The sequence below is a fragment of the Marmoricola sp. Leaf446 genome, assembly GCF_001424755.1.
Classification (GTDB): Bacteria; Actinomycetota; Actinomycetes; order Propionibacteriales; family Nocardioidaceae; genus Marmoricola.
On record NZ_LMRF01000001.1, the window covers coordinates 708,169 to 763,827 of the forward strand.

Annotated in this window: 55 protein-coding genes and 1 riboswitch (1 of these 56 only partly in view); of the genes, 34 read left to right on the forward strand and 21 right to left on the reverse strand. The window is 74.2% G+C overall.

What is annotated here, in order from left to right; translation table 11 throughout:
- Nucleotides 1-2: 2 nt before the first annotated feature.
- Nucleotides 3-761, forward strand: coding sequence for a type I methionyl aminopeptidase (gene map / locus ASG49_RS03280; protein WP_156384223.1), 759 nt, complete (start codon nt 3-5; stop codon nt 759-761).
- A 39-nt stretch (nt 762-800) separates the two neighbouring features.
- Here map and glgX read toward each other — a convergent pair whose 3' ends face one another.
- Complete coding sequence (gene glgX / locus ASG49_RS03285) at nt 801-2,984, reverse strand: glycogen debranching protein GlgX (RefSeq protein WP_056537032.1); 2,184 nt, start codon at nt 2,982-2,984, stop codon at nt 801-803.
- Nucleotides 2,985-3,094: 110 nt separating this feature from the next.
- On the opposite strand from glgX, the gene ASG49_RS03290 reads away from it, so the two are divergent.
- The 4 genes from ASG49_RS03290 to ASG49_RS03305 all read left to right on the forward strand — a co-directional run bounded on the left by ASG49_RS03290 (nt 3,095) and on the right by ASG49_RS03305 (nt 6,190).
- A complete protein-coding gene (locus tag ASG49_RS03290; RefSeq protein WP_056537035.1) occupies nt 3,095-3,874 on the forward strand; it encodes an enoyl-CoA hydratase/isomerase family protein in 780 nt (259 codons plus the stop codon).
- 66 nt (nt 3,875-3,940) lie between these two features.
- A complete protein-coding gene (locus ASG49_RS03295; RefSeq protein ID WP_056537038.1) occupies nt 3,941-4,312 on the forward strand; it encodes a hypothetical protein in 372 nt (123 codons plus the stop codon).
- A 126-nt stretch (nt 4,313-4,438) separates the two neighbouring features.
- The gene (locus ASG49_RS03300) at nt 4,439-5,221 is read left to right on the forward strand and encodes an electron transfer flavoprotein subunit beta/FixA family protein (RefSeq protein WP_235561883.1); all 783 of its coding nucleotides are present in this window, start codon (nt 4,439-4,441) and stop codon (nt 5,219-5,221) included.
- 15 nt (nt 5,222-5,236) lie between these two features.
- A complete protein-coding gene (locus tag ASG49_RS03305) occupies nt 5,237-6,190 on the forward strand; it encodes an electron transfer flavoprotein subunit alpha/FixB family protein (protein WP_056537044.1) in 954 nt (317 codons plus the stop codon).
- Between the two features lie 102 nt (nt 6,191-6,292).
- Here ASG49_RS03305 and ASG49_RS03310 read toward each other — a convergent pair whose 3' ends face one another.
- The 3 genes from ASG49_RS03310 to ASG49_RS03320 form a co-directional block, all read right to left on the reverse strand.
- A complete protein-coding gene (locus ASG49_RS03310; RefSeq protein WP_056537046.1) occupies nt 6,293-6,952 on the reverse strand; it encodes a response regulator transcription factor in 660 nt (219 codons plus the stop codon).
- A complete protein-coding gene (locus tag ASG49_RS03315) occupies nt 6,949-8,487 on the reverse strand; it encodes a hypothetical protein (protein ID WP_156384156.1) in 1,539 nt (512 codons plus the stop codon). The genes ASG49_RS03310 and ASG49_RS03315 overlap by 4 nt, the downstream gene beginning before the upstream one ends.
- A gap of 242 nt (nt 8,488-8,729) precedes the next feature.
- On the reverse strand, nt 8,730-9,095 hold the full coding sequence (locus ASG49_RS03320; protein ID WP_056537052.1) for a GntR family transcriptional regulator: 366 nt from the start codon (nt 9,093-9,095) through the stop codon (nt 8,730-8,732).
- A 68-nt stretch (nt 9,096-9,163) separates the two neighbouring features.
- Between ASG49_RS03320 and ASG49_RS03325 the strand changes: the two genes are divergently transcribed.
- The 4 genes from ASG49_RS03325 to ASG49_RS03340 all read left to right on the forward strand — a co-directional run bounded on the left by ASG49_RS03325 (nt 9,164) and on the right by ASG49_RS03340 (nt 13,038).
- Nucleotides 9,164-10,357 (forward strand): cysteine desulfurase family protein, encoded by a 1,194-nt coding sequence (locus ASG49_RS03325; RefSeq protein WP_056537055.1) that lies wholly within the window; start codon nt 9,164-9,166, stop codon nt 10,355-10,357.
- A complete protein-coding gene (gene mnmA / locus ASG49_RS03330) occupies nt 10,354-11,460 on the forward strand; it encodes a tRNA 2-thiouridine(34) synthase MnmA (RefSeq protein ID WP_056537058.1) in 1,107 nt (368 codons plus the stop codon). The genes ASG49_RS03325 and mnmA overlap by 4 nt, the downstream gene beginning before the upstream one ends.
- Nucleotides 11,457-12,428 carry a methionine synthase gene (locus ASG49_RS03335; RefSeq protein WP_056537061.1) on the forward strand — a complete coding sequence of 324 codons (972 nt, stop codon included), beginning with the start codon at nt 11,457-11,459 and terminating at the stop codon, nt 12,426-12,428. Before mnmA ends, ASG49_RS03335 begins: the two co-directional genes overlap by 4 nt.
- A gap of 70 nt (nt 12,429-12,498) precedes the next feature.
- Entirely contained in the window at nt 12,499-13,038 is a 540-nt protein-coding gene (locus ASG49_RS03340) for a type 1 glutamine amidotransferase domain-containing protein (protein ID WP_056537064.1), read from the forward strand.
- Between the two features lie 240 nt (nt 13,039-13,278).
- Here ASG49_RS03340 and ASG49_RS03345 read toward each other — a convergent pair whose 3' ends face one another.
- The 5 genes from ASG49_RS03345 to ASG49_RS03365 form a co-directional block, all read right to left on the reverse strand.
- Nucleotides 13,279-14,928, reverse strand: coding sequence for an MFS transporter (locus tag ASG49_RS03345; protein ID WP_056537067.1), 1,650 nt, complete (start codon nt 14,926-14,928; stop codon nt 13,279-13,281).
- Entirely contained in the window at nt 14,925-15,650 is a 726-nt protein-coding gene (locus ASG49_RS03350) for a TetR/AcrR family transcriptional regulator (protein WP_156384157.1), read from the reverse strand. The genes ASG49_RS03345 and ASG49_RS03350 overlap by 4 nt, the downstream gene beginning before the upstream one ends.
- A 175-nt stretch (nt 15,651-15,825) precedes the next feature.
- A complete protein-coding gene (locus ASG49_RS18475; RefSeq protein ID WP_056537070.1) occupies nt 15,826-16,605 on the reverse strand; it encodes a hypothetical protein in 780 nt (259 codons plus the stop codon).
- 123 nt (nt 16,606-16,728) lie between these two features.
- Complete coding sequence (locus ASG49_RS03360) at nt 16,729-18,087, reverse strand: MFS transporter (protein ID WP_056537073.1); 1,359 nt, start codon at nt 18,085-18,087, stop codon at nt 16,729-16,731.
- Between the two features lie 29 nt (nt 18,088-18,116).
- On the reverse strand, nt 18,117-18,779 hold the full coding sequence (locus tag ASG49_RS03365; protein ID WP_235561884.1) for an alpha/beta hydrolase: 663 nt from the start codon (nt 18,777-18,779) through the stop codon (nt 18,117-18,119).
- An 87-nt stretch (nt 18,780-18,866) separates the two neighbouring features.
- Here ASG49_RS03365 and ligA point away from each other — a divergent pair, with 87 nt between their 5' ends.
- Nucleotides 18,867-21,050 (forward strand): NAD-dependent DNA ligase LigA, encoded by a 2,184-nt coding sequence (gene ligA, locus ASG49_RS03370; RefSeq protein ID WP_082533902.1) that lies wholly within the window; start codon nt 18,867-18,869, stop codon nt 21,048-21,050.
- On the opposite strand, the gene ASG49_RS03375 is transcribed toward ligA, so the two are convergent.
- Nucleotides 21,047-21,970, reverse strand: coding sequence for an SGNH/GDSL hydrolase family protein (locus tag ASG49_RS03375; protein WP_056537077.1), 924 nt, complete (start codon nt 21,968-21,970; stop codon nt 21,047-21,049). The genes ligA and ASG49_RS03375 overlap by 4 nt on opposite strands.
- An 18-nt stretch (nt 21,971-21,988) precedes the next feature.
- Here ASG49_RS03375 and gatC point away from each other — a divergent pair, with 18 nt between their 5' ends.
- The 8 genes from gatC (at nt 21,989) to ASG49_RS03415 (ending at nt 31,139) form a co-directional block, all read left to right on the forward strand.
- Nucleotides 21,989-22,288: an Asp-tRNA(Asn)/Glu-tRNA(Gln) amidotransferase subunit GatC gene (gene gatC, locus ASG49_RS03380; protein WP_056537080.1), complete on the forward strand. Its 300-nt coding sequence runs from the start codon at nt 21,989-21,991 to the stop codon at nt 22,286-22,288.
- On the forward strand, nt 22,285-23,817 hold the full coding sequence (gene gatA / locus ASG49_RS03385) for an Asp-tRNA(Asn)/Glu-tRNA(Gln) amidotransferase subunit GatA (protein ID WP_056537083.1): 1,533 nt from the start codon (nt 22,285-22,287) through the stop codon (nt 23,815-23,817). Before gatC ends, gatA begins: the two co-directional genes overlap by 4 nt.
- A complete protein-coding gene (gene gatB / locus ASG49_RS03390) occupies nt 23,814-25,325 on the forward strand; it encodes an Asp-tRNA(Asn)/Glu-tRNA(Gln) amidotransferase subunit GatB (RefSeq protein ID WP_056537086.1) in 1,512 nt (503 codons plus the stop codon). Before gatA ends, gatB begins: the two co-directional genes overlap by 4 nt.
- Nucleotides 25,326-25,441: 116 nt before the next feature.
- Nucleotides 25,442-25,515, forward strand: a riboswitch (cobalamin riboswitch).
- Nucleotides 25,516-25,604: 89 nt separating this feature from the next.
- Nucleotides 25,605-26,354: a hypothetical protein gene (locus tag ASG49_RS03395; RefSeq protein ID WP_056537089.1), complete on the forward strand. Its 750-nt coding sequence runs from the start codon at nt 25,605-25,607 to the stop codon at nt 26,352-26,354.
- Between the two features lie 18 nt (nt 26,355-26,372).
- The gene (locus ASG49_RS03400) at nt 26,373-27,545 is read left to right on the forward strand and encodes an energy-coupling factor transporter transmembrane component T (protein WP_082533743.1); all 1,173 of its coding nucleotides are present in this window, start codon (nt 26,373-26,375) and stop codon (nt 27,543-27,545) included.
- The gene (locus tag ASG49_RS03405; RefSeq protein WP_056537092.1) at nt 27,529-29,124 is read left to right on the forward strand and encodes an ABC transporter ATP-binding protein; all 1,596 of its coding nucleotides are present in this window, start codon (nt 27,529-27,531) and stop codon (nt 29,122-29,124) included. Before ASG49_RS03400 ends, ASG49_RS03405 begins: the two co-directional genes overlap by 17 nt.
- A complete protein-coding gene (locus tag ASG49_RS03410) occupies nt 29,121-29,993 on the forward strand; it encodes an ECF transporter S component (protein WP_235561886.1) in 873 nt (290 codons plus the stop codon). The genes ASG49_RS03405 and ASG49_RS03410 overlap by 4 nt, the downstream gene beginning before the upstream one ends.
- 9 nt (nt 29,994-30,002) lie before the next feature.
- Nucleotides 30,003-31,139 carry a sorbosone dehydrogenase family protein gene (locus ASG49_RS03415; RefSeq protein ID WP_056537094.1) on the forward strand — a complete coding sequence of 379 codons (1,137 nt, stop codon included), beginning with the start codon at nt 30,003-30,005 and terminating at the stop codon, nt 31,137-31,139.
- Here the strand turns inward: ASG49_RS03415 and ASG49_RS03420 are convergent.
- Nucleotides 31,136-32,092, reverse strand: coding sequence for an alpha/beta fold hydrolase (locus ASG49_RS03420; RefSeq protein WP_056537097.1), 957 nt, complete (start codon nt 32,090-32,092; stop codon nt 31,136-31,138). The two genes, ASG49_RS03415 and ASG49_RS03420, sit on opposite strands and share 4 nt — an antisense overlap.
- An 85-nt stretch (nt 32,093-32,177) precedes the next feature.
- On the reverse strand, nt 32,178-32,396 hold the full coding sequence (locus ASG49_RS03425) for a hypothetical protein (protein WP_056537100.1): 219 nt from the start codon (nt 32,394-32,396) through the stop codon (nt 32,178-32,180).
- Between the two features lie 157 nt (nt 32,397-32,553).
- Between ASG49_RS03425 and ASG49_RS03430 the strand changes: the two genes are divergently transcribed.
- Nucleotides 32,554-33,648, forward strand: coding sequence for an exo-alpha-sialidase (locus ASG49_RS03430; protein WP_056537103.1), 1,095 nt, complete (start codon nt 32,554-32,556; stop codon nt 33,646-33,648).
- On the opposite strand, the gene ASG49_RS03435 is transcribed toward ASG49_RS03430, so the two are convergent.
- A complete protein-coding gene (locus tag ASG49_RS03435) occupies nt 33,645-34,223 on the reverse strand; it encodes a nucleoside/nucleotide kinase family protein (RefSeq protein WP_235561887.1) in 579 nt (192 codons plus the stop codon). The two genes, ASG49_RS03430 and ASG49_RS03435, sit on opposite strands and share 4 nt — an antisense overlap.
- A 33-nt stretch (nt 34,224-34,256) precedes the next feature.
- Here ASG49_RS03435 and ilvD point away from each other — a divergent pair, with 33 nt between their 5' ends.
- Nucleotides 34,257-35,939 carry a dihydroxy-acid dehydratase gene (ilvD, locus tag ASG49_RS03440; protein WP_056537108.1) on the forward strand — a complete coding sequence of 561 codons (1,683 nt, stop codon included), beginning with the start codon at nt 34,257-34,259 and terminating at the stop codon, nt 35,937-35,939.
- Nucleotides 35,940-35,986: 47 nt separating this feature from the next.
- Nucleotides 35,987-36,400 (forward strand): VOC family protein, encoded by a 414-nt coding sequence (locus tag ASG49_RS03445; RefSeq protein WP_056537110.1) that lies wholly within the window; start codon nt 35,987-35,989, stop codon nt 36,398-36,400.
- Between the two features lie 9 nt (nt 36,401-36,409).
- On the opposite strand, the gene ASG49_RS03450 is transcribed toward ASG49_RS03445, so the two are convergent.
- Nucleotides 36,410-37,864 (reverse strand): MFS transporter, encoded by a 1,455-nt coding sequence (locus tag ASG49_RS03450; RefSeq protein ID WP_082533744.1) that lies wholly within the window; start codon nt 37,862-37,864, stop codon nt 36,410-36,412.
- Nucleotides 37,865-37,947: 83 nt separating this feature from the next.
- Here ASG49_RS03450 and ASG49_RS03455 point away from each other — a divergent pair, with 83 nt between their 5' ends.
- Nucleotides 37,948-38,718, forward strand: a complete 771-nt coding sequence (locus ASG49_RS03455; RefSeq protein WP_056539690.1) for a DUF3027 domain-containing protein — start codon at nt 37,948-37,950, stop codon at nt 38,716-38,718.
- Between the two features lie 16 nt (nt 38,719-38,734).
- Here ASG49_RS03455 and ASG49_RS19225 read toward each other — a convergent pair whose 3' ends face one another.
- From ASG49_RS19225 to ASG49_RS03465, 3 genes are read right to left on the reverse strand one after another with little or no spacing between them, the layout of a single operon-like run.
- The gene (locus ASG49_RS19225) at nt 38,735-38,878 is read right to left on the reverse strand and encodes a hypothetical protein (protein WP_235561888.1); all 144 of its coding nucleotides are present in this window, start codon (nt 38,876-38,878) and stop codon (nt 38,735-38,737) included.
- A gap of 27 nt (nt 38,879-38,905) precedes the next feature.
- Nucleotides 38,906-39,274, reverse strand: coding sequence for a dihydrofolate reductase family protein (locus ASG49_RS03460; protein WP_235561889.1), 369 nt, complete (start codon nt 39,272-39,274; stop codon nt 38,906-38,908).
- Nucleotides 39,271-39,570: a DUF2530 domain-containing protein gene (locus tag ASG49_RS03465; RefSeq protein ID WP_235561890.1), complete on the reverse strand. Its 300-nt coding sequence runs from the start codon at nt 39,568-39,570 to the stop codon at nt 39,271-39,273. Before ASG49_RS03465 ends, ASG49_RS03460 begins: the two co-directional genes overlap by 4 nt.
- A 74-nt stretch (nt 39,571-39,644) precedes the next feature.
- On the opposite strand from ASG49_RS03465, the gene ASG49_RS03470 reads away from it, so the two are divergent.
- The 4 genes from ASG49_RS03470 (at nt 39,645) to ASG49_RS03485 (ending at nt 44,063) form a co-directional block, all read left to right on the forward strand.
- Nucleotides 39,645-41,075: an NCS2 family permease gene (locus ASG49_RS03470; RefSeq protein ID WP_369814200.1), complete on the forward strand. Its 1,431-nt coding sequence runs from the start codon at nt 39,645-39,647 to the stop codon at nt 41,073-41,075.
- 184 nt (nt 41,076-41,259) lie between these two features.
- On the forward strand, nt 41,260-41,709 hold the full coding sequence (locus ASG49_RS03475) for a MarR family winged helix-turn-helix transcriptional regulator (protein WP_200936187.1): 450 nt from the start codon (nt 41,260-41,262) through the stop codon (nt 41,707-41,709).
- Nucleotides 41,706-42,977, forward strand: a complete 1,272-nt coding sequence (locus ASG49_RS03480; RefSeq protein WP_082533745.1) for an MFS transporter — start codon at nt 41,706-41,708, stop codon at nt 42,975-42,977. The genes ASG49_RS03475 and ASG49_RS03480 overlap by 4 nt, the downstream gene beginning before the upstream one ends.
- A gap of 48 nt (nt 42,978-43,025) precedes the next feature.
- Entirely contained in the window at nt 43,026-44,063 is a 1,038-nt protein-coding gene (locus ASG49_RS03485; RefSeq protein WP_156384159.1) for a phosphatase domain-containing protein, read from the forward strand.
- 7 nt (nt 44,064-44,070) lie between these two features.
- Here ASG49_RS03485 and ASG49_RS03490 read toward each other — a convergent pair whose 3' ends face one another.
- Entirely contained in the window at nt 44,071-44,565 is a 495-nt protein-coding gene (locus ASG49_RS03490) for a thioesterase family protein (protein ID WP_056537128.1), read from the reverse strand.
- Between ASG49_RS03490 and ASG49_RS18855 the strand changes: the two genes are divergently transcribed.
- From ASG49_RS18855 to ASG49_RS03500, 3 genes are all read left to right on the forward strand, one after another.
- Nucleotides 44,558-44,713, forward strand: coding sequence for a hypothetical protein (locus tag ASG49_RS18855; protein ID WP_162244491.1), 156 nt, complete (start codon nt 44,558-44,560; stop codon nt 44,711-44,713). The two genes, ASG49_RS03490 and ASG49_RS18855, sit on opposite strands and share 8 nt — an antisense overlap.
- Nucleotides 44,714-44,725: 12 nt before the next feature.
- Nucleotides 44,726-45,937, forward strand: coding sequence for an SAM-dependent methyltransferase (locus ASG49_RS03495; protein WP_056537132.1), 1,212 nt, complete (start codon nt 44,726-44,728; stop codon nt 45,935-45,937).
- Between the two features lie 320 nt (nt 45,938-46,257).
- Complete coding sequence (locus ASG49_RS03500; RefSeq protein ID WP_056537135.1) at nt 46,258-47,163, forward strand: hypothetical protein; 906 nt, start codon at nt 46,258-46,260, stop codon at nt 47,161-47,163.
- Here the strand turns inward: ASG49_RS03500 and serC are convergent.
- Complete coding sequence (gene serC, locus ASG49_RS03505; protein ID WP_056537140.1) at nt 47,160-48,266, reverse strand: phosphoserine transaminase; 1,107 nt, start codon at nt 48,264-48,266, stop codon at nt 47,160-47,162. The genes ASG49_RS03500 and serC overlap by 4 nt on opposite strands.
- Before the next feature lie 18 nt (nt 48,267-48,284).
- Here serC and ASG49_RS18135 point away from each other — a divergent pair, with 18 nt between their 5' ends.
- Nucleotides 48,285-49,355, forward strand: coding sequence for a bifunctional GNAT family N-acetyltransferase/class I SAM-dependent methyltransferase (locus tag ASG49_RS18135; RefSeq protein WP_082533747.1), 1,071 nt, complete (start codon nt 48,285-48,287; stop codon nt 49,353-49,355).
- Nucleotides 49,356-49,583: 228 nt separating this feature from the next.
- Here ASG49_RS18135 and ASG49_RS03520 read toward each other — a convergent pair whose 3' ends face one another.
- Complete coding sequence (locus tag ASG49_RS03520; protein WP_082533748.1) at nt 49,584-50,669, reverse strand: NAD(P)-dependent alcohol dehydrogenase; 1,086 nt, start codon at nt 50,667-50,669, stop codon at nt 49,584-49,586.
- Between the two features lie 94 nt (nt 50,670-50,763).
- On the opposite strand from ASG49_RS03520, the gene ASG49_RS03525 reads away from it, so the two are divergent.
- Nucleotides 50,764-51,396: a hypothetical protein gene (locus ASG49_RS03525; RefSeq protein ID WP_156384160.1), complete on the forward strand. Its 633-nt coding sequence runs from the start codon at nt 50,764-50,766 to the stop codon at nt 51,394-51,396.
- 82 nt (nt 51,397-51,478) lie between these two features.
- On the opposite strand, the gene ASG49_RS03530 is transcribed toward ASG49_RS03525, so the two are convergent.
- Complete coding sequence (locus ASG49_RS03530) at nt 51,479-52,609, reverse strand: citrate synthase 2 (protein WP_056537145.1); 1,131 nt, start codon at nt 52,607-52,609, stop codon at nt 51,479-51,481.
- A gap of 82 nt (nt 52,610-52,691) precedes the next feature.
- Here ASG49_RS03530 and pdxH point away from each other — a divergent pair, with 82 nt between their 5' ends.
- The 3 genes in view from pdxH to ASG49_RS03545 are tightly spaced (at most 50 nt apart) and all read left to right on the forward strand, a layout consistent with a single transcriptional unit that may run on beyond the window.
- On the forward strand, nt 52,692-53,369 hold the full coding sequence (gene pdxH, locus ASG49_RS03535) for a pyridoxamine 5'-phosphate oxidase (protein ID WP_056537148.1): 678 nt from the start codon (nt 52,692-52,694) through the stop codon (nt 53,367-53,369).
- Nucleotides 53,370-53,419: 50 nt separating this feature from the next.
- Nucleotides 53,420-54,043, forward strand: coding sequence for a TetR/AcrR family transcriptional regulator (locus ASG49_RS19030; RefSeq protein ID WP_200936188.1), 624 nt, complete (start codon nt 53,420-53,422; stop codon nt 54,041-54,043).
- A protein-coding gene (locus ASG49_RS03545; protein ID WP_056537152.1) for an ABC transporter ATP-binding protein crosses the window boundary here: on the forward strand, nt 54,043-55,659 show its 5' portion. It continues 117 nt past the right edge of the window; only the first 1,617 of its 1,734 coding nucleotides appear in the window; its start codon is at nt 54,043-54,045; its stop codon lies off the right edge, out of view. Before ASG49_RS19030 ends, ASG49_RS03545 begins: the two co-directional genes overlap by 1 nt.

The following is a 55,659-nucleotide window of genomic DNA, read 5'->3' on the forward strand; positions in this document are numbered from 1 at the left end:
AGCTGCGCAGCCCCGCCGAGATCGACCAGATGCGGCCCGCCGGGCGCTTCGTGGCCGAGGTGCTGACCTCGCTGGTGGAGGAGGCCGACGTGGGCGTCAACCTGCTCGAGCTCGACGCCCTGGCGCACCGGATGATCCGCGAGCGTGGGGCGGAGTCGTGCTACATCGACTACCACCCCTCCTTCGGGGCGATGCCGTTCGGCAAGGTGCTGTGCACGAGCGTCAACGACGCCGTGCTGCACGGCCTCCCGCACGACTACGTCCTGGCCGACGGGGACCTGCTGAGCGTCGACTTCGCCGCGAGCGTCGACGGGTGGGTGGCCGACTCCGCGGTCAGCGTCGTGGTCGGTACGCCGGACCCGGCCGACCTCGCCCTCATCGACACCACCCAGCGCGCGCTCGCCGCCGCCATCGAGGTGGCCCGGCCGGGCAACCGGCTCGGCGACATCGGCGCGGCCATCGGCGACGTGGCCCGCGGCGAGGGCCTCAGGATCAACCTGCAGTTCGGCGGACACGGGGTCGGCCGGACGATGCACGGCGACCCGCACGTCGCCAACGACGGCCGGCCCGGACGCGGCTTCAAGCTGCGGCCCGGCCTGGTCATCGCGATCGAGCCGTGGTTCCTGCAGACCACCGACGAGCTGCGCACCGACCCGGACGGCTGGACGCTGCGCAGCGCCGACGGCTCCCGGGGAGCCCACTCCGAGCACACCATCGCGATCACCCTGGACGAGCCGGTCGTGCTGACCGCCCGCGGCTGACGCGGCGCCGCCCGAGGTCGCCGGGCGACCGGGCCCCGGCTACGCCTGCTGCAGCAGCACCAGGGCGCGGGGGGCGACGGTGAGGGCGTCGCCCGCGGCGACCTTGGTGTCCACCGGGTGGGCCGGGTCGGTGGAGAGCACGACGCGCCCCGACTGCACCCAGTCGTTGACCGGCAGCGTGACCTCGCAGGCGGCGGGGGAGGCGTTGACCCAGAGCATGAAGCTGGTGTCGCGCTGCTGCTCGCCGCGCGGCCCGGGGGCGCGCAGCGGGTCGCCGGAGACGAACATGCCGAGCGCGTGCAGTCCGGCGTCGAGCCAGTCGTCGCCGGTCATCTCGCGGCCCGAGGGGTGGATCCAGGCGAGGTCCTTGGGGCCGCCCCGGATGGTGGGCCGTCCCTCGAACCAGTGCCGCTGGCGCAGCGCGGGGTGCTCGCGCCGCAGCCGGAGCGCCGTACGCGTGATCTCGAACTGGCCCAGCCAGGCGTCGTCGGCGCGCCAGTCGACCCACGAGACCGGGTTGTCCTGGCAGTAGGCGTTGTTGTTGCCGCCCTGGGTGCGGCCCCGCTCGTCGCCGGCGGTGATCATCGGGACGCCGGCGGACAGGCACAGCGTCGCCATCAGGTTGGCCGCCTGCCGCTGTCGCAGCGCGAGCACCTCGGCGTCGTCGGTCTCGCCCTCGACGCCGCAGTTCCAGGAGCGGTTGTTGTCGCTGCCGTCGCGGTTGCCCTCGCCGTTGGCCTCGTTGTGCTTGTGGTCGTAGGAGACCAGGTCGCGCAGCGTGAAGCCGTCGTGCGCGGTGACCAGGTTGATCGAGGCGTACGGCGACCGGCCGTCGTCGAGGTAGAGGTCGCTGGAGCCCGCCAGGCGGGTCGCCACGGTGCGCACCCCGTCGGTGCGCGCGCGCCAGAAGTCGCGCAGGGTGTCGCGGTACTGGTCGTTCCACTCGGTGAACGGGGGCGGGAACTCCCCGACGCGGTAGCCCTCCCCGGTGACGTCCCAGGGCTCGGCGATCAGCTTGACGTGCCGCAGCACGGGGTCCTGGCCGATGCAGGTGAGCAGTGCGCCCGCCATGTCGACGTCGTGGCCGGTGCGGGTCAGCGCCGACATCAGGTCGAAGCGGAAGCCGTCGACGTGCATCTCGGTCACCCAGTAGCGCAGCGAGTCCAGGATCATCCGCAGCATCGCGGGGTTCTCGGCGTTGACGGTGTTGCCGCAGCCGGTGACGTCCCAGTAGGCGTCGGGCTGGCGGTGGTCCTGCGGCTTGGCGTGGACCCGCTTGTAGGCGCCGCGGTCGTCGAGCCCGCGGAAGCACAGCGTCGGCCCGTCGGGACCGGCCTCGGCGGTGTGGTTGTAGACCACGTCGAGCAGCACCTCGATGCCGGCGGCGTGGAAGTTCTTGACCATCTGCTGGAACTCCGCGACCTGCTCGCCGCGGTCGCCGGCGGCGGCGTAGGCCCCGTGCGGGGCGAAGAACCCGATCGAGTTGTAGCCCCAGTAGTTGGCGAGCCCGTGGGGGGCGAGGTGGGCCTCGGAGGCGAACTGGTGGATCGGCAGCAGCTCGACCGCGGTCACGCCGAGGTCGTTGAGGTAGTCGGTGACGACGTGGTGGCCCAGCCCGGCGTACGTCCCGCGCAGCTCCTCGGGCACCCGGTCGTGCAGCGCGGTGAACCCCTTGACGTGCAGCTCGTAGATCGCGGTGTCGCGCCAGCGGGCGCGGATCGGCCGGTCCTCGCCCCAGTCGAAGTCGTTGCGCACGACGACGCTGCGCCCGACGTACGGCGCGGAGTCGCGCTCGTCGCGCCGCAGCGGCTGCACGGGCAGGCCGGCGCGGTCGGTCTCGTGGCCGTGCACCGCGGGGTGGGTCACGAACGCGCCGGACACCGCGCGGGCGTAGGGGTCGAGCAGCAGCTTGTGGGCGTTGAACCGCATCCCGCTCTCCGGGGCCCAGGGCCCGTCGGCCCGGAAGCCGTAGCGCTGGCCCGGCTGCACCCCGGGCACGGCGCCGTGCCAGATGCCGAGGCTGTGCTCGGTCAGGGTGTGGCGGGTCTCGATCTCGCCGCCGGCCCCGTCGTCGTCGAACAGGCACAGCCACACCTCGGTGGCGTCGGGGGCGTGGACCGCGAAGTTCGTGGACTCCTCGCCCCACGTGGCTCCCAGGGGCCAGTTGCGGCCCGGCCACACCGCCACGCGCTCGTCGGCGGCCGACCACTGTCCTGGAGTCACAGGGGCGATTATGAGGCAGGTGTCGTGTTCGGCGCCGCCGGACGCCGAAACCGCCGCTCCTCTAGGGTCGGGGCGGGCCGGAGGGCGGTCCACGACGAGGAGGTACTGGCATGGGTGAGTTCGTGCGGCTCGAGGTGGCCGACGGCGTGGGCACGCTGCGGCTGGACCGGCCGAAGATGAACGCGCTGAGCGTCCAGGTCCAGGAGGAGATCCGGGCCGCGGCGACCGAGGCGACCGAGCGCGACGACGTCAAGGCGGTCGTGGTCTACGGCGGCGAGCGGCTCTTCGCGGCCGGCGCCGACGTCAAGGAGATGGCCGACATGTCGCACACCGACATGGTCAAGCGCTCGGGCGCGCTGATCTCCTCGCTGTCGACGGTCGCCCGCATCCCCAAGCCCGTCGTGGCCGCCATCACCGGCTACGCCCTCGGTGGCGGCTGCGAGCTCGCCCTGTGCGCCGACGTGCGCTTCGCCGCCGACGACGCCGTGCTCGGCCAGCCCGAGGTGCTGCTCGGCATCATCCCCGGCGCCGGCGGCACCCAGCGGCTGAGCCGTCTGGTCGGCCCCAGCAAGGCCAAGGACCTGATCTTCACCGGCCGGTTCGTGAAGGCCGACGAGGCGCTGGCGATCGGCCTGGTCGACCGGCTGTTCCCCAAGGACGAGGTCTACCAGGAGGCGCACGCCTGGGCCGCGCAGTTCGCGAACGCCGCGTCGTACGCCCTGCGCGCGGCGAAGGAGGCGATCGACCGGGGCCTCGAGGTCGACCTCGAGACGGGGCTGGAGATCGAGCGCCAGCAGTTCGCCGCTCTCTTCGCCACCGAGGACCGTGCCCTCGGCATGGGGTCGTTCGTTGAGAACGGGCCGGGCAAGGCCCGGTTCGTGGGACGCTGACCCGTCCGGCCCCCGGGGCCGGTACGACGCCGTTCCCGCCATCGCCCACCACCGCAGGAGCCCCCCGTGTCACCGAAGGCCAGGACCGACGAGTCCACCCCCCGCCGTACCTCCGCGCTCAGCCAGCACGCCGTGCGCACCCAGGTCGCCCGCGTCGTGCGGATCGTGTTCATCGTGCTCGCCGTCGTGCTGGCGCTCGGCGCCCTGCTCGTGGTGCTGCGCGACAGCGTCAACGAGCAGAACACCATCGTGAAGCTGGTGACCGACGTGGCCGAGGCGGTGTCGGGGCCGTTCAGCAAGGAGGACGGCATTTTCGACTTCGCCGGCAAGAACGCGGCCGCCAAGAACGCCCTGGTCAACTGGGGCATCGCGGCCGTCGTCTACCTGGTCCTGGGGCGGGTCCTGGCGGGTGTGATCGAGCCCAAGGGCAAGGCCTGAGGGTTGTGACTGACCCCACCCGAACGACCCCTCACCGCTCTCGCGACCGGTGGGTAACATCGAGTCACACGTCCACCTGAGGAGGGGCCCCCACGGGCCGTTGCCACCATGAACATCATCGTCTGTGTGAAGTACGTCCCCGACGCGACCGCCGACCGCCACTTCGAGTCCGACCACACGGTCGACCGCGCGGGTGTGCCGGGCCTGCTCTCCGAGCTCGACGAGTACGCCGTCGAGCAGGCGCTGCAGCTCAAGGAGAAGGCCGACGGCGAGGAGGTCACCGTGACCGCCCTGACCGTCGGCCCCGACGAGGCCGCCGACGCGATCAAGAAGGCGCTGCAGATGGGTGCCGACAAGGGCGTCCACGTCGTCGACGACGCGATCGCCGGCTCCGACTACGTCTCGACCTCGCTGGTCCTGGCCAAGGCCGTGGAGAAGCTGGGCGCCGAGACGCCGGTCGACCTGGTGATGTGCGGCATGGCCTCGACCGACGCCTCCGGCTCGGTCGTCCCGGCGATGCTCGCCGAGCACCTCGACCTGCCCCAGGTCACCCTCGGCTCGGTCATCGAGCGCCAAGGCGACCAGGTCCGCATCAAGCGCGACGGCGACACCTCCACCGAGGTCATCGGCGCCACCACCCCGCTCGTGCTGTCGGTCACCGACCAGTCCGGCGAGGCGCGCTACCCCTCCTTCAAGGGGATCATGGCCGCGAAGAAGAAGCCGCTGGAGAGCTGGTCGCTCGCCGACATCGGCGTCGATGCCAGCGAGGTCGGGATCGAGGCGTCCTGGACGCTCGTGGAGAGCACCGAGGAGCGCCCGCCGCGCACGGCCGGCGAGATCGTGGCCGACGAGGACGGGTCGGGCGCCAAGGCGCTCGTCGACTTCCTCGCGTCCAAGAAGTTCATCTGAGCAGGAGATAGGGACATGTCTGAAGTTCTGGTGCTCGTCGACCACGTCGACGGCAAGGTCCGCAAGCCCACGCTCGAGCTGCTCACCATCGCGCGCCGCCTCGGTGAGCCCTCCGCGGTCTTCATCGGCGACGCCGGTGCGGCCGACGGGGTCGCCGAGACCGTGAAGAAGTACGGCGCCGAGAAGGTCTACGTCGTCGACGACGCCGAGATCAAGGGCTATCTCGTGGCCCCCAAGGCCGAGGTGCTGCAGCAGCTGGTCGAGAAGACCTCCGCCGCGGCGGTGCTGATCCCCTCCTCCGCCGAGGGCAAGGAGGTCGGGGCCCGCCTGGCCGTCAAGACCAAGTCGGGCCTGATCACCGACGCCGTCGACGTGCAGGAGGGTCCGGTCACCACGCAGTCGGTCTTCGCCGGCAACTACACCGTGCAGGCCAAGATCACCCAGGGCACGCCGATCATCACGGTCAAGCCCAACTCGGCCGCCCCCGAGGAGGCCGCCGGTGCCGGCACGGTCGAGCAGTTCGCCCCGTCGATCTCCGACTCGGCCAAGAAGGCCAAGATCGTGGCCTCCCAGGCCCGCAAGGCCTCGGGTCGTCCCGAGCTGACCGAGGCCGCGATCGTGGTCTCCGGCGGTCGTGGCACCGGTGGCAACTTCGAGGAGGTCGAGGGCTTCGCCGACTCGCTGGGTGCCGCCGTCGGCGCCTCGCGCGCCGCCGTCGACTCCGGCTGGAAGCCTCACGCCTTCCAGGTCGGCCAGACCGGCAAGGTCGTCAGCCCGCAGCTCTACGTCGCCAACGGCATCTCCGGTGCGATCCAGCACCGCGCCGGCATGCAGACCTCCAAGACGATCATCGCGGTCAACAAGGACGACGAGGCGCCGATCTTCGAGCTCGTCGACTTCGGCGTGGTGGGCGACCTCCACACCGTCCTCCCCGCCGCGACCGAGGAGATCACCAAGCGCAAGGGCTGAGCCCTTCCGCTCGACGTCACGGGACGTCGTACGACCTGGTCGCCTCGGTGACCGGTCCGTACGGCGTCCCGTCGACGTTCGCGCGGCAGGTGATCAGGACGGTCAGGACCAGGACGCCCGCGCGGCCAGGGCCACCGCCTCGCGCTGCGAGGACACGTCGAGCTTGCGCAGGATCGCCCGCACCTGGGAGCGCACCGTCGCCTCCGAGACGTGGCCGGCGACCGCGATCTCCCGGACCGAGCTGCCGGCGAGCAGCGACCGCAGCACGTGGGCCTCACGCGTGGACAGGTCCTCGAGCGGGGCGAGTGTCGCCCGGCGCCGGCGCTCGGCCGAGCGGGCCTGCGCGATCAGCCGGTCGCGGTCCTGGAGCGTCATCAGCGACCCGCCCCGCGCGACGGCGAGCACGCCCTCGACCAGCTCGTCCAGCGGACGCTCCTTGGCGATGAACCCGGAGGCCCCGCGTGCCAGTGCCGTGCCGATCTTCTCCTCCTCGCGCGTCGCCGAGACGACCACGACGGTGGCGCCGAGGGCCACCAGGGGCGGCACCAGGTCGGCCCCGTCGCCCAGGGCGCCGAGGTCGAGGTCGAGCAGCACCACGTCGGGCCCGAGCGCCCGGACGTCGTCCAGCAGGCGTGCCGGGTCGCGCAGCGTGGGCACCGTGCAGGCCACCCCACGCGAGCGGAGCGCGAAGGCGAGGGCGTGGGTGAGCAGGGGGTGGTCGTCGATCATGACGACCTGGGTGGGCGCCCACCCTTCGCTCATCGGCCCGCCCGGCTGACCGCGACGTGGTGCTGGCCCGAGGGCGCCGTGCGCTGGTGCGGGACGCGGTGGGTGACCGTGGTCGCACCGGGTGCGCGCAGGGCGGGCGGCGGCGGGCACATCGGGATGAGGAGGTGCACGACGCCGGCACCCTCGTCGTGCTCCAGCGAGCCGCTCTGGCGTTGCATGAGGACGGCTGCCCGCAGGTGGGGTGCGACGGTGACGGCGCCCGTCGACCGCTCGTGGCGCGCGCGTGCGGACCCGCGCACGGTGACCGAGATGCGGGCCACCGCACGGTCGTGGGTCGCCGTCACCTCGACGCGCCCGCCGGCGGCCCCGCGGTGGCTGGCCTGGAGCACGTCGTGCAGCGCCGACTCGAGATCGACGAGCTGGCCCAGGACGACGAGCGGAGGGACGTCCACCACCACGTCTGCGCCGCGCGAGCGGGCGGCACGGGCGGCGCGGCCGACGACGAGGTCGAGGGCGACCGGGCCGCCCCCCAGCGCGACGCGGTGCCGACGCAACGTGTCGTCCAGCGAGGAGATCTCGGCCAGTGCTGCCCGCCGGAGGTCGGCCGTGGGATCACGGTCCTCGGACGCGTCCGGGGTGGGCCCGCTGGCCCAGATCTGGACCGCCGCCCGCAACCCCGCGAGCGTCCCGCGGGCGTGGTGGGACAGGCTGCGCTCCTGCTGCTGCAGCAGGGCGAGGTCGTCCCGTGTCCGCAGCAGGTCGGTCTCGAGCTGGGCTGCCCGGTGCACCTCGGCCCGGACCGACGAACGCAGGTCGCCGTGCGCCATCAGCGCCGCGGTCGCGGCGAGGGCCGCGATCACCAGCAGGGCGGCGGTGGCCCCAGGACCGGGCACCCGCGGGTCCGCGACGACCAGCACCTCGGTCACCCCCATGAGGAGCAGCGAGGGCGTCAGCGCCCCGGCCCAGGGGTGACTGCGGGCGCGGCGGGCGGCGTACCACGCGGAGGCGGCCCAGACCGCGGCCATCAGGACGCCGACGCCGCGCAGCAGGGCCGGCATGGCCCCCGGCCACCAGGCGGCGGTGGAGGCGAGCACGACGGGGACCGCCAGCAGGACGGACGCGGCGCCGACCGTCGCCAGCGTGCCGCCCGGACGCGCGAGCGCGCGCACGAGCAGGACGACGACGGCCAGCGCGACGCAGGCACGGCCGAGACCGACGGCGGTCAGCGCCGCCGGTGAGGAGCTCGCGGTGTCCAGCGAGGTGTGGCTCCAGAGGTGGAGCGGCATCAGCACCAGGCCGAACAGGGCGGTGACGCGGGCCCGGGCCCGGACCTCCGGCAGTCGGGTGAGCAGGTGCTGGGCGTGACGCAGGCACGCGGCCACCAGGAGCAGGCCGGCGGCCACGACGATGGCCACCGTGTTGTGGGAGCGGACCACCTCCGCCGGCACGAGAGCGTGGATGGCGAGGGCCAGTCCCACGGCGAGGGCCGTGGCCGGGAGCACGAGCAGGTCGCGGCGCCAGGAGTGCTCGCGGGCAGCAGCAGGTCCGGGCTCCCGAGTCGTGTCCACCGGGGGAATATGAGTCATCCCGGAGCATCGCGCAACGAGGTCCGTCGAACGTGTCGCACCGTGGCGGAGGGTGTCTCGACAGGCGGTCAGCAGGGTCGCGAGGAAGTCTGGGATGTCGCAAAGGTCCGCACGAAATGCAGAGACTGGGGAGATTTGTACGGGCCTGTCGCCGGCGGGACCGGCTCGTCGAACAGGATGTCGGGCCGACCAGCTGTCTAGTCCGGTCGCACCACCGACGCGGGTCAGCCGCGGAGGGTGCGGCGCACCAGCTCCAGCACCTCGTCGTCGGCCAGGCCCAGTCCACGGGCCTGGCCGACGTACGTCGTGGCGGCCTCGCGTGCTGCCCGCTCCACCCCGCCGCCGGTGACGACGCTGCCGGCCCGGCCTCGGGTCTCGATCAGGCCGAGCGCCTCGAGCTCCTTGTAGGCGCGCGCCACCGTGCCCGGCGCCAGCCCCAGCGTCTCCGCCAGCCGCCGCACGGGCGGCAGCCGGGTGCCCGGTCGCAGGGTGCCGTCGTCGACCTGCGCACGGACCGCTTCGCGCACCTGCTCGTACGGCGGCTCGGGGGCGCCCGGGTCGAGCCGGACGACGACGTCGGGACTGCTCACGGGGCTGCCTCCAGGGTCGGCGGACGCCGCACCGGGCGCCCTGGACCGGCGCGTAGGCTTGGCCGGCGATGACCGTATACCTCGACCACGCGGCGACCACGCCGATCCTCCCCGAAGCCGCCGCCGCGATGGTCGCGGAGCTGACGCGGGTCGGCAACGCCTCCTCGCTGCACGCCTCGGGGCGCGCCGCCCGCCGGGTCGTCGAGGAGTCGCGGGAGCGGGTCGCCCGCGCGCTGGGGTGCCGTCCCGGCGAGGTGGTCTTCACCTCCGGCGGCACCGAGTCGGACAACCTCGCCGTCAAGGGCCTCTACTGGGCCCGCCGCGCCGAGGACCCCCGCCGGGTCCGGATCCTCTCGACCCCCGTGGAGCACCACGCCGTGCTCGACCCGCTGCACTGGCTGGCCGGCGAGGGCGCGGCGGTCGAGCACGTCGCGGTGGACCGCCTCGGTCGGCTCGACCTCGACGCGTTCCGGGCGGCCGTGGAGTCCGATCCGGCCAGCGTGGCGCTGGTCAGCGTGATGTGGGCCAACAACGAGGTCGGCACGGTGCAGCCGGTCGCCGAGGTCGCCGAGATCGCCCACGCCCACGGCATCCCCGTCCACACCGACGCGGTGCAGGCCCTGGGGCAGCTCCCGGTCGACTTCGCCGCCAGCGGGGTCGACGCGCTGACGGTCACCGGGCACAAGGCCGGCGGTCCCTACGGCGTCGGCGCCCTCGTCGTACGCCGTGAGCTGGAGCCGACCGCGCTGCTCCACGGCGGCGGCCAGGAGCGCGACATCCGCTCCGGCACCATCGACCCGCCGGCCGTGGCCGGCTTCGCGGTCGCCTGCGAGCTCGCCGTGCAGCGTCAGCCCGCCCTGGCCGCCCGGCTGACCACGCTGCGCGACCGGCTGGTGGCCGGCGTGCTGAGCGAGGTGCCCGACGCCGTGCTCAACGGCGACCCCGCCGGCCGGTTGCCCGGCAACGTCCACCTCGCCTTCCCCGGCTGCGAGGGCGACTCGCTGCTGATGCTGCTCGACGCCCACGGCATCGAGTGCTCGACCGGGTCGGCCTGCGACGCCGGCGTGCCGCAGGCCTCCCACGTGCTGATCGCGATGGGCCACGACGCGCAGTTCGCGCGCTCCTCGCTCCGTTTCTCCCTCGGCCACACCAGCACCGACGGCGACGTCGAGGCGGTGGTGGCCGCGGTGGCCGCCGCCGTCGAGCGGGCGCGCGGCGCCGCGCTCGTCTCCCGCGCCCCGGCCCGGTCCGGCCGGCGATGAAGGTCCTGGCCGCGATGTCGGGCGGGGTCGACTCCGCCGTCGCCGCCGCCCGGGCCCACGAGCAGGGCCACGACGTCACCGGCGTCCACCTCGCGCTGTCGCGCAACCCGCAGAGCTACCGCTCCGGTGCCCGTGGCTGCTGCACCATCGAGGACGCCACCGACGCCCGACGCGCCGCCGACGTGATCGGCATCCCGTTCTACGTCTGGGACCTCAGCGACCGCTTCCACGAGGACGTCGTGGAGGACTTCGTCGAGGAGTACGCCGAGGGCCGCACCCCCAACCCGTGCCTGCGCTGCAACGAGCGGATCAAGTTCGCCGCCGTGCTCGACCGCGGCCTGGCGCTCGGCTTCGACGCGGTGGCCACCGGCCACTACGCCCGCCTGCTCCCGGGGTCCGACGGCGAGGTCGAGCTGCACCGGGCCGCCGACGGGGCCAAGGACCAGAGCTACGTCCTCGGCGTGCTCACCCAGGACCAGCTCGCCCACGCCCTGTTCCCGCTCGGCGACACCCCCAAGGAGCAGGTGCGCGAGGAGGCCGCCCGCCGCGGGCTGCTCGTCGCGGACAAGCCCGACAGCCACGACGTGTGCTTCATCAGCGACGGCGACACCGGCGGCTGGCTGGCCGAGAAGCTCGCCGACCGCGGGGTCAACGCGGGCGGCGACATCGTCGGTCGCGACGGCGAGCTGCTGGGCCGCCACGAGGGGTCCTGGCGCTACACCGTGGGTCAGCGCAAGGGGCTGCGGCTCGGCACGCCCGCCCCCGACGGCCGCCCGCGCTACGTGCTCGACATCGAGCCGGTCTCCGGCACCGTCACCGTCGGTCCCCGCGAGTCGCTCGCCGTGGACGGCCTCGAGGGCGCCCGGCCCCGCTGGTGCGGCGCGGCGCCCACCGGACCGCTGGAGTGCACCGTGCAGCTGCGGGCCCACGGCGCGCCCCACCGCGCGGTGGTGCTGTCCGACGGCGACCGCGTCGAGGTCCGGCTCTCCGACCCGGCCGACGGCATCGCGCCCGGCCAGGCGGTCGTGGTCTACGACGGCACCCGTGTGGTCGGTTCGGCCACGATCGAGACCACCCGCAGCGTCGCCGGCCGGTCCGCGTGACCCGCGCCAGCGGCATCGGGTCGCTGCCGGGGGAGGACGCCCACGAGGCGGCGCGCGTCGTGCTCGGCGAGCTGCCCGACCTGCCGCACCTGCCCGAGCTGCCCGCGCGCGGCGCGCTCGCCGACCTCACCGGTCGCGCGGTCGCCGTGGTCGCCGACCTCGGGTTCGACCTGCAGCCCGCGGGGTGGCGGCTGACCGACGCGGCCGGCGTCGACCACCGCCGGGCGCGGTCGCTGCTGGCGCAGGACCTCGACGCCTTCGAGGAGGCGTCGCAGGGCCTGACCGGCACCCTCAAGGTGCAGGTCGCCGGCCCCTGGACGCTCGCCGCCACGGTCGAGAAGCCACGCGGCGACAAGGTGCTGAGCGACCACGGCGCCCGCCGTGACCTCGCCCAGGCGCTCGCCGAGGGCGTGCGCACCCACCTCGCCGACGTCGCCCGGCGGGTGCCGGGCGTCGAGCTGGTGCTGCAGGTCGACGAGCCGGCGCTGCCCGCCGTGCTCGCGGCGCGGGTGCCCACCGCGTCGGGCTTCGGCCGCCACCGCTCCGTGACGCCCCCGGTCGCCTCCGAGGCGCTGGAGTGGGTGCTCGACGCCGCCGGCGACCGGCTCACCGTCGTCCACTGCTGCGACGCCGAGGTGCCGGTCGGGCTGCTCCGCTCGGCCGGTGCGGGGGCGGTCTCGGTCGACGTGGCCACGCTGGCCGTCACGGCGTACGACGAGCTGGCGACCGTGCTCGACGAGGGCGGCACCGCGCTGCTCGGCGTGCTGCCCGCCACGGGCTCGGCCGCCCCCTCGGTCAAGGCCGCCGTCGAGCGCACGATGCGGCTGCTCGACATGCTCGGCCTGGATCCCGCCGAGGTGTCCGACCGGCTGGTGCTCACCCCGGCCTGCGGGCTGGCGGGCGCCACCCCGGCGTACGCCCGGGCCGTGCTGGCGGCGCTGCGCGGCGCCGCCGAGGCGCTGACCTGACGGGTCCGCCTCACCGGTGATCGTGGGCGTCGCGTGGGTACACCGACAGGACCGACGAGAGGAGCACGACGTGCCGGACCTGAACGGCAAGAAGGTCGCCATCATCGCCACCTCGCACTTCGAGGAGGCCGAGCTGGTCACCCCCCGTGACGAGCTCGCCAAGATGGGGGCCGAGGTCAAGGTGTACAGCACCTCGACCGACCCCATCCAGGCGGTGGAGGGCGACACCGAGCCCACCCAGAAGGTGCCGGTCGACGGCGTCTTCACCGACCTCGACGTCGACTCGGTCGACGCGGTCGTGGTGCCGGGTGGCACCGTCAACGCCGACACCATCCGCACCGACGAGGACGCCCAGGAGATCGTGCGCCAGGCCCTCGAGCTCGACAAGGTGCTCGCGATCATCTGCCACGGGCCGTGGCTGCTCGCCTCCGCCGACGTGGCGCGGGGCAAGCGGCTGACGAGCTTCCCGAGCCTGTCCGTGGACCTGCGCAACGCCGGGGCCGAGTGGGTCGACGAGGAGGTCGTCGTCGACGGCAGCCTCATCACCAGCCGCAACCCCGACGACCTGCCGGCCTTCGTCGAGGCGATCGCCGAGGCGCTCGAGGCCTGAGCAGCACCACAGCACGACGACGGGGCCGGGGGAGATCCCCCGGCCCCGTCGCTGCTGTCCGGTCGGGGGTCCGGGTGTCCGGTGCTCGCGGTTTCACAGGTTCCCCTGTGAAACCGACGCTTCCCGAACGGCAGGCACGCGACACGCCGTACGACGGGGTCCGGGTGCTCGGCAACGGGGCCGGACGCGCCGACGGGGCCGGGGACGACCCCGACCCCGTCGTCCAGCGACGGACCGTGCTCAGCCCGCGTGCACGCCCTCGGGTGCGTCGTCGGTGGCCAGCTCCTCGTGCTTGACGCTGAGGAAGATCCACACGATCAGGCTGGCGCCCCAGATCATGAAGGCGCCGGTGAGGAAGGCGTTGGTCGCACCCTGCGTGAACGCGCCCTGGTAGGCGATGTTCGCGAACGCCTGCTGCATCGCCTCGGTCGGATTGCTGCCCGCCGGGGTGGCCGTCTGGAGCGCGCCGGTGATCTGGGTGGCCCGCTCGGTGGAGAAGTGCACCGCCACGGTGGAGAGCGCCGCGAGGCCGAGGGCGCCGCCGACCTGCTGCATCGTGTTGAGCACGCCCGAGCCGATGCCCGAGTCGCGGTGGGAGACGCCGTGGACGGCGGCCAGCGTCATCGGCACGAAGGTCGCGCCCATGCCCAGCGACATCAGCGAGATGAAGGGGAAGATGTCGGTCCAGTAGCTGATGCCGGTGCCGAGGTGCACCTCGCCGCTGGTGACGGTCGAGATGATGTTGCCCGCGCTGTCGTCGACCGAGAGCCGCGAGAACCCGAGCAGCGCGAAACCGGCCATGGCCGTGCCGATGCCGGCGATCCAGCGGGGGTCGATCCGGTCCATCAGCTTGGACGACACGGTCGCGGCGATCACGATCCCGAGGCTGAAGGGCAGGAAGGCGACGCCGGTGTGCAGCGGGGAGTAGCCCATGACGTTCTGCACGAACTGCGAGAGGAAGTAGAACATCGCGAACATCGCCGCCGGCACGATCATCATCGTGACGAACGCCGTGGCGCGGGTCCGGCTCAGCAGGATGCGGAACGGCAGCAGCGGGTGCGCCACGCGACGCTCGATGGCCACGAACGCGGCCAGCAGCACCACGCCGAGCACGAGGGCGACCAGGGTCTGCGCGTCGTCCCAGCCGTGGCTGGGCTCGCCGGCGCGGGAGAGGCCGAAGACGATGGCGACGAGGCCGGCGGTGCCGGACAGGGCGCCGGGCACGTCCAGCTCGCCGGTGTGCGACTCGCTCTCGGCCAGCACGCGGGGCGCGGCGAAGGCCGCGGCCAGGCCGATCGGCACGTTGATCAGGAAGGTCAGGCGCCAGCCGTCGACGGTGGTGCCGAACAGGTCGGGCGTGAGCCCGGTCAGCCAGCCGCCGAGCAGCAGGCCGACCGCGGCGCCGGCGCCGGACATCGCGGCGTAGATCGAGAACGCCCGGTTGCGCTGCGGTCCGGCCGGGAAGTTGGTGGTGATCAGGGCCAGCGCGGCCGGGGAGGCCAGGGCCGCACCGAGGCCCTGCAGCCCACGGGAGGCCAGCAGCATGCCCTCGTTGGCGGCGAGGCCGCCGATGCCGGAGGCGACCGCGAAGATCGCGACGCCGATCATGAACACGCGACGGCGGCCGTAGAGGTCGCCGAGGCGGCCGCCCAGCAGCAGCAGGCCACCGAAGGCCAGCGCGTAGCCGGTGACGACCCACTGCAGGTTGGCCTGCGAGATGTCGAGGTCGCTCTGGATGAAGGGGAGCGCGATGTTGGCGATGGTCGCGTCGAGCACGACCATCAGCTGGGCGACGGAGATCAGCAGCAGGGCCCAGCCCAGGCGGGTGGTGCCGCCTGCGGTCTCGGCCGGCTCGGCGGGCAGGGCCGCGGGCTCACGGGTGTCGGTCATGACGATGCTTCCTGGGAGTGGGTGGTGGTGCGGGCGGTGACGGCGGTGTCATCGGTCTCGGGGGTGCCGGGGGTGCCGGGGGAGTCGGGGGTCGCGGGCCCGCCGGGCGCGGCGGCGTCGGGGGCGGCATGGGGCGCCCGGAGGCCGACGGCGGGGAGGATGACGCGGTCGATGACGCGGCGTACGACGTCGTCGTCCACGGGCAGGCCGAGGACGAACGCGCGGTGCAGCACGATCCCGGCCAGCGACGGGGCGATGACGTCGAGGTCGAGGTCGGCGTCGATCTCGCCGCGCTCGATCGCACGGCGGTAGATCCGCAACGAGGCCTCGACCTTGGGCGCGATGAAGGCCGAGCGGAACCGCTCGGCGAAGTCGGGGTCGTTGCTGACGGCCGTCATCACGGCGCCGAGCAGGCCCGAGGCGTCGCCTTTGCCCAGGCCGTGACGGCCGCAGAAGGTGGCGAGCAGGTCGCCGCGCAGGGTCCCGGTGTCGTGCACCTCGACCTGGGGCGCCTTCTTGGCCCGCACCATGGCGTCGACGACCAGGCTGGCCTTGCCGTCCCAGCGGCGGTAGAGCGTGGCCTTGCTGGCGCGGGCCTCCCTGGCCACGGCGTCGAGCGTCAGCCGGTCGTAGCCGGCGCTGAGCAGCAGCCGGACGGTGGCGTCGAGGATCTCCTCCTCGCGCGCCCCCTCGACCCGGGGGCGGAGCTGGGGTGGGGTCACCTGCCCGTCACCTCCTCGTCACGTGCATGGAACGAAACCGTTTCGTTCCATCGAGGAGTCTGAAGGCACGCGGCCCGGGAGGTGTTCCCGCGCCCCCGAGTGGTCTAGCCGGGAGTGGCCCAGTCGGTGGGCCGAACCAGCCGGGCCCGGTCGGCGGTGGGGACGGCCGGGTGGGTCAGGGGGCGGTGGAGGGCTGCGCTCCGGGGGCCGACGGGCTGGTGCCCGAGGTGGGCGTCGGGTCCGCCGACGGCGTGGGCTCGGCCGTTTCCGTGGGGTCGGCCGTCGGCGTGGGCTCGGCCGTGGGGGTGGGCTCCGTGGTCGGCGTGGGCTCCGAGGTGCTCTCGTCGGTCGTCGTGTCGTCCTGGGTGGGCGCCTCGGACGGTGTCGGCTGCTCGGTCTCCCGGCCCGAGGAGCTGCGGTCGACGACTGAGGTGACGGTCGTGCGGCCAGCGTCGTCGTCGCCCGCCAGCGAGGCGAGCGAGCGGCCGGTGAGTCCTTCGAAGGAGGTGATGACGACCAGCGCGACCAGCATCACGGCCGCGCTGGCCAGGGCGACCTTGCCCCAGGGCAGGTCGACGCGGCGGGGGTCGAGGCGGGCGAGCAGCCCGCCCTGCGCCGCCTCGGCCTCGGCGGTGGCCTGCTCGACGTGGGCCTCCACCGCGGCCAGCTGCTGGGTGCGCGAGGTCCCGCTGGTGCGGGCCACGGCCGCGGAGATCAGCGAGGCCTCACGGACCTGGGCCGCGCGGCGGCGCACGGCCTCGGCGGAGCGCTTGAGCGAGTAGGAGTACGTCGCGGCGCCGACCGTGGCGACCACGCTGCCGACGCCGGCGCCGATCAGCGTGCCGGCGGTGCCGAGCCAGGAGGCGAAGAAGGCAGCGGAGACCGCGGCCAGCGCGCTCGCCATGACCTGGATGGGGGAGAGGTCGAGCTTGCGGGGGGTGTCGTCGTCAGTCATCGTCCTCAGACGTCGTGGATCGGGGGTGCGTGCGGGCGTTACCCAGGTAGGACGTCCGGGACCCCGTCGAGGTTTCCCGATCGTGCCGTGACATCGCCCACGTCGGCCCGGCCAGGGCCCGGTTCAGGCCCGGCGGCGGGCCGCCAGCAGGCGGGGCACGAGCAGCAGCAGGCCCAGGACGGGCAGCACCGTGAGCAGCAGCAGCGCCCCGTCGACGCCGAGCACGTCGCCGAGCCCGCCCACGACGGCCGAGCCGATGCCGCCGCCGACCAGGAAGAACAGCGTCGCGATGCCGAGGGCCACGCCGCGGACGTCGTCGGCGACCGCGTCGCCGACCGCCTCCATCAGTGCGGGCTGGCCGAGCCCGAAGGCGAAGGTGACCACGACCACGGCGGTCACGAGCAGCGGCGCGGAGGTCTGTCGCGCCCCGAGGGAGGCGACGAGCAGGGCGACGGCGGTGACGCCGGCGGCGAGGGCGAGCGCTGGACCGGCGCCGATGCGCGCCAGGATCGGGCCGGCGAGACGCGGGGCGGCCAGCCCGGTCAGAGCACTGGGCAGCAGCGCCACCCCGACCTGCCAGGGCTCCCAGCCGGCGGCCACGAGCACCGCGGGCACGGCGATCAGCAGGGCGAACCAGGCCGCGGGGACCGCGCCGGCGGCCAGGGCGCTGCGCACCACGGTGGCGTTGCGGATCACGCTGACCGGGAGGAAGCCGTGGGGGCGGCGGCGCACCCACATCGCCACGGCCGGGGCGCCCAGCACGGCCAGCGCGGCGCCGACCGCCGCGACGACGGGGCCGGTGGAGGGCGACTGCACGAGCAGCACGACGCCGGCCGCCGTCGCGGCCACGAGCACCGCGCCGACCAGGTCGAGGCGGGCGCCGGACCCGTCGGTCGGCACCGAGCGCCAGAGCAGCGGCAGCAGCAGCGCGCCGAGCATCGGCAGCGCGATCACGGCCCGCCAGCCCAGCAGGCCCTCGACGACGCCGCCCGCCAGCGGCCCGAGGCAGCTCACGGCGGCGGCGATGCCGGCGACCCGGCCGAGCGCGAACCCGCGGGCGGAGCCGGAGAAGCGGGCGCTCACCAGTGCCACGCCCAGGGTCGGGACGGCCGCGGCCCCGGCTCCTTGCAGGACGCGCGCGGCGAGCAGGACGCCGAAGTCGGGCGACAGTGCGCCCGCCAGCGCCCCGGCCGTCATCAAGGTGACGCCGACGAGCAGGGGCAGCCGCAGGCCGACCAGGTCGGAGACCCGGCCGTAGACCGCGGTCGCGACGGCGAGCATCAGCGCGTAGAGGCTGATCGCCCAGGCGCTGACGCCGGTGGAGACGTCGAGGTCGGCGGCCACGGTGGGCAACGCGATCGCGGCCGAGGAGCTGCCCAGGCCGGCCAGCCCGAAGAGCAGGCCGACCAGGACGGGGACCCGGGCCGGGCCGGGCGCGGCGGCGTCGGCGGTGGCGTCGCGCGGGGCGGTGGCGGATGACATCGCCGGACTTAACGGTCGCGCCCGCCGTGTCATTCCTGCGCGGTGCGGTCGGCGCTGCGTGCCAGCACCTCGAGCACCGCGTCGAGGGCGAACCGGTTCCAGGTGTCCTGCCGGGCCAGCATGTAGTGCCCGAGCCGGCCCAGGTCGGTGAACTCCGCCGAGGCGGCGACCGGGCGGGCGCGCTCGGCGTAGGCCCGGGTCGCGCGCGCCGAGGTGATCTTGTCCCGGCTGCCGTGGCCCAGCAGCAGGTGGCGTCCCGCGAGCGCGCCGATCGGGTCGCCCGGCTCCAGCCAGGGCGCCAGCCCGACGACGCCGACGACGGCCGGGTGGTCGGCCACGCGGACCGACGTACGCCCGCCCATGGAGTGCCCGAGCAGCACCACCGGCGCGCCGGGGTGCTCGCAGGCCAGCTCGCCCAGGGCCCAGCGGGCGTCGGGCACGGGCGAGGGCTCGGGGCCGGCCCCCTCGTTCCAGCCGCGGACGGCGTAGCGCAGGAGGTACGTCGCGACGCCGTGCTCGGCGAGCCGCGGCTCCAGCACGTCGCGCATCCGGCCGGTGCGCCACAGCGAGGCGCTGCGCGGGCCCACCTCCTGCAGGCCGTGCTGGGCGCCCCCGTGGAGCATCAGCACCACGGCCCCGGGCGCGCGGGGGCTCAGCGAGGCGTCGGGGGGCAGCAGCGAGGGTGCGGGCACGTGCTCATCCAATCGGGCGGCTGGTGGGACCGGGTGCGGTTCGGCGCGACCGGCGTCGGCGGATGGGTGTCGGTGGGGCACGGCAAGATGGCACCCGTGAGCAAGAGCAGCGACGTGGACGCTCCCGACACCACCCCGGACCCCGCCCCGGCCCAGGACCCGCAGGCCGACCTGCGCCAGGAGCACCGGCGCCTGGCCGAGGAGGTCGACCAGGCGCGCTGGCGCTACTACGTGCTCGACGACCCGACGCTCTCCGACGCCGACTTCGACTCCCGGATGCGCCGCCTGGAGGAGCTCGAGGACCAGCTGCCCGACCTGCGCACCCCCGACTCACCGACGCAGCAGGTCGGCGGCGCGGTCTCGACCGAGTTCACGGCCGTCGACCACCTGCAGCGCATGGAGAGCCTCGACAACGCGTTCTCGACCGAGGAGCTCGCCTCCTGGGCCCAGCGCCTGGTCCGCGACGGCATCACCGACCCGGCCTACCTCTGCGAGCTCAAGGTCGACGGGCTGGCGATCAACCTGCTCTACGAGGACGGCCGCCTGGTGCGGGCGCTGACCCGCGGCGACGGCCGCACGGGCGAGGACGTCACGCCCAACGTCAAGACCATCGACGCGGTGCCGCACCGGCTGCACGACAGCGAGGAGTTCCCGACGCCGCGGCTGCTCGAGGTGCGCGGCGAGGTGTTCCTGCCCGTCCGGGCCTTCGAGCGGCTCAACGAGGCCATGACCGAGGCCGGCAAGCCGATGTTCGCCAACCCGCGCAACGCCGCCGCGGGCTCGCTGCGGCAGAAGGACCCACGGGTCACCGCGACCCGCGCCCTGGGGATGGTCTGCCACGGCATCGGCGCGCGCGAGGGCTTCGAACCGGCCGCGCAGTCGCAGGCCTACGCCGCGCTGCAGGCCTGGGGGCTGCCCACCTCCGACCAGGTCGAGGTGGTCACCGGCCTCGACGCGGTGGAGGCCTACGTCGAGCACGTCGGCGAGCAGCGCCACACGATCGTGCCCTACGAGATCGACGGCGTCGTGGTGAAGGTCGACGACGTCACCCTGCAGCGGCGGCTGGGCTCCACGAGTCGCGCGCCGCGCTGGGCCATCGCGTTCAAGTACCCGCCCGAGGAGGTCAACGCCGAGCTGCTCGACATCTCGGTCAACGTGGGTCGCACCGGTCGGGTGACGCCCTTCGGCGTGATGGTGCCGACCAAGGTCGCCGGCTCCACGGTGGAGAACGCCACCCTCCACAACGCCCACGAGGTGAGGCGCAAGGACGTCCGACCCGGCGACACGGTGATCCTGCGCAAGGCCGGCGACGTGATCCCCGAGATCCTCGGCCCGGTGCTGGCGCTGCGTCCCGAGGGCCTGCCGGAGTGGGAGATGCCGACCGAGTGCCCCGCGTGCGGCACGACGCTCGCCCAGCAGAAGGAGGGCGACAAGGACCTCCGCTGCCCCAATCACGAGCACTGCCCCGCCCAGGTGCGCGAGCGCGTCTTCCACGTCGCCGGGCGCGGCGCCTTCGACATCGAGGGCCTGGGCTACGAGGCGGCGGTCGCCCTGCTCGACGCGGGTGCGATCGCCAACGAGGGCGACGTGTTCGACCTCGACGAGGCCAAGGTCCTGACCGCGCCGCTGTTCACCCGCGCACCCAAGAAGGGTGAGGAGGGGCCGCAGCTCAGCGCCAACGGGCAACGGCTGCTCGACAACCTGCGGCGCCGGCTCGACGTCCCGCTGTGGCGGGTCCTGGTGGCGCTCTCCATCCGCCACGTCGGCCCCACGGCGGCCCGGGCGCTCGCGCAGGAGTTCGGCTCGATGGCCGCCATCCGCGGCGCGTCCGAGGCCGAGCTGGCCGCGGCCGAGGGCGTCGGGCCGACCATCGCCGCAGCGGTGATCGAGTGGTTCGCCGAGCCGTGGCACGTGCGCATCGTCGACACCTGGGAGGCCTCGGGAGTCTCGATGGCCGACGAGCGCGACGAGTCGGTGCCCCGCACCCTCGAGGGCCTGACCATCGTGGCGACCGGCTCGCTCCAGGACTTCAGCCGCGACTCGGTCAAGGAGGCGATCATCAGCCGCGGCGGCAAGGCGTCGGGGTCGGTGTCGAAGAAGACCGACTACGTCGTGGTCGGCGAGAACGCCGGCTCCAAGGCCGAGAAGGCCGAGCAGCTCGGCGTCCCGGTGCTCGACGAGGCGGGGTTCAAGCGGCTGCTGGCCGAGGGGCCGCCACCGGCGCCCGACGCCGAGGCCGAGGCCGAGGCCGAGGCCGAGGAGACCTCCTAGCGCCACACGGCGGCCACGACCGCCTCGGCCACGGCCCGCTGCTCGGCGGCGAACGGGTGGAAGGCCAGCGCCCGCTGCTGGTCGGTGGTGGCGCCGTTGACCCAGGGGTCCTCGGCGCAGATGTCGTGCCCCTCGGTGGCGGCGGCCACGTCGACGTAGGTCGCCCCGGCCCGGCGGGCGGCGGTCCGCACCGCGTCGTTGAGCTCGGTGTTCAGGCGCGCCGCGGCCGCCTGGCTCGCCGCCGACAGCGGCAGCGCGTCGCACGCGTCCCCGGCGACGATGACGGGGTAGCCCACGGCCAGCACCCGGGCGTCCGGCGCGCGTCGGGCCGCCAGCCGGAGCACGCGCGCCAGGTCGGTGGCGGTGCGGCCCAGCCGCTCGCGCAGCCGGGACTCGGTCGCCGCCGAGATCGGGCGCGAGCAGTCGGTGGCGGCGACCCCGGGCCGGCCGCACTGGCCGACGAGGGTGGAGAACACGCCGCCGTCGTTGCCGCCCATCGAGACCGTGACGAGCTCGGCGTCGGGCCCGAGCGCGTCGGCCTGCGGGGGCACGCCGTCGAGCTGGGGTCGGCGTACGTCACTGGTGTCGGCGCCCGCGCAGCTGACGTCGGTCAGCCGGGCGCCCAGCGCCTCGGCGACCTGGGCGGGGTAGTTGTCGTCGGAGCGGAAGCAGCCGCCGGCCACGTCGGTCTGCGGCACGAAGGGCGCCGAGGTGTAGGAGTCACCCAGGGCGACGTACGACGGGCCGCCCGACCCGTCCGCGGGGGCGGCCGCCGACGGCTCGGAGGACGGAGCGGACGACGGGGCCGGCTCAGGAGTGCCCGTCCCCGCCCCGCAGCCCGACAGCAGCAGCGCCGCCGCGAGACCTCCGGCGAGCGCGGTCGCGCGGGGACGAGGGGGCAGCGGGGGGAGGAGACGCACGCACCTAGGATGACGGGCATGCCTGACATCAGCCGGGAGCAGGTGCGCCATCTGGCCGACCTCGCCCGCATCGAGCTCGACGACGCCGAGCTGGACCACCTCGCGCCGCAGCTCTCCGTGATCCTCGAGTCGGTCGCCTCCATCAGCGAGGTGGCCACCGACGACGTGCCGCCGACCAGCCACCCGCTGCCGGTGACCAACGTGTTCCGCGAGGACGTCGTGCGGCCCTCGCTCACGCCGGAGCAGGCGCTCTCGGGCGCCCCGGCGGTGGAGGAGCAGCGCTTCGCGGTGCCGCGGATCCTGGGGGACGAGCAGTGAGCGCGCCCCTGATCGAGCGCTCCGCCGCGGCCCTGGCCGACGCCCTCGCCTCGGGCGAGACGACCAGCGTCGAGCTGACCCAGGCATTCCTGAGGCGGATCGCGGCCGTCGACGGCGCCGTCCACGCCTTCCTCCACGTCGACGCCGAGGGCGCGCTGGCCGCGGCCCGCGCCTCCGACGAGCGCCGCGCGGCCGGCACCCCTGCCTCCGCGCTCGACGGCGTGCCCGTCGCGGTCAAGGACGTGCTCGCCACCGAGGGGCTGCCGACCACGTGCGGCTCGCGGATCCTCGAGGGCTGGCGTCCGCCGTACGACGCCACGGTGGTCGCGCGCCTCAAGGCCGCCGGCCTGCCGATCCTGGGCAAGACCAACATGGACGAGTTCGCGATGGGCTCCTCGACCGAGCACTCGGCGTACGGCCCCACGCACAACCCGTGGGACCTCGACCGGATCCCCGGCGGCTCCGGAGGCGGCTCGGCCGCCGCGGTCGCCGCCTTCGAGGCGCCGCTCGCGATCGGCACCGACACCGGCGGCTCGATCCGCCAGCCCGGTGCGGTCACCGGCACCGTGGGCGTGAAGCCGACCTACGGCGGGGTCTCGCGCTACGGCCTGGTCGCCATGGCCAACAGCCTCGACCAGGCCGGTCCGGTCACCCGCACGGTGCTCGACGCGGCGCTGCTGCACGAGGTGATCGGCGGGCACGACCCGCTGGACTCCACCAGCATCGACCAGCCGCTGCCCGCGGTCGTCGACGCGGCCCGGGCGGGCGCCGAGGTCGACCTGGCCGGCCTGCGGGTCGGCATCGTCGCCGAGCTCGGCGGCGAGGGCTACCAGCCCGGCGTCCAGCAGCGCTTCGACGAGGCCGTCGAGCTGCTGGTCGAGGCCGGCGCCGAGGTCGTGCAGGTCAGCTGCCCGAGCTTCGTGCACGCGCTGGCGGCCTACTACCTGGTGATGCCGAGCGAGGCGTCGTCCAACCTGGCCCGCTTCGACGCGATGCGCTACGGCCTGCGGGTGCTGCCCGAGGGCGTGGACTCCCCGAGCGCCGAGGACGTCATGCGCGCCACCCGCGACGCCGGGTTCGGCGACGAGGTCAAGCGCCGCATCATCCTGGGCACCTACGCGCTCTCCAGCGGCTACTACGACGCCTACTACGGCTCCGCCCAGCAGGTCCGCACCCTGATCAGCCGCGACTTCGCGGCCGCGTTCGAGCGCGCCGACGTGCTGGTCTCCCCGACCTCGCCGACCACGGCGTTCAAGCTGGGGGAGAAGCTCGACGACCCGCTGGCGATGTACCTCAACGACGTCGCCACCATCCCGGCCAACCTCGCCGGGGTGCCCGGCATCTCGGTCCCCGCCGGGCTGGCCGCGGAGGACGACCTGCCGGTCGGCTTCCAGGTCCTGGCCCCGGCGACGGCCGACGACCGCCTCTACCGCGTCGGCGCGGCCCTCGAGGCCCTGCTCGAGCAGCAGTGGGGCGGCCCGCTGCTGAGCGCGGACCAGCTCGCACTCGAGACCGAGGAGCACGCATGAGCACCCCGACCGAGCTGGTCGACTACGACGAGGCGCTGGCGTCGTACGACCCGGCGATGGGCCTGGAGGTCCACGTCGAGCTCAACACCGCCACCAAGATGTTCTGCGGCTGCCCGGCCGTCTTCGGGGCTGCGCCCAACACCCAGACCTGCCCGACCTGCCTGGGGCTGCCCGGCTCGATGCCGGCCGTCAACGCCCGCGCGGTCGAGTCCGCGATCCGGATCGGTCTGGCGCTGAACTGCGAGATCGCCGAGTGGTGCCGGTTCGCCCGGAAGAACTACTTCTACCCGGACATGCCGAAGAACTTCCAGACCAGCCAGTACGACGAGCCCATCGCCTTCGACGGCTGGACCGACGTCGAGGTGGTGACCGCCGACGGCACCGAGACCTTCCGCGTCGAGATCGAGCGCGCCCACATGGAGGAGGACACCGGCAAGTCGCTCCACGTGGGCGGCACGACCGGTCGCATCCACGGCGCGGACTACTCCCTGGTCGACTACAACCGCGCCGGCATCCCCCTGATCGAGATCGTGACCCGCCCGATCGTCGGGGCCGGGGACAAGGCGCCGGCCGTGGCCCGGGCCTACGTCGCGCACCTGCGCGACCTGATCGTCGGGCTGGGCGTCTCCGAGGCCCGGATGGACCAGGGCAACCTGCGTGCTGACGTCAACCTGTCGCTCTCGCCCGCCGGGTCCGGCACGCTCGGCACCCGCACCGAGACCAAGAACGTCAACTCCTTCCGCTCGGTCGAGCGGGCCGCGCGCTACGAGGTCTCGCGCCAGGCCGCGATCCTGCGGGCCGGGGGCTCCATCACCCAGGAGACCCGTCACTGGCACGAGGACACCGGCGTGACCACCTCGGGCCGCGAGAAGTCCGACGCCGAGGACTACCGCTACTTCCCCGAGCCCGACCTGGTGCCCGTCGCGCCGTCACGGGAGTGGGTCGAGGAGCTGCGGGCGACCCTGCCCGAGCCCCCGCGCGCCCGCCGCTCGCGGCTGCAGCAGGAGTGGGGCTTCTCCGACCTGGAGATGCGCGACACCGTCGGCGCCGGCGCGCTCGGCCTCGTCGAGGAGACCGTCGCCTGCGGCGCCAGCCCCCAGTCGGCGCGCAAGTGGTGGCTCTCGGAGCTGGCCCGCCGCGCCAACGAGACCGGCACCGACCTCGCCGCGCTGCCGATCGGCCCGGTCGACGTCGCCCGCATCCAGGCGCTCGTCGACGAGGGCAAGATCAACGACAAGCTCGCCCGCCAGGTCTTCGACGGCGTCCTCGCCGGCGAGGGCACCCCCGACGAGGTGGTCGCCTCCCGCGGGCTCGCGGTCGTCTCCGACGACGGCGCGCTCGGCGAGGCCGTCGACCGCGCCATCGAGGCCAACCCCGACGTGGCCGCCAAGATCCGCGACGGCAAGGTGGCCGCCGCCGGTGCGCTGATCGGCGCGGTGATGAAGGAGATGCGCGGCCAGGCCGACGCCGGCCGGGTGCGCGAGCTGATCGTCGAGCGCCTGTCCTGAGGTGGTCGACGGCCAGCACACCGCCCGGGTGACTCGCCTCACCTCGTGGGGTGAGCCGCCCGGTGCTAGCGTGACAACGCCCCTGTGAGGGGTACCCACCACTGCTTGTCCCCGCGGGGGAAGCCGGTCCGAAGCCGGCGCTGACCCGCAACCGTGGGCCGCCCCGACCGGGCGGCGAGCCGGAACACCCGACGGGGACACGACCCACCGATGCTGTCGCGGAACGCAGCGGGTGCACCCCGGCCCGGGGTCCCTCCCGCTGCCCCGTGGGAAGGACACATGACCACCGCCCCCCGTCCCGACGCGAGGACCAGCCGCGCGCGCGTCCTCGCCCCGTCCGTCCTGGCGGCGCTCGCCGGGCTGCTCGTCCTCGCCGGGCTCGCCGGCCCGGCCTCGGCCGCGACCGGCGTGCGGTCAGCCGACGCCGAGGGCTCGCTGTGCTCCGACGGCCAGGGCGTCAGCGTCGTGGTCGACCCCGGCTCCCTGGGCGGGGCCGTCCAGCAGGACTGCGTCGAGGACGGCGGCGGCCAGCTCGCCACCGACGTCTTCGCCTCGGCCGGCCACGAGCTGACCCCGGTCGGTGAGTTCCCCGGCGCGGCCTGCAAGGTCGACGGCGAGCCCGCCGACGCCGCGTGCCAGTCGATGCCCCCGGCCGACGCCTACTGGGGCCTCTACCTCGCCACCGGCGACACCTGGGACTACGCACCCAAGGGCGCCGACGAGCTGACGCTCGAGGACGGCGCCTTCGTGGCCTTCGCCTGGCAGGACAGCTCGGAGTCGACCCCGCCGTCGGTCGAGCCGGTCGCGGCCTCCGGGTCCGCCTCCGGGTCCGCCTCGGCCTCGCCGTCGCCCTCGACCGGTGCCGACCTCGACAGCCCCGACTCCGGCGACAGCACCGCGGAGAACGCCGTCGAGAGCACGGACGACAACGACCTCAGCCAGTTCATCCCGATCGCCGTGATCGTGCTCCTCGTCCTCGTCGTGGGGTTCCTGCTGCTGCGCCGCCGACGCGACGCCGGCGAGGGGTGACCCTGAGGTGACCCGGCGGTGGCAGCCACGGTGAGCGGGTCGCGCCCGGCGCGCGACCTGCACCCCGCGGCGTGGTGGCTGTGGGCCCTCGGGCTCGCGGCCGCCGCCACCGCCACCACCAACCCGGTGCTGCTGCTCGGGCTGGTGGGCGTGGCGTCGCTGACCGTCGCGCTGCGCCGCTCCGACCACCCCTGGTCGGCCTCCTTCACGCTCTACCTCTGGCTCGGCGCCGCCGTGGTCGTGGTGCGTGTCGTGCTCCGTCTGCTGCTGGGTGGCGGCGGGGGCGGCACGGCCTGGCTCGACCTGCCGGAGGTGCCGCTGCCCGACTGGGTCGCCGGCATCCGGCTGCTGGGGCCGGTCACGCAGGAGTCGTTCCTCGCCGGGCTCTACGACGGCCTCCGGCTGGCCACCCTGCTGATCTGCGTGGGCGCCGCCAACGCGCTGGCCAACCCCAAGCGACTGCTGCGCTCGCTGCCCCCGGCCCTCTACGAGGTCGGGACGGCCGTCGTCGTCGCCGTGGCGCTGCTGCCGCAGCTGGCCGACAGCCTGCGCCGCGTCCGCGCCGCCCGGCAGCTGCGCGGCGTGCCCGGCGGCCGGCTGCGGCGGCTGCGCGGCGTGGTCGTCCCGGTGCTGGAGGACGCCCTGGAGCGCTCGATGGCGCTGGCGGCGGGCATGGACGCCCGCGGCTACGGCCGGGTCGGCGCGCTCGGCCGCGGCCGGCGTACGACGACGGGGGGACTGCTGCTGCTCGGGCTGTGCGGCATCTGCATGGGCAGCTACGCCCTGCTCGACCAGACCGCCCCGCGCTGGCTCGTCGGCGGCGGGCTGGGCCTGGGGGTGCTGCTGGCGGCGGTGGGGCTCTGGTCGGCCGGCCGTCGCGTGCGCCGCACCCGCTACCGCCCCGACCGCTGGCGGGCCGAGGAGGTCGTGGTCGCGCTCACCGGGATCGTCGTGGCCTGGGCGCTGCGCGACGCCGTGCCGCTGCGCGTCCTGACCCCCGCCCTCGACGCCGCGCCCCCGGTCACCGCGACCGCTCTTCTCGTCGTCGTCGCGGGGCTGCTGGCCGTCGTGGTCGCGCCGCCGCCGGCGCTGTCGGACCCCGACGACCGCGGCGCCGCGGCGGCCCGCCGCCACGCCCACCGGGCCCGGCCGGGCCGCGGTCAGGAGGTGACCCGTGCTGGAGCTGCGTGAGGTCACCTTCCGCTACGACCCGGCGGCCCCGCCGGTGCTGGCCGGGGTCGACCTGACGCTGGACGAGGGCGAGCTGGTGCTGGTCGCCGGGCGCACCGGGGTGGGCAAGTCGACCCTGCTCGGGGTCCTCAACGGGCTGGTCCCGGCCTTCACCGGCGGGCTGCTCTCGGGCGACGTGCTGCTCGACGGGTCGAGCGTGCTGCACCTGCCACCGCGCGACCGCGCCCACGTCGTCGGCTACGTCGGCCAGGACCCGACCGCCGGCTTCGTCACCGACACCGTCGAGGAGGAGCTGGCCTACGGCATGGAGCAGCTCGGCCTCGACCCGGCCACCATGCGCCGCCGTGTCGAGGAGACCCTCGACCTGCTCGGGATCGCCGAGCTGCGGGGCCGTGACCTCCGCGCCCTGTCCGGGGGCCAGCAGCAGCGGGTGGCGATCGGCTCGGTGCTCACGATGCACCCCCGGCTGCTGGTGCTCGACGAGCCGACCTCGGCGCTGGACCCCACGGCCGCGGAGGACGTGCTGGCCACGCTCACCCGGCTGGTGCACGACCTGGGCGTGACCGTGGTGGTGGCCGAGCACCGGCTCGAGCGGGTGGTGCCCTTCGTCGACCGGGTGGTGCTCGTCGAGGGCGACGGCCGGGTCCGCGCGGGAGACCCCGCCGAGATGCTCGAGCGCTCCCCGGTGGCCCCGCCCATCGTCGAGCTGGGCCGGTGGGCCGGCTGGTCGCCGCTGCCGCTCAGCGTCCGCGACGCCCGCCGCCGTGCGTCCCGGCTCGCGCTCGTGCCCCGAGCCGCCGAGGCGCTGCCCCCGACCCGCCCGGCGCTGGTGGCACGCGGCGTCTCGGTGCTCCACGGCCGGCGTACGACGCTCCTCGGGGTCGACCTCACCGTCGGCCGCGGCCAGGTGACCGCGCTGATGGGCCGCAACGGCTCGGGCAAGTCGACGCTGCTCTGGACGCTCCAGGGCACGCGCTCCCGGGCCGCCGGGAGCGTGCTGGTCGGTGGCACCGACCCCGCCACCCTGCCCGCCGCCGGGCGACGACGGCTGGTCGGGCTGGTCCCGCAGACCGCGGCCGACCTGCTCTACCTCGAGACCGTGGAGGACGAGTGCGCCGCCGCGGACGCCGAGGCCGAGCAGCCGTCCGGGACGGCCTCGCGGCTGCTGGAGCGGCTGGTGCCCGGCGTCGACCGCCGCGCCCACCCCCGCGACCTGTCCGAGGGCCAGCGACTCGCCGTCGTGCTGGCCGTGGTGCTGACGGCCCGCCCCGAGGTGCTGCTGCTCGACGAGCCCACCCGAGGCCTGGACTACCCCGGCAAGCAGGCCCTGGCCGAGGTGCTGACCGGCCTCGCCGTCGCCGACCGGGCCGTGCTGGTGGCCACCCACGACGTCGAGTTCGTGGCCCAGGTCGCCGACCAGGTGGTCGTGCTCGCCCAGGGCGAGGTGGTCTCGGCCGGCCCCACCGCCCGGGTCGTGGCCGAGTCGCCGGCCTTCGCGCCGCAGGTGCACAAGATCCTCGGTGGTGCCTGGCTCACGGTGGCCCAGGTCGTGGCCGGCTCGACCGGAGAGGGCCGGTGAGCGCGCCGGTGCGCGACCCCGCGTCGCTCGGCCGTGCCGACCCGCCCGGGCTGCGGCTGCGGCCGCGCTCGGCGCTGGTGCTCGGGCTGGCCTCGCTGGCCGGGGTGGTGATGTTCTGCTGGCCGCTGCTGCTGCAGGTGCCGCCCGACTCCGACACCGTGCAGCCGCCGTTCGTCTTCATGCTGCTGCTGCCGGTGGTGATCGTGGTCTGCCTCGCGGAGTTCAGCGAGGGCGGCATGGACTCCAAGGTCCTGGCCGTGCTGGCGGTGCTGACGGCCGTCAACGCGGTGATGCGCGGGCTCTCGGCCGGGGTCGGCGGCATCGAGCTGGTGTTCTTCCTGCTGATCCTCGGCGGTCGCGTCTTCGGCGCCGGGTTCGGCTTCGTGCTCGGCTGCACCTCGCTGTTCGCCTCGGCGCTGCTGACCGGGGGAGTCGGGTCCTGGCTGCCGTTCCAGATGATGGCCTCGGCCTGGGTGGGCACCGGGGCCGGGCTGCTGCCACGCCGGGTCCGGGGTCGCGCGGAGGTGGCGATGCTGGTGCTCTACGGCGTCGCCGCGGCGTACGTCTTCGGGCTGGCCATGAACCTCACCAGCTGGCCCTTCGCGCTCGGGATCTCGGTGCCGGGCCACGAGGGCGGGCTGGCGTTCGTGCCCGGCGACCCGCTGCTGGAGAACCTCCGGCGCTTCGGCGTGTACACGCTGCTGACCTCGACGGGGAGCTGGGACACCGGTCGGGCGGTGACGACCGCGGTCGCGTTGGTGGTGCTGGGACCGGCGGTGCTGGCCACGCTGCGGCGCGCCGTACGCCGGGCCACGGTGGTCCGCGTCGGGCCCGTGGACACCGCCGCCCCGGCTGGGCCCGGCCGCTAGCCTCGCCGCATGAAGAGGCTGGTCGCCCTGCTCGTCGCCCCCGTCGTCGTGCTCGCCGGGTGTGGTGGTGGGGGCGAGGCGACCGAGCCCGAGGTGAGCGAGACGCCGTCGCCGGGCACCGCCGACACCGGCTCGGCCAGCGCCTCGCCGACGCCGTCGGAGACCGGCGAGGCCCGCTCGGCCCGTCCCGAGGTCGTCGGCACCGTCGCGCGCGGGCTGCAGGCCCCGTGGGGCATCGACTTCCTGCCCGACGGCTCCGCGCTGGTGACCGAGCGCGACACCGAGCGGGTGTTCCAGGTCGGCGACGGCGAGGTCACCCGGGTGGGCGAGCTCGGCCAGGCCGAGCCCGACGGCGAGGGCGGGCTGCTCGGCGTCGCGGTGTCGCCGTCGTACGCCGAGGACGCGAGCGTCTTCTTCTACCTCACCACCGGCGACGACAACCGCGTGGTGCGGGCGACCTTCCGCGACGGTCGGCTCGGCGAGGCGACGCCCGTGCTGACCGACATCCCGCGCAACAGCTACCACGACGGCGGCCGGCTGCTCTTCGGCCCCGACGACATGCTCTACGTCTCCACCGGCGACGCCGGGGACACCGACAACGCCCAGGACCTCGAGTCGCTCGGCGGCAAGATCCTGCGGATCACCCCCGAGGGCGAGCCGGCGCCGGGCAACCCCGACCCGGAGTCGCCGGTCTGGTCCTACGGCCACCGCAACGTCCAGGGCCTCGCCTTCGACGACCAGGACCGGCTCTGGGCCTCGGAGTTCGGCGACCAGACCTGGGACGAGCTCAACCTGATCGAGAAGGGCGGCAACTACGGCTGGCCCGAGGTCGAGGGCCGCGACGGCGAGCTCGACGGCGCGATCGGGCCGCAGGTGCAGTGGGCCACCGACGACAGCTCCCCGTCGGGCCTCGCCTTCGTCGACGGCCGGGTCTGGCTAGGGGCGCTGCAGGGCCAGCGGCTGTGGCGCGTCGACGTGGAGGGCGAGGGGGCGCAGGACCAGCGGGGCTTCTTCGTCGGTGACTACGGCCGGATCCGCACCGTCGCGACCGCACCCGACGGCCGGCTGTGGGTGACCACGTCCAACCGCGACGGCCGGGGCGAGCCGACCCGCGAGGACGACCGGATCCTGCTGGTCGACCCCTAGGACACCGTGCCGTCCTGGGTCCGGGGCGAGTCCGGGACCCGGGCGAGCAGCGCCAGCAGCTCGGCGTGCACCTCCGAGGGCCGCTCCATCGGCAGGAAGTGGGTGGCGCGCAGCAGGCGGAAGGTCGCGCCGGGGATCCGCTCGGCGGCGGTGCGCATGTCGTGGGCCGAGGCGAGCACGTCGGTGCGGCCGGCCAGGAAGCTGGTCGGCACCGAGATCCTCCGCAGCGAGACCCGGGCGTGCCGCGAGGAGTGGTAGGCCAGGTGCATGTACCACTCCACCGGGGTGGTCAGGAACTCGCGCACGGCCCGGCGCGAGAGCGCCTCGTCGGCGACCGGGGCCATGAAGCCGCTGTGGGTGAGCAGGTGCAGTGCCCGCGGGCCGATCGCGAGCTGCGAGGACCACGGGCTGACCGCCCGGCCGACGGTCATGGCGGCCCGCGTGAGGTTGACCGTCAGCGGCTTGCGCAGCGGCCGGGGGATGCGCAGCGGGGCGCCCATCGAGGCGAAGGTGTCGCCGGGCACCCCTCCCACCGCGTAGAGGCCCGTGACGCGGTCGGGGTGTCGCACGGCCACCTCGAACATCGTGTTGACGCCCATCGACCAGCCCATCAGCACGCAGGCGCCGATGCCGGCGTCGTCCATCACCGCGATCGCGTCCTCGGCGAAGGCGTCGATCCCGACGCGCTCGCGGTCGGCCGGGCGCTCCGAGCCGCCGGTGCCACGGTGGTTCCACGACACCACCCGGACCCCGCAGCCGGGGTCGAGCAGCGAGGGCCAGGCGTAGGGGTTGGTGCCGAGCCCGTTGCACAGCAGCACCGTCGGGCCCTCGACGTCGTTGGTCCACGCCTGCAACACGGTCCCGTCGGCGCTCTTGACGGGGTAGTAGCGCAGCGCCAGCCCCTCGTCGGCCGAGGGGGCGAGCGCGAGCGGGCGGGGACGGTGACGGGCCATGGGCGCAGTGTGCCGGACCGCGGACCTGCGTGCGGGGGATCGACCCGCCCGTCCCGGGGGACGGGCCCCGGTCCAGGTGGTGTCCTCAGCCCAGGGCGGAGGTCCGGGACGCGGGGGCCATGACGCCGGTGCGGTGGGCGACCACCGTCTCGACGTACGCCGCCACCTCGTCGCGCTCGCGACGCTGGGCGGCAAGGGCGGTGGACGCGGCCATCGCGTTGCGGCAGGCGGCCTGCTGGCTGCGCTCGGCCCAGCCGGCCAGGGGGCTGCGCGGGGCTCGGAGCGGTGCGACGAGGTGGAACATCGTGGTCTCCCCTGGTGGTGCTCTCCCGGAAGGTCCAACCTAGGCAGCGGAGGGGTCCGCGGCGTCTCCGTCGTGTGACGAGTGCGTGAACGAACCCGACCGATGAGTCCGGAGGTCGCCGCGGGTCGTTCCTGCGACGACACGAGAGGAGCAGGCGATGGCGAGCACGACGGTGCTGCTGGTGGGCACGCGCAAGGGTTTGTGGGTGGGTCGCTCGGACGCGGAGCGGCACGACTGGAGCTGGACCGGACCGCACTTCGACATGGAGGAGGTCTACTCCTGCGCGGTCGACACCCGGGGTGACGAGACGCGGCTGCTGGCCGGCGCCTCGTCGATGTGGCTGGGGCCGCGCGTACGCCGCTCGGCCGACCTGGGCGCGACCTGGGAGGAGGGCGACGACGGCGGGGTCCGCTTCCCCGACGACGTCGATCGCAGCGTCGAGCGGGTCTGGCAGCTGGTGCCCGGGTCGGGGGACGGCGTGGTGTGGGCCGGGACCGAGCCCGGCGCGGTCTGGCGCTCGGGCGACGGTGGTGCGACCTTCGACCTGGAGCGGGGGCTGTGGGACCACCCCCACCGCGAGCAGTGGGGCGCGGGCTTCGGCGGCCAGGCCTTCCACACGATCCTGCCGCACCCCACCGACCCCGAGTCGGTGACGGTGGCGATCTCGACCGGGGGCGTCTACCGCACCCAGGACGGCGGTCGCTCCTGGGAGCCGCGCAACGCCGGGATCCGGGCGGAGTTCCTGCCCGAGGGCGAGCAGTACCCCGAGTTCGGCCAGTGCGTGCACAAGGTCGCGCGGCACCCCTCGCGCCCCGAGCGGCTCTACCTCCAGAACCACGGCGGCGTCTACCGCTCCGACGACGAGGGCGGCTCCTGGACCTACATCGCCGACGGCCTGCCCGCCGACTTCGGGTTCCCCGTCGTGGTGCACCCCCACGAGCCGGACACGCTGTTCGTGTTCCCGATCGGTGGCGGCGACGGGCGCTACCCGCCGGGCGCGAAGGCCCGGGTCTGGCGCTCGCGCGACGCGGGCGAGACCTGGCAGGAGCTGGCGCAGGGGCTGCCGGACTCCTTCTACGTCGCGGTGATGCGCGACGCGATGTGCGCCGACGACCACGAGCAGCCGGGCCTCTACTTCGGCGCCCGCAACGGCGCGGTGTGGGGCAGCTCCGACGCGGGGGAGACCTGGGCGGAGCTGGTCCGCGACCTGCCCGACGTGATGGTGGTGCGGGCGGCGTCGGTCCCGGCCTAGGGGGCCGGCGGGACCAGCTCGTCGGCACCGACCACGCGGTCGGCGGCGGCGCGTCCGGCGGCGACCAGGGCCGCGTTGACGTCGTCGACCCGCGCCACCCAGGCCTCGGCCTCTTGCGGCGTCTTGCCGAACCGGACGTGGCGGGCGACCAGCCGGGCGCGGCGTACGACCTCGTCGACCTCGACCCACCAGCACTCGTCGACCTGCGCCCGCACCGCGCGCCACTCCGGGGCGTCCAGCAGCAGGTAGTTGCCCTCGGTCACCACGACCCCGGCGTCCGCGGGCACCCCGATGGCGCCGGCGAGTGGCTGCTCGAGGTCGCGCTCGAAGGCGGGCGCCCACACGGTGTGCCCGGTCTCGGTGCGCAGCCGGGCCAGCAGCGCGGCGTAGCCGAAGGCGTCGAAGGTCTCCGGCGCCCCCTTGCGGTCGCGCAGGCCGAGGGAGTCCAGCGCGACGTCGGCGAGGTGGAAGCCGTCCATGGGCACGTGGACCCCACCGAGCCGGGCGGCCAGCGCCACGGCGTAGGTCGTCTTGCCCGCCCCGGGGGCGCCCGCGATGCCGATGATGCGTCTCACGGACGCCACCCTGCCAGGATTAGGCTCAGCCCCATGACCGGCACCCCCGACATCAAGCCCCGTTCGCGCGCCGTCACCGACGGCCTGGAGGCCACCGCCGCGCGCGGCATGCTCCGGGCCGTGGGCATGGGCGACGACGACTGGGTCAAGCCCCAGATCGGCGTCGCGTCGAGCTGGAACGAGATCACCCCGTGCAACCTCTCGCTGCAGCGGCTCGCCCAGGCGGTCAAGAGCGGCGTGCACGCGGCCGGCGGCTTCCCGCTGGAGTTCGGGACGATCTCGGTCTCCGACGGCATCTCGATGGGACACGAGGGGATGCACTTCTCGCTGGTCTCCCGCGAGGTCATCGCCGACTCGGTCGAGACCGTGATGATGGCCGAGCGGCTCGACGGCTCGGTGCTGCTGGCCGGCTGCGACAAGTCGCTGCCCGGCATGCTGATGGCCGCGGCGCGGCTCGACCTGTCCTCGGTGTTCCTGTACGCCGGCACGATCCTCCCCGGCAAGGTCGACGGCGAGGATGTCACCATCATCGACGCCTTCGAGGCCGTCGGCGCCTGCCTGGCCGGCAAGATCAGCCGCGAGCAGGTCGACAAGGTCGAGCGCGCGATCTGTCCCGGCGAGGGCGCCTGTGGCGGCGCCTACACCGCCAACACGATGGCCGCCGTCGCCGAGGCGCTGGGCATGTCGCTGCCGGGCTCCTCGGCCCCGCCCGCGGTCGACCGCCGCCGCGACGGCTACGCCCACAAGTCCGGCGAGGCCGTGGTCGAGCTGCTGCGCCACGGCATCACCGCCCGCCAGATCCTGACCAAGGAGGCGTTCGAGAACGCCATCGCCGTCGCCATGGCCCTGGGCGGCTCCACCAACGCCGTGCTCCACCTGCTCGCGATCGCCCGCGAGGCCGAGGTCGACCTCACCCTGGCCGACTTCACCCGCATCGGCAGCCGGGTGCCGCACCTCGCCGACGTCAAGCCGTTCGGCAAGTACGTCTGGGTCGACCTCGACCGCGTCGGGGGCATCCCGATGGTGATGAAGGCGCTGCTCGAGGCCGGGCTGATGCACGGCGACTGCCTGACCGTGACCGGCAAGACGCTGGCCGAGAACCTCGCCGACATCGACCCGCCCGCCGTCGACGGCGGCGTCATCCGCGAGCTGACCTCGCCGATCCACGCCACCGGCGGCCTGACGATCCTGCACGGCTCGCTCGCCCCCGAGGGCGCGGTCGTGAAGTCGGCCGGCTTCGACGGCACCGTCATCAAGGGCACCGCCCGGGTCTTCGACGGCGAGCGGGCCGCGATGGACGCCCTCGCCGAGGGCGGCATCACCGCCGGCGACGCCGTGGTGATCCGCTACGAGGGCCCCAAGGGCGGGCCCGGCATGCGCGAGATGCTGGCCATCACCGGCGCGATCAAGGGCGCCGGGCTGGGCAAGGACGTGCTGCTGCTCACCGACGGCCGGTTCTCCGGCGGCACCACCGGCCTGTGCGTCGGCCACGTCGCCCCCGAGGCCTCCGACGGCGGCCCGATCGCGTTCCTGCGCGACGGCGACCAGATCACCCTCGACGTCACCCACATGACCCTCGACGTCGACGTGTCGCCCGAGGAGCTCGAGTCGCGCCGCGAGGGCTGGGTGCCGCGGGAGCCCAAGTTCACCCGCGGGGTGCTGGGCAAGTACGCCAAGGTCGTCCAGTCCGCCGCCCACGGCGCCGTCTGCGGCTGACCCGTCGGGCTCGACGCCCGGGCCCCGCGGTGGCAGGGTCGGCAGGCATGGACCAACGGATCAGCTTCGTCACCCTGGCCGTCGAGGACGTCGAGCGCAGCCGGGCGTTCTACGTCGACGGCCTCGGCTGGGAGCCCGAGCTGCTGGTGCCGGGCGAGGTGCTGATGCTGCGGGCGGGGGAGCGGCTGGTGCTCTCGCTGTGGTCGCTGGCGGAGTTCGAGGCCGAGGTCGGTGCCGTACGCCGCGGCGAGGGCGTCTCGCCGATCACGCTGGCCCACAACGTGGCCACCGAGCCCGAGGTCGACGAGGTGCTGGCGCTCGCTCGCTCCCTCGGCGCCACCGTGGCCGGTCCGCAGCACCGGGCGTGGGGCGGCTACACCGGCTACTTCGCCGACCCCGACGGCTTCCGGTGGGAGATCGCCACCAACCCCGGCGAGATCGGGCAGCTGGTCCTGCCCTGAGTCGGTCGCTCAGCTCGTCACCGGCGTGATCGGGCCGGTCGGCTCGCCCGGGTCGTCGCTGTCGTCGTCCCGGTGGTCGACCCGGTGGTCGACCCGGTCGTCGAGGTGGGCTGCCGGGTCCTCGGTCGCGGTCGCGGCCGGGGGCAGGCGGGGCGGGTCCTGGGGTCGACGTACGAGCACGAAGACGGTCCAGGCCACCATCAGCCCGGCGAGCACGCCCAGCCCGAGGCGGGGGATGAGCGGCAGCCCGATGCCGATGAAGCCGCCGACCACCCAGGAGAGCTGCAGCATCGTCTCCGAGCGCGCGAAGGCCGAGGTGCGGTGCCGCTCGGGCACCGAGGTCTGGATCGTCGAGTCGAGCGAGACCTTGCCCATGGCCTGGGCCACTCCCGCGGTGAGGCCGAGCGCGACCGCCGCCAGCAGGCCGTAGAAGAGCGCGGCCACGACCGACATCGCGGCGTCGGCGAGCAGCGCCACCACCACCGTCAGGGCAGGGGTCACCCGTCGGAGCATCGAGCCGAGCCCGATGCCGACGGTGTTGCCGAGCCCGGCGGCGCCGATCACGAGCCCGAGCAGCAGGGTCGCCTTGTCCTCCCAGCCGGGGAAGGGCTGGTCGCGCAGCAGGAAGGCCATGTACATCGTCAGGAAGCCCGAGAGCATCCGCAGGCCGGCGTTGCACCGCAGCGCGAAGCCGACGTCGGCGGGGACCTTGAACTTCCGGCTCTCCCCGCCCAGGCTGACGGGGAGCTCGTCGCCCTTCGCGTCGGCCCGGGCCGGGAGCAGGATCGAGAGGATCGTGGCGCCGGCGAAGACGACGAAGGCGTAGCGCAGCGACCACTGCGCCCCGAAGTACGACGCCCCGCCCGCGAGCGGCGCCGAGATGGCCGCGCCCACGACCCCGGCCAGGGAGATCCGGCTGTTGGCCTTGACGAGGGTCAGCGAGGCCGGCTGCAGCCGCGGCACCGTGGCGGCCCGGGCGACGCCGTACGCCTTGGAGGAGACCAGGACACCGAGCGCCGTGGGATACATCAGCAGCGACTGCGAGGCGACCGCGTCGGCCATCAGCCAGCAGAAGAACGCCCGCAGCGCCATCGTGGCGCCGATCGCCCACCGGCGGCCGTGGCTGAACCGGTCGAGGAACGGCCCGAGCAGCGGGGCGACCACCGCGAAGGGGAGCATCGTGAGGCCGAGGAACAGCGCGATCGGGCCGCGGGCCTCGCCGGGCTGGGCGAAGAACAGCGTCCCGGCCAGCGAGATGGCGACCGCGGCGTCGCCCGCGGCGTTGAAGGCGTGCAGCTCGATCAGCCGGTAGAGGCCCGAGTCGCCCGCGCCCTCCGCGTGCGAGGCGCGACGCGCCTGGCGCACGGTGTACGACGCGCCGCGGCCGGTCGCCGACCCGGCGCGCCTGAGGCCCCGCCCGGTCGCCCCGACGAGACGTCGGCTGCGTCCCTCCTCGCCGTCCATGCGCCCATCCTGCCAACAACGGGCGGGGAGCCGGAGGGCCGGGGAGACACGACCCGGCCCGATGGGGGATGATCGCCGACGTGATGTCCGCAGCCGACCAGGTCCCGTCCGAGGTGTCCTCCGGGAGCCCCTCCGAGGCCGTCGACACCGCCCGCGCCGCGCTGGTGGAGCAGGTCGGCGCTGACCTCGTCGGCGAGCACCTCGGCACCGAGCCCGAGGGCGACGGCGTCGTCACCCACCGCTTCGCCTGCCGCCAGCCCGGCTACCGCGGCTGGGTCTGGGCCGTGGTCACCGTGCTCCCCGGCGACGGCCTGCCCGTCACCGTCGACGAGGTCGTGATGCTGCCCGGCGACGACGCGATCGTGGCGCCGGAGTGGGTGCCCTACCGCGAGCGGATCAAGCCCGGCGACCTCTCGCCCGGCGACCTGCTGCCCGCCGACGAGGACGACCCCCGGCTGGTCCCGACCTGGCTCGAGGGCGACGCCCCCGACCCCGTCGCGCGCGCCGTCGTGGAGGAGGTCGGCCTCGGCCGGTCCCGCGTGCTGTCGCTGGAGGGGCGCGACGCCGCCGCCGAGCGGTGGTACGCCGGCGACCAGGGCCCCGAGTCCCCGCTGGCCCAGTCGGCTCCCGGTCGGTGCGGCGGCTGCGGCTTCCTGGTGCGCCTGACCGGCCCGCTCGCGACGATGTTCGGGGTGTGCGCCAACGAGTACGCCAACGACGACGCCCGCGTGGTTTCGCTCGACCACGGCTGCGGCGCCCACTCCGAGGCACAGCTGCGACGCAAGCAGCTGCCGCCCCCGCTGCCCGACCACGTGCTCGACACGATCGTCCGCGACGACCTCGAGCAGTTCTGAGGCACCGACCGCCGCGTCAGTCGGTCCGCGGACCCTTCACGGCGTAGCGCGCCACGAGGAAGTCACCGTTGCGCTCGTGCTCGAGCAGCTCGAGGTCGAGCCGGCGCGGGAGCAGCGGCCGACCGGCGCCCAGCACGACCGAGGCCACGGAGACCAGCACCTCGTCGAGGCGGCCGAGGTCGGCGAACTAGCCGGCCAGGTCACCGCCGCCGATGACCCAGACGTCCTTGTCGCCCGCAGACGCGAGGATCTCGTCGAGGTGGTCGGCGAGCGGGCCCGAGACGAGGCGCACGCCGTCCCGGCGTACGGGCAGGTCGCGGTGGGTGAGGACCCACACCGGCTGACCGGGGCCCGGGTCCCAGTCGGGCTCGTGCTCCTGCAGCCACGTGTAGGTCGTCGCGCCCATCACCTGGGCGCCGACGCCCTCCATGAAGCGGTCGAAGTCGCCGAGGCCGCCGGGCTCGTGCCGCTGCTCGAAGAGCCAGGCGAGCGAGTCGTGCTCGTCGGCCAGGAAGCCGTCGAGGGTGGTGGCGGTGTAGTAGCGGCAGCGGGTCACGGCGCGGGGTCCTCGTCGGGGAGCCGGCCCTGCTTGCGCAGCCGGCGCCGCCGTCGGCAGTGGTCCCAGCCGACCAGGCCCAGGCCGAAGCCGGCGACGCAGGTCCACAGCCACCACAGGTGGCCGTCCTCCTGGAGCCGGTCGTGGAAGGGCAGCAGCACGAGCAGGCCGAGCAACCACAGCGCGGTGCCGACCTGCATGGTGCGCACGCCGTCGAGGTCGAGGGGCGCGACGTCGGCGACGATGTAGGTGCGGTTGCCGATCTCGTGGACCACCGGCTGCTCGTCGTCGGGCACGGAGGTCAATCTAGCCGTCCCACGTGGGGGGCTGGGAGACACGGTGGTGGTCCGCGGGTGGTTCGATACCGCCCGTGGACACCTTCTTCAAGATCACCGAGCGCGGCTCGACCGTCGCGCGCGAGGTGCGCGGCGGCATCGTCACCTTCTTCACGATGGCCTACATCATCGTGCTCAACCCCCTGATCCTCGGCTTCGCGCCCGACGCCAGCGGCGGCTTCCTCGGCGGGGTGGAGCCCCCGGGCAACCTGCCCATGATCGCGGCCGGCACCGCGCTCGTGGCCGGCGTGATGACGATCGCGATGGGCGTGGTGGCCAACTTCCCGCTGGCGCTGGCCACCGGCCTGGGTCTCAACGCCTTCGTCGCCTTCGCGATCGCCTCCCAGATGACGTGGGCCGACGCGATGGGCCTGGTGGTCCTCGAGGGCCTCGTCATCCTGGTGCTGGTGCTGACCGGGTTCCGCGAGGCGGTCTTCCACGCGGTGCCCGCCCAGCTCAAGATCGCCATCTCGGTCGGCATCGGCCTGTTCATCGCCCTGATCGGCTTCGTCGACGCGGGCTTCGTGCGCCGCATCCCCGACGCCGCCAACACCACCGTGCCCGTGCAGCTCGGCCCGGGTGGTCAGCTGCAGGGCTGGCCGGTCCTGGTGTTCTGCCTCGGCCTGGTGCTGGTCGTCGCCCTGTGGGTGCTGCGCGTCAAGGGCGCGATCCTGGTCTCGATCCTCGTCACCACCGTCGTGGCCATCGTGGCCGAGGCGATCGGCGGCTTCGGCCAGGGCAGCGCCGACGAGCCGACCGGGTGGGCCCTCACGGTGCCGTCGTTCCCGAGCAACGTCTTCGACGCCCCCGACTTCGGCACGCTCGGCCAGTTCAACCTGCTCGGCTCCTTCGCCGAGGTCGGCGTCGTCGCCGCCATCCTGCTGGTCTTCACCCTGATGCTCGCCGACTTCTTCGACACCATGGGCACGATGACCGCCATCGGCGCCGAGGCCGGGCTGCTCGACGCCGAGGGCGCCCCGCCCCGCACGCGCCGCATCCTCGTCGTCGACTCCGTGGCCGCGGCCGCGGGCGGCGCGGCCGGCGTCTCGTCCAACACCTCCTACATCGAGTCGGCCTCCGGCGTGGGGGAGGGGGCCCGCACCGGCCTCGCCTCGGTCGTGACCGGCATCTGCTTCCTGCTGGCGATCTTCCTGGCGCCGCTGGTCGCGGTGATCCCCAGCGAGGCGGCCGTCCCGGCGCTCGTGCTCGTCGGCTTCCTGATGATGCAGCAGGTCAAGGGCATCGACTGGGACGACGTCGAGATCGCCATCCCGGCGTTCCTCACGATCGTGCTGATGCCGTTCACCTACTCGATCACCGTCGGCATCGGCGCCGGTTTCCTGGCCTACGTGCTGATCAAGGTGGTCAAGGGCAAGATCGCCCAGGTGCACCCGCTGCTGTGGGTCATCGCGGTCCTGTTCGTGGCGTACTTCGCGATCAACCCGCTCACCGCGCTGCTGACCTGACGCCGTGGGGCGCCGGCCGCGGACACCGGTTTCCCAGGTGATGAACCCGAACTGCCTCCTCACACACGGTGCGACGTGTGTGAGGAGGCAGTTTTCCTTCATCACCTGGGAAACCGCCGCCGCGGCGGCGGGATCGGTGCGCTCCAGAAATACTTAGCACGGGTAATGAGTTACGCTAAGCAACATGACCCCGACCGTGCAGTCCGCCTCGCGCACCGACTCCGGGCTCGCCAGCGAGCTCCGGCTGTCGGTGATGCGCCTGTCCCGGCGGCTGCGTGGGGAGCGGGAGCCGGGCAACACGCTCAGCGTCGCGGCGCTGAGCGCGCTCGGCATCCTGTTCCGCGAGGGGGAGTGCACCGTCGGTGCGCTGGCCGCCCACGAGCGGGTGCAGCCACCGTCGATGACGCGCACCGTCAACCACCTGGTCGAGGACGGGTACGCCGCCCGGCGACCCTCGCAGACCGACGGCCGCGCCACCCTGGTCGACCTGACCGACCGCGGCCGCGAGGTGCTGCTGGCCGACCGCCGGCGACGTGACGCCTGGCTGGCCCAGCGGCTGCGCGACCTGACCCCCGACGAACGCGCCCTGCTCCGGCAGGTCGCCCCGCTGCTGCAGAGATTGGCCACCAGTTGAGCCCCACCTTCCGTGCCCTCCACAACCCCAACTATCGGCTCTACGCCGCTGGTGGGGTCGTCTCCAACACCGGGACGTGGATGCAGCGGGTGGCGCAGGACTGGCTGGTCGTGCTGCTCGCGACCAACGACGGGGTCGCGCTGGGCATCACCACGGGGCTGCAGTTCCTGCCCGCGCTGCTGCTCTCGCCGTACGCCGGCCTGATCGCCGACCGGATGCCCAAGCTGCGGCTGCTCAAGATCACCCAGACCGTGATGGCCCTGACCGCGCTGGTGCTGGGCGTCCTGGCCGTGACCGGCACCGTCGAGGTCTGGCACGTCTACGTTTTGGCGTTCGTCTTCGGCACCGGCTCGGCCTTCGACGCCCCCGCCCGGCAGAGCTTCGTCAGCGAGATGGTCGGGCCCGACGACCTCAGCAACGCGGTCGGCCTCAACTCCGCGTCGTTCAACGCCGCGCGGATGATGGGCCCGGCCCTGGCCGGCGTGCTGATCGCGGCCTTCGGCGGTGGCGTCACCGCCACCGGCTGGGTGATCGTCATCAACGGCCTCAGCTACGGCGCGGTGCTGCTGGCGCTGGGTCGGATGCGCTCCTCCCAGCTGCTCACCACGGTGCCCGAGGAGCGCCACAAGGGCATGATCCGCGACGCCGTGCGCTACCTGCGCGGCCGTCCCGACCTGCTGCTGGTGCTGAGCGTGGTCGGCTTCGCCGGCACCTTCGGGCTCAACTTCCAGATGACCTCGGCGCTGATGGCCACCCAGGTCTTCGACAAGGGCGCCACGGAGTACGGACTGCTCGGCTCCATCATGGCCATCGGCTCGCTCAGCGGTGCGCTGCTCGCGGCCCGCCGCGTCCGGGTGCGGCTGCGGCTGGTGGTGGGCGCGGCCGTGATGTTCGGGGTCGTCGAGATCGCGGCCGGGCTGATGCCGACCTACTGGGCGTACGCCGCGATCGTGCCGCTGCTGGGCCTCTCGGCGCTGACCATGATCACCGCCGCGAACACCACCATGCAGCTGGCCACCGCGCCGCACCTGCGCGGCCGGGTGATGGCGCTCTACCTGATGGTCTTCATGGGCGGCACCCCGATCGGCTCGCCCTTCATCGGCTGGCTCGGGGAGACCTTCGGGGCCCGCTGGACGCTCGTCGGCGGGGGCGGGCTGACCCTGCTCGGCGTGCTGGTCTCGGTGGCGCTGTTCGCCCGCAGCCGGCACCTGCTCGGGGAGCGGGTCGTCACCACCGACCCGGTCCGCGCGGTCGCCGTCGCCTCCTGAGCAGACCGGCTCGGCCCGACTCGGCCCGGTCGCGGCTACCCTCGACCGGTGGGAGGAGCGCGCGGGATGCTGCGCCGCGTCGAGCGGCGGTGGGACGCCCTGCGGGGCGCCCGGCGGGTGCCGACCGAGCTGCGCATCGTCACCTACGTCGCCCACGGCGCCGGTGGCCACGTCGTGGTCCGCGGCCGGGTGGTCGACGACCCGGAGCCCGCCGAGACGCTCGCCGGCGAGAGCCCGTGGGCGGCCGTGCGGCGCACGGCCCGCGGGTTCCTGACGACCGAGCTGCCCGGCGTACGGCTGCGGGTGGAGGTGGGTGGCGCGACCGCCGAGGTGGTCACCGACGCCGACGGCTACCTGCGCGCCGAGCTCGACGGCGCCACGCTGACCTCGCCCTGGACCACCGGGCGGGTGGTGCTGGCGGCGGCCTACCGCGGGGTCGAGCACGCCGAGGCCGAGGTGCGCGTGCGGACGAGCGACGGGCGGGCCGCGCTCGGCGTGCTGTCCGACGTCGACGACACCGTGCTGCAGACCGGGGTGCAGCGCACCTGGACGATGCTGCGGCAAACCCTCACCGGCTCGGCGCTGACGCGCACGTCGTTCCCCGGGGCGGCCGAGCTCTACCGCGGCCTCGCCGGCCCGGACGAGGCCGCCCCGGTCTTCTACGTCAGCTCCAGCCCGTGGAACCTCCACGAGTTCCTGCTGGAGTTCCTGGCCCACCGCGGCTTCCCCGCCGGGCCGGTGCTGCTGCGCGACCTCGTCACCGGCGGCCACAAGCGCGAGCGCATCGACGAGCTGTTCGGCGTCCACGCCGACCTGCGGTGGGTCCTGCTGGGCGACTCCGGCGAGCACGACCCCGAGATCTACGCCGAGACGGTCCGTCGTCACCCCGGTCGGGTGCTGGCCGTCTGCATCCGCGAGGTGCGCCTGGACCCGCGCGACGGCGTCGTGGAGCGCGCGGTGGCCGGGTGGGACCCGAGCGTGCCGCTGGTGCTGGCACCCGACTCGCTCACCATGGCGCGGCGGCTGGCCGCGCTCGGGCTGGTCGACGAGGCGTGCGTGGCCGCCGTGGCGGCCGCCTCGGACTGAGCGCCCCTCAGCGCAGGGCCATCGACCCCGACAGCGTCGGCTTCACCTCGAGCGCCGCGTGCTCGGCGACGCGGGCGTCGATCTGGGCGGCGACCTCCTCGGGCCACGGCGAGGTCAGGCGCGTGCTCATGTCCATGTGGAGGCAGATCTCCTCCACGACGCAGCTGATCTGCTCGTGGGTGTCGTCGAGCAGGTAGACCACGAGGTGCAGCGCCCGCTCGGAGCGGCCCACCAGCAGCACCCGCACCGAGACCGTGTCGCCGGTCAGCAGCTCGGCGACGTAGGTCAGGTGGTGCTCGGCGGAGAAGATCGCGAAGCCCTTGTCGGCCCAGTTGGTGGGGATGCCGACCTCGGTCAGCGCCTCGTCAAGGCCCTCGCTGGCGATCCCGAGGTAGTAGCGGACGTTCATGTGCCCGTTGATGTCCTCGAAGGCGACCGGCACGGGGCGCTCGCTGTAGGACGGGAGGGCGGCGATCTCGGCGTACGACGGCAGTGTGCTCACCCGCGCGACCGTACCCCACCGCCGCCGGCCGTCCCCGTCGCGCGACCTAGACTCCACGACCATGAACCCGCGCTACCGCCGACTCGTCATCCCGGTCGCGCTGGGCGGGCTCATCCTCATCGTCGTCATCGCCGCGCTGACCCGCTAGCCGCCCCCGACGATGGCCGAGCTGCAGCCCACGCTGGCCCGCCTCCGGGCCGAGATCCTCGACGACGAGCACCTCGTGCGCGCCCTGGCGACCGGCCGCCGCCGCGGCCAGGAGCCGCCGCGGTCCACGCGCGTCGAGCTGCGCTACGTCGACCTCAAGGCCGGTCGCCACCTCCAGGTCGTGAGCTACGACGAGACGCAGGCGCACACGAGCAACCACGCCGGGCCCGAGGCGATCGGCGCGGTCCTCGACGACCTGCTCGGCCAGGCCTGGGGCAACTGGCACGTCGACACCGACGAGCGCACCCACCAGCTGCGGGTCACCAAGAAGGGCGAGGCGCTGCTGCACACCACCGAGCGCGCCGAGACCGTCGCACCCGAGCGCGCCCACGACCACGCCAAGCAGCGCCTGCTGCCCGAGGACCACCCGGTGCTGCGGGCGCTCGGCATCTCCGACGCGCAGGGCCGGGTCAAGCCGTCGCGGCAGGCGAAGTACCGCCAGGTCGAGGAGCTCGTGCGCGCCCTCGACGCCGCCGTGGCCGAGGGGCACCGCGCCGGCACGCTGCGCACGCCGACGCCCGAGGACCCGCTGCGGGTGGTCGACCTCGGCTGCGGCAACGCCTACCTGACCTTCGCCGCGCACGCCTGGCTCGCGCGGACGATGCCGGTCCGGCTCACCGGGGTCGACGTCAAGGAGCAGTCGCGGCGCCACAACAGCGAGGTGGCGTCCACGCTCGGCGTGTCCGACCAGGTCGACTTCGTGAAGGCCGGCATCGACGACGTCGACCTGCCGCAGCCGCCCGACGTCGTGCTCGCGCTGCACGCCTGCGACACCGCCACCGACGACGCCCTGGCCCGGGCGGTGCGCTGGGGGGCCGACCTCGTGCTCGCCGCCCCGTGCTGCCACCACGACGTCTCCGCCCAGCTGCGGCAGCAGCCCACCCCGCCCGGCTACGACATGCTGACCCGCGACGGCATCCTGCGCGAGCGGCTGGCCGACACCCTCACCGACGCCCTGCGCGCCTCGCTGCTGCGGCTGGAGGGCTACCGCGTCGAGGTCGCGGAGTTCGTGGACAGCGCCCACACCCCGCGCAACACGCTGCTGCGGGCGGTCCGGGTGCGCGGCGGCGCCCGGCCTGCGTCGACGGAGTACGACGACCTCGTCGCCACCTGGCACCTGCGCCCCGCGCTCGCCGAGCGGCTGGGTCGTGCGTCGGCGGGCTGAGGTGGTGGTGCGTGGGTGGCGCGTGGAATCCCAAGGTCGCTCGGGAAACCGTCACTGCGCCGGAGCAACATCCCCGGCGGAGCAGCAGACTTTCCGGCGCAGCAGCCGCGGCGTACGACGGACCGGGCCGGCCGCCGACCCGCCCTGGCCCGACCCACCTCGGGACACCATCGTCCTCCCGAGCGGCTCCGACGAGCGCTGACGTCCCGAGGTCGCCCGCCGGCACAGCGGCCGTCTCCGCCCTCGCCGCCCTCGCCGCCCTCGCGGTCCTCCCCGGCCTCGTCGCGCCGGCCGCAGCCGCCGACGACGGGCCGCAGGAGGTGTTCCGGCTGCAGGACGAGCGGATCGCCGAGGCCAGCGGGATGGTCGACCTCGGTTCGCGCACGGTGCTCACCAACGACTCCGGCGACGTCGCCCGGCTGTTCGTCCTCGACGCGGAGGGGCGCACCGTGGCGGTGAGGGAGTACGCCGGGGAGGCGGTCGACGTCGAGGCGCTGGCCCCCGTGGGCGACCCGTCTGAGGGCGCCGTGTGGGTGGGCGACATCGGCGACAACCGGGCCGTGCGGAGGTCGGTCACCGTCACCCGGGTGCCGCTCGACGGCCGCGCGGTGGCGGCGTACGAGCTGACCTACCCCGACGGCCCGGCCGACGCCGAGTCGCTGCTCGTGGACCCCGACGGTCGCCTCGTGGTCGTCACCAAGTCGGTCGCCGGCGGGGCCGTGCTGCGCGCACCGGCCCGGCTCGACCCGACCGGCCCCAACCGGCTCGAGCAGGTCGCGACCGTCGGCGAGGCGCTGGCCACCGACGCGGCGCTGCTGTCGCCGACCCGGGTGCTGGTGCGGGGGTACGCCGAGGCCGGCCTCTACGCCTGGCCCTCGTGGGAGCCCGTGCGCCGCGTCCCGCTGCCCGAGCAGCCGCAGGGCGAGGCGCTCTCGGTGGGCCCGGGCGGCCGCACCAGGGTCGCGAGCGAAGGAGCCGGCACGCCGGTCTTTCAGCTCTCCCGCGCGGCCACGGCCGACCCGACGGCAGCCCCGACTCCTTCGGCGAGCCCGAGTCCGAGCCCGCGTCCGAACACGCCGCCCGCCGCGACGGCGTCGCCGGGCCCCCCGAGCACGAGCCGGGGCGCCGGCACCGACCGGTTCGCCCTCGGCACCGGGCTGCTGCTCGGCGGCGTCGGGCTGGCGGCCGTCACCTGGCTGGTGCGGCGTCGCCGGGGATCCTCCTAGAGCCGCTCGACCACGTGGTCGATGCACCGGGTGAGTGCCGCGACGTCCGCGGGGTCGACGGCCGGGAACATCGCGATCCGCAGCTGGTTGCGACCGAGCTTGCGGTAGGGCTCGGTGTCGACGACGCCGTTGGCGCGCAGCACGGCTGCGACGACGGCGGCGTCGACGGAGTCGTCGAGGTCGACGGTGCCGACCACGAGGCTGCGGTGCGCCGGGTCGGCGACGAACGGAGCGGCGTACGACGAGGCCTCGGCCCAGCCGTAGAGCGCGTCGGAGGAGGCGGTCGTCCGCGCGACCATCGCCTCGAGGCCGCCCTGGGCGAGCATCCACTCCAGCTGCTCGGCGACGAGGAACAGCGTCGCGATGGCGGGGGTGTTGTAGGTCTGGTCCTTGCGGGAGTTCTCGATCGCGGTGGGCAGGTCGAGCGAGGCCGGGATCCACCGCTCGCCGGCGAGCTCGGCGGCCCGGTCGATCGCGGCGGGGGAGAAGGTCGCGAGCCACAGCCCGCCGTCGGCGGCGAGGCCCTTCTGCGGGGCGAGGTAGTAGACGTCGGTCTCGGTGAGGTCGACCGGCAGGCCCCCCGCGCCCGAGGTGGCGTCGACCAGGACGAGCGAGCCGTCGTCGGCCACGCGGCGCACGGGCGCCATCACGCCGGTCGAGGTCTCGTTGTGGGGCCAGGCGTAGGCGTCGACGTCGGACTCATGCGGCGTCGCGAGCGAGCCCGGCTCGGCCCGGACGACGTCGGGCTGGTCGAGGAACGGGGCGGCGGCGGTGGCGTCGGCGAACTTCTGGCTGAACTCGCCGAAGACCAGGTGCTGGCTGCGGCGGCGTACGAGCCCGAAGGTCGCGACGTCCCAGAACAGCGTCGACCCGCCGTTGCCGAGCACCACCTCGTAGCCGTCGGGCAGCCCGAGCAGCTGGCCCAGCCCCTCGCGCACCCGGCCGACCAGGGCGCGCACCGGCGCCTGGCGGTGCGAGGTGCCCATCAGGGTGCGGCCGGAGGCGGCGAGCCGGTCCAGCGCACCGTCGGGGACCTTGGAGGGACCCGAGCCGAACCGTCCGTCGGCGGGCAGCAGGTCCGGGGGGATGACGAGGTCGGCCACGGTCCTAGTGTGTCAGCGATGTGCCCCGTCCCTGCAGGCCCCGTCCCCGGCTTCGAGGTCGTCCGTCGCAGCTTCACCCACCCCGACTCGCAGCGGCTGGTCGAGGAGGTGCAGCAGGAGTACGTCGTCCGCTACGGCGGGCCCGACCTGACGCCGCTGGACGCGTCGTACTTCGAGCCGCCGCTCGGCTCGTTCTTCGTCGGCTACCTCGACGGCGAGCCCGTCGCCACCGGGGCGTGGCGGCGCCGCACCGACGTGGCGTACGCCGGCACCACCGCCACGGCGGAGATCAAGCGGATGTACGTCGTGGCCGGTGCCCGCGGCCGCGGCCTGGCCCGCCGCATGCTCGCGCACCTCGAGCGCACCGCCCACGAGGCCGGCGCCGAGGCGATGGTGCTCGAGACCGGCGAGAAGCAGCCCGAGGCGATCGCGCTCTACGAGTCCAGCGGCTACCGCCAGGTCCCGGGGTTCGGCTTCTACGCCGACGCCCCGCTCTCGCGGTGCTACGCCCGGGCGCTGGGCTCCCGCGCGGCGTGGGACGCCGCGGCCGCGACCTTCGACGACGAGCCCGACCACGGGCTGCGCGACCCGGCCGTGCGAGAGGCCTGGCGGACGCTGCTGCGCAGCGCGCTCCCGCCCGCGCCCGCCCGCGTCGCCGACCTCGGCTGCGGCACCGGCACGCTGGCCGTGCTGCTGAGCGAGGAGGGGCACGCCGTCACCGGCGTCGACTTCTCCCCGGCGATGGTCGAGCGGGCCGTCGCCTCCGGCGTCGACGCGCGGCTGGGCGACGCCGCCGACCCGCCGCTCGACGCGGCGTCGTACGACGTGGTGCTGTGCCGCCACGTCCTGTGGGCCCTGCCCGACCCCGCCGCCGCGCTGCGTCGCTGGGCCGCGCTCCTGGCGCCGGGCGGCCGGCTCGTCCTGGTCGAGGGCCGCTGGCACACCGGCGCCGGGCTGACGATGGCCGAGTGCACCGAGCTGGTCCGCGCGGTCGCCCCCTCGCTCGGCGTACGACTGCTCGACGACCCGGCGCTGTGGGGTGGCCCCACGACCGACGAGAGGTACGTCGTGGTGGGGCGGGTGGGCTGATTACCCGGACGTCCGGGTAATCAGCAGCTCACTGTCAGATCAGGGTCGTCCGACCGGCTTGTTGACGACCCTGGTCTGACAGTGAGCCGACCGGCGTACGACGAACGCCCGCTCCGTCCCCCGGAGGGGACGAAACGGGCGCTTGGTCGGGGGAAACTGCCCGCCGAAACGGACGTACCGGGCATCGGCGGGCAGTTTTACCGGCTGGCCGGTGAAACTGCCCACCGCTCAGGCCGCCCCGGCCCCGAACGTCGAGGTGTCGATGACGAACCGGTAGCGCACGTCGGAGTCGACGACGCGGTCCCAGGCCTTGTCGACGTCGTCGACGCCGATGACCTCGACCTCGGCGCCCAGGCCGTGCTTGGCGCAGAAGTCGAGCATCTCCTGGGTCTCGCGGATGCCGCCGATCTTGGAGCCGGCCATGCTGCGGCGCATGCCGGCGAGCGAGAACGCCTGGTAGGAGCTGTCGCCCTCGGGGATGCCGACGTGCACCAGGGTGCCGTTGAGGCCGAGCAGGCCGAGGTACTTGTCGATCGGGAGGTCGGCGGAGACCGTGTTGACGATCAGGTCGAAGTGGCCCGCGAGCTCCTCGAAGGTCGACTCCTCCTTGGTGGCGTAGTAGTGGTGCGCGCCGAACCGCTTGCCGTCCTCCTCCTTGGAGGTGGTCTGCGAGAGCACGGTGACGTCGGCGCCGAGCGCCGCGGCGATCTTGACGCCCATGTGGCCCAGGCCGCCCATGCCGATGATGGCGACCTTCTTGCCGGGGCCGGCCTCCCAGTGGTGCAGGGGGGAGTAGAGCGTGATGCCGGCGCACAGCAGCGGGGCGGCGACGTCGAGCTCGACGCCCTCGGGGATGCCGAGCACGTAGTTCTCGTCGACGACGATCGAGGTGCTGTAGCCGCCGAAGGTGGGCTCGCCGTCGTACTCTTTGCCGTTGTACGTCGGGACCTCGCCCTTGAGGCAGTACTGCTCGTCGCCGGCCTTGCAGTTCTCGCACTCGCGGCAGGAGTCGACGAAGCAGCCGACGCCGACGCGGTCGCCGACGGAGTACTTGCTGACCTCGGAGCCGACCTCGGCGACGACGCCGGCGATCTCGTGGCCGGGGACCATCGGGAACAGGGACTGGCCCCACTCCTCGCGACCCTGGTGGATGTCGGAGTGGCAGATGCCGGCGAACTTGATGTCGATGACGACGTCGTGGGCACGGGGGGCGCGGCGCTCGACGGTGCTGCGCTCGAAGGGCTGGGAGGCGCCCTGGGTGACCAGGGCCTGGGCGGTGCGACCGCCGGTGGAGGTAGTAGACGTTTCACTCATGCCGGGCCCGTGCCCCGTTCAGCGACGAGTATGCGTGAACAACAGACAAACCGGACATGTGATTCGTACCGTGGTGGAACCCCTGGAGGTCACCATGCGCCGTATCCTCGCTCCGCTCCTCGCCGCTCTCTCGGCCGCCCTGCTGCTCGTCCTGGCCGCGCCCGGCGCCCACGCCGACGACCCGGTGCCGACGCCTCCGCCGACCCCGCCGACCACGACGACCCCGGCGCCGGTCGAGCCCTACGCGCGCTACGAGCCGCAGACGACCTGCTCGCCGACGGCCAAGCCGGGCGCGGTCGCCGCGCAGCGGTGGGCGGTCGCGACCTACGGCGGCCGGGCCGGCGGCATCTCGCGGGCCTGCGGCGGGTCGCTCTCGGAGCACAAGGAGGGGCGGGCCTTCGACTGGACCCTCGACGCCCGCAAGGTGGCCGACCGCGCGCGGGCGCAGCGCTACCTGACCGCGCTGTTCGCCACCGGCCCCACCGGTGAGCGAGCCGAGCTGGCCCGGCGGATGGGCGTCATGTACGTCATCTGGAACGACCGGATGTACGCCGCCTACCGCCAGTTCGCGCCCACGGCGTACGTCAGCAGCTCGTGCCGGGGCAAGCCGCTCACGCGCTGCTCGGCGACGCTGCGCCACCGCGACCACGTGCACGTCTCGCTGTCCAAGGCGGGCGGTGCCGGTCGCACCAGCTGGTACGTCGGGCGCGTCGCCCGCGCCCGCTAGAGACGGCCGCCGCCCGTCTCCCCGGTGGTGGGGGGACGGGCGGCGAGCACAAACGCGGTCGGTCCGGACGGGGTGGGACGGGTCAGACGACGAGCTCCTCGTCGGCCGAGGTGTCGCCCCAGGCGTCGTTCCAGCCCTCGATCGAGCTGGCCGGACGCTCGCCCGGGCCGGCGTAGATCGCGGAGGGCCGGATCAGCCGACCGGTGGTCTTCTGCTCCAGGATGTGCGCCGACCAGCCACCGGTGCGCGCACAGGTGAACATCGAGGTGAACATCGGCGCCGGCACCTCGGCGAAGTCCAGGACGATGGCCGCCCAGAACTCCACGTTGGTCTCCAGCACACGGTCCGGACGACGCTCGCGCAGCTCGGCCAGGGCGGCCTGCTCCAGCTGCTCGGCGACCTCGTAGCGCGGCGCGTCGAGCTCCTTGGCCGTGCGCCGCAGCACCCGGGCCCGAGGGTCCTCGGCGCGGTAGACGCGGTGCCCGAAGCCCATCAGCCGCTCGCCGTCGTCGAGCAGCTTCTTGACGTACGCCGTCGCGTCGCCGCTCTTCTCGACGTCCTCGATCATCGTCAGCACCCGGGCGGGGGCGCCGCCGTGGAGCGGACCGCTCATCGCGCCGATGGCGCCGGAGAAGGCAGCCGCGACGTCGGCACCGGTGGAGGTGATGACGCGGGCGGTGAAGGTCGAGGCGTTCATGCCGTGCTCGGCCGCCGAGCTCCAGTAGGCGTCGATCGCCTTGACGTGCTTGGGGTCGGCCTCGCCCTTCCAGCGGATCAGGAACTTCTCCGCCAGCGTGGTGCCGCCGTCGACCTCGCTCTGCGGGACGATCGGCTGGCCGATGCCGCGCGCGGACTGCGCGGCGTAGGAGAGCACCATCACCGCGATCCGGGACAGGTCGGTGCGGGCCTGCTCGTCGCTGATGTCGTAGGTCTGCTTCATCCCCAGCATCGGCGCGAGCATCGCCACGCCGGCCTGCACGTCGGCGCGCACGTCGCCGGTGTGGATGGGCAGGTTGTAGGGCTCGGCCGGCGGCAGCCCCGGGTCGTAGGCGCCGTCGATGAGCAGCCCCCAGACCTTCTCGAACGGGATCCTCCCGACGATCTCCTCGATGTCGACGCCGCGGTAGCGCAGCGCCGAGCCTTCCTTGTCGGGCTCAGCGATCTGGGTCTCGAAGGCGACGACGCCCTCGAGCCCGTGGTGCACCTCAGTCATGCGACGCATTGTGCACCTACTGGCCAGTTCGGTCAGCAGGACCGTCCAGCGCGGGGCTCGGCGCCCGGCCTAGGGTCGGGTCATGACGACCCCGCAGGACCCTGCAGCGGACCCCGCCGCCGACCGCCTGGCCGCGCTGCGCCAGGAGTACGGCGACACCGGCATCGAGCCCGGGGACCTGCCCGCCGACCCCGTCTCGGCCGTACGCCGCTGGCTCGACGAGGCGGTCGCGGCCGGGCTCCACGAGCCCAACGCGATGGTGGTCGCGACCGTCGCCGCCGACGGCACCCCGGCGGCACGCACGGTGCTGCTCAAGGGGCTCGACCAGGCCGGGTTCGTCTTCTACACCAACTACGACTCCCGCAAGGGGCGCGAGCTCGAGTCCTCGGGCCGGGCGGCGCTGCTGTTCCCCTGGCACGACCTCCAGCGCCAGGTCCGCGTCGAGGGCGCGGTGGCGCGCGTGTCGCCGGCCGAGAGCGCGGCGTACTTCGGCCAGCGCCCGCGCGGGTCCCAGCTCGGAGCCTGGGCCTCGCCCCAGAGCGAGGAGGTCGGGTCCCGGGCCGAGCTCGACGAGCGGTACGCCGCGGTCGAGGCGCGCTTCGAGGGCGTCGAAGTCCCGGTGCCGCCGCACTGGGGCGGCTACCGGGTGACGCCCGAGGTGGTCGAGCTGTGGCAGGGCCGCTCGGGCCGGATGCACGACCGCCTGGTCTACCGCCTCGGCCCGGGGGAGGGATGGTCGCTCACCCGGCTCGCCCCGTGACGCCCTCACAGCACCTTGTGAGTGAGCACTCACTCACCTAGTCTCGACGGGTGACCCCCCGCGCGACGCCGATGGCTCCCGACGAGCGACGGGCGGCCATCGTGACCGCCGTGGCGCCCCTGGTGCTCGAGCACGGCCGGATGCCCAGCACCCGCGAGATCGCCCGGGCGGCCGGTGTCGCCGAGGGCACGATCTACCGCGTCTTCGAGGACAAGGACGCACTGCTGCACGCCGTGCTCGAGGAGGTGCTGCGTCCGCCCGACTCGGCCGAGCAGCTGGTCGACCAGATGGCGGCGCTGCCGGGCCTGGCGACGCGGTTGCTGGTGCTGGCCGAACGCTCGCAGGCGCGGATGCGCGAGGTGCACGCCACCTTGATGGTGATGCGGCCGCTCATGGAGCAGGCCTCCCACCGCGGCCCCGGCCTCAGCCCGCCGCGCTTCCTGGTCGAGGCCAACGAGGCGCTGATGGACCGGCTCACCCGCGTCTTCGAGCTCTCCGCCGAGGAGCTCACCGTCTCCCCGCTCGTGGCCGCCACGGCGTTCCGGGCCCTCATGCTCGGCGCCCACAGCCCGGGGATGCCGACCCCGTCCCCGCTGACCCCCGAGGTCGTCACGCAGCTGCTGCTCGACGGGCTGGCGCGGCGCGAGGCCCGGGTCGACGGGGGCGGGGCCTGATGCTGCTGCGGCTCGTGCGCACCCGGCTGCGCCCCTACTCCCGGTGGCTCGGCGCCGTCGTGCTGCTGCAGCTCGTGGGCACCATGGCGGCGCTCTACCTGCCCAGCCTCAACGCCGACATCATCGACCGGGGCGTGGCGGCCGGCGACACGGCGTACGTCGTGCGCACCGGTGGCCTGATGCTCGGCGTCGCGCTGCTCCAGGTGGCCTGCTCGGTGGCCGCGGTGTGGTTCTCGGCGCGGACCGCGATGAGCTTCGGGCGCGACGTGCGCCGCGAGATCTTCCACCGGGTGGGGAGCTTCTCCCAGCGCGAGGTGACCCGCTTCGGGGCGCCGTCGCTGATCACCCGGGAGACCAACGACGTCCAGCAGGTGCAGATGCTGGTCCTGATGAGCTGCACGCTCATGGTGACCGCGCCGATCATGATGGTCGGCGGCGTGGTGATGGCGATGCGCGAGGACCTCGGGCTCTCCTGGCTGCTCGCCGTCGCGGTGCCCGTGCTGGTGCTGGTGATCGGGGTGATCATCCGGCAGATGGTGCCGAGCTTCCGCGCGATGCAGGAGCGCATCGACGAGGTCAACCGGCTGCTGCGCGAGCAGATCACCGGCGTCCGGGTGGTGCGGGCGTTCGTGCGCGAGCCCTACGAGACGCAGCGCTTCGCCACCGCCAACGGTGACCTCACCGACGTCTCGATCCGGGCGGGGCGCTGGCTGGCCGCGATGTTCCCCGCGGTGATGCTCGTCGCCAACGTCTCCTCGGTGGCGGTGCTGTGGTTCGGCGGCCACCGCGTCGAGGACGGTCAGATGCAGGTGGGGGCGCTGACGGCCTACCTCGCCTACCTGATGCAGATCCTGATGTCGGTGATGATGGGCACCTTCATGCTGATGATGGTGCCGCGCTCGGCTGTGTGCGCCGACCGGATCATGGAGGTCCTCGACACCGAGTCGTCGGTGGTGCCCCCGGCCGACCCGGTGCGCGAGCTCACCGAGCCCGGCACGCTGCGCTTCGAGCACGTCGAGTTCAGCTATCCCGGGGCCGCGGCACCGGTGGTGCGCGACGTCTCCTTCGAGGCCCACCCGGGCCAGGTGGTGGCGATGATCGGCTCCACCGGGGCCGGCAAGACCACGATGGTCGGGCTGGTGCCGCGGCTGGTCGACGCCACCGGGGGCCGCGTGCTGGTCGGCGGGGTCGACGTACGCCGCCTCGACCCCGACCTGCTCCACGCCGAGATCGGGCTGGTGCCCCAGCAGGCGTGGCTGTTCTCCGGCACGGTGCGCTCCAACCTCGCCTACGGCCGTCCCGACGCCACGGAGGCCGAGCTGTGGGAGGCGCTGGACACCGCCCAGGCCCGCGACTTCGTCGAGGCGCTGCCCGAGGGCCTGGACGCTCCCGTCACCCAGGGCGGCACCAACCTCAGCGGCGGCCAGCGCCAGCGGCTCTCGATCGCCCGCGCCCTGGTGCGCCGACCGCGGATCTACCTCTTCGACGACTCCTTCAGCGCCCTCGACCTCGCCACCGACGCCCGGCTCCGGGCCGCGCTGCGACCGGTGACCCGCGAGGCGACGATGCTCGTGGTGGCCCAGCGGGTCTCCAGCATCCGCGACGCCGACGTGATC

Bases quoted from the DNA above. Each gene is read 5' to 3' on its own strand.
- ASG49_RS03290 (WP_056537035.1), top strand. From the start codon at position 3,095: ATGGGTGAGTTCGTGCGGCTCGAGGTGGCCGACGGCGTGGGCACGCTG.
- ASG49_RS03305 (WP_056537044.1), top strand. From the start codon at position 5,237: ATGTCTGAAGTTCTGGTGCTCGTCGACCACGTCGACGGCAAGGTCCGC.
- ASG49_RS03310 (WP_056537046.1), bottom strand. From the start codon at position 6,952: ATGAGCGAAGGGTGGGCGCCCACCCAGGTCGTCATGATCGACGACCAC.
- ASG49_RS03325 (WP_056537055.1), top strand. From the start codon at position 9,164: ATGACCGTATACCTCGACCACGCGGCGACCACGCCGATCCTCCCCGAA.
- mnmA (WP_056537058.1), top strand. From the start codon at position 10,354: ATGAAGGTCCTGGCCGCGATGTCGGGCGGGGTCGACTCCGCCGTCGCC.
- ASG49_RS03345 (WP_056537067.1), bottom strand. From the start codon at position 14,928: ATGACCGACACCCGTGAGCCCGCGGCCCTGCCCGCCGAGCCGGCCGAG.
- ASG49_RS18475 (WP_056537070.1), bottom strand. From the start codon at position 16,605: ATGACTGACGACGACACCCCCCGCAAGCTCGACCTCTCCCCCATCCAG.
- ASG49_RS03360 (WP_056537073.1), bottom strand. From the start codon at position 18,087: ATGTCATCCGCCACCGCCCCGCGCGACGCCACCGCCGACGCCGCCGCG.
- ligA (WP_082533902.1), top strand. From the start codon at position 18,867: ATGGCACCCGTGAGCAAGAGCAGCGACGTGGACGCTCCCGACACCACC.
- gatC (WP_056537080.1), top strand. From the start codon at position 21,989: ATGCCTGACATCAGCCGGGAGCAGGTGCGCCATCTGGCCGACCTCGCC.
- gatB (WP_056537086.1), top strand. From the start codon at position 23,814: ATGAGCACCCCGACCGAGCTGGTCGACTACGACGAGGCGCTGGCGTCG.
- ASG49_RS03395 (WP_056537089.1), top strand. From the start codon at position 25,605: ATGACCACCGCCCCCCGTCCCGACGCGAGGACCAGCCGCGCGCGCGTC.
- ASG49_RS03415 (WP_056537094.1), top strand. From the start codon at position 30,003: ATGAAGAGGCTGGTCGCCCTGCTCGTCGCCCCCGTCGTCGTGCTCGCC.
- ASG49_RS03420 (WP_056537097.1), bottom strand. From the start codon at position 32,092: ATGGCCCGTCACCGTCCCCGCCCGCTCGCGCTCGCCCCCTCGGCCGAC.
- ASG49_RS03425 (WP_056537100.1), bottom strand. From the start codon at position 32,396: ATGTTCCACCTCGTCGCACCGCTCCGAGCCCCGCGCAGCCCCCTGGCC.
- ASG49_RS03430 (WP_056537103.1), top strand. From the start codon at position 32,554: ATGGCGAGCACGACGGTGCTGCTGGTGGGCACGCGCAAGGGTTTGTGG.
- ilvD (WP_056537108.1), top strand. From the start codon at position 34,257: ATGACCGGCACCCCCGACATCAAGCCCCGTTCGCGCGCCGTCACCGAC.
- ASG49_RS03445 (WP_056537110.1), top strand. From the start codon at position 35,987: ATGGACCAACGGATCAGCTTCGTCACCCTGGCCGTCGAGGACGTCGAG.
- ASG49_RS03450 (WP_082533744.1), bottom strand. From the start codon at position 37,864: ATGGACGGCGAGGAGGGACGCAGCCGACGTCTCGTCGGGGCGACCGGG.
- ASG49_RS03455 (WP_056539690.1), top strand. From the start codon at position 37,948: ATGTCCGCAGCCGACCAGGTCCCGTCCGAGGTGTCCTCCGGGAGCCCC.
- ASG49_RS03475 (WP_200936187.1), top strand. From the start codon at position 41,260: ATGACCCCGACCGTGCAGTCCGCCTCGCGCACCGACTCCGGGCTCGCC.
- ASG49_RS03495 (WP_056537132.1), top strand. From the start codon at position 44,726: ATGGCCGAGCTGCAGCCCACGCTGGCCCGCCTCCGGGCCGAGATCCTC.
- ASG49_RS18135 (WP_082533747.1), top strand. From the start codon at position 48,285: ATGTGCCCCGTCCCTGCAGGCCCCGTCCCCGGCTTCGAGGTCGTCCGT.
- ASG49_RS03520 (WP_082533748.1), bottom strand. From the start codon at position 50,669: ATGAGTGAAACGTCTACTACCTCCACCGGCGGTCGCACCGCCCAGGCC.
- ASG49_RS03525 (WP_156384160.1), top strand. From the start codon at position 50,764: ATGCGCCGTATCCTCGCTCCGCTCCTCGCCGCTCTCTCGGCCGCCCTG.
- ASG49_RS03530 (WP_056537145.1), bottom strand. From the start codon at position 52,609: ATGACTGAGGTGCACCACGGGCTCGAGGGCGTCGTCGCCTTCGAGACC.
- pdxH (WP_056537148.1), top strand. From the start codon at position 52,692: ATGACGACCCCGCAGGACCCTGCAGCGGACCCCGCCGCCGACCGCCTG.